This window comes from Paragemmobacter amnigenus (assembly GCF_009908265.2).
GTDB classification, from domain to species: Bacteria; Pseudomonadota; Alphaproteobacteria; order Rhodobacterales; family Rhodobacteraceae; genus Paragemmobacter; species Paragemmobacter amnigenus.
Genome location: NZ_JAAATX020000001.1, coordinates 390,622 through 446,053 on the forward strand (window position 1 = coordinate 390,622; position 55,432 = coordinate 446,053).

Annotated in this window: 55 protein-coding genes and 1 tRNA gene (2 of these 56 running past the window's edge); 25 read left to right on the plus strand and 31 right to left on the minus strand. The window is 66.9% G+C overall.

Translation table 11 applies throughout. The annotated features are described in order from the left end of the window. From GU927_RS01990 to GU927_RS02030, 9 genes are all read right to left on the minus strand, one after another. A protein-coding gene (locus tag GU927_RS01990; RefSeq protein WP_161760647.1) for a hypothetical protein crosses the window boundary here: on the minus strand, window positions 1–836 show its 5' portion. It extends 121 nt beyond the left edge of the window; the window shows 836 of its 957 coding nt (coding positions 1–836); the start codon lies at window positions 834–836; its stop codon lies off the left edge, out of view. After that, complete coding sequence (locus GU927_RS01995; protein ID WP_161760648.1) at window positions 823–2,178, minus strand: MBOAT family O-acyltransferase; 1,356 nt, start codon at window positions 2,176–2,178, stop codon at window positions 823–825. Before GU927_RS01995 ends, GU927_RS01990 begins: the two co-directional genes overlap by 14 nt. Before the next feature lie 3 nt (window positions 2,179–2,181). After that, window positions 2,182–2,712, minus strand: a complete 531-nt coding sequence (locus GU927_RS02000; protein WP_161760649.1) for a hypothetical protein — start codon at window positions 2,710–2,712, stop codon at window positions 2,182–2,184. A gap of 12 nt (window positions 2,713–2,724) precedes the next feature. After that, window positions 2,725–3,237 carry a hypothetical protein gene (locus tag GU927_RS02005; RefSeq protein ID WP_161760650.1) on the minus strand — a complete coding sequence of 171 codons (513 nt, stop codon included), beginning with the start codon at window positions 3,235–3,237 and terminating at the stop codon, window positions 2,725–2,727. Next, a complete protein-coding gene (locus GU927_RS02010) occupies window positions 3,222–3,545 on the minus strand; it encodes a YgiT-type zinc finger protein (protein WP_161760651.1) in 324 nt (107 codons plus the stop codon). Before GU927_RS02010 ends, GU927_RS02005 begins: the two co-directional genes overlap by 16 nt. A gap of 3 nt (window positions 3,546–3,548) precedes the next feature. After that, window positions 3,549–4,517 (minus strand): alpha-ketoacid dehydrogenase subunit beta, encoded by a 969-nt coding sequence (locus GU927_RS02015; protein ID WP_161760652.1) that lies wholly within the window; start codon window positions 4,515–4,517, stop codon window positions 3,549–3,551. Window positions 4,518–4,533: 16 nt separating this feature from the next. Further along, window positions 4,534–5,730: a thiamine pyrophosphate-dependent dehydrogenase E1 component subunit alpha gene (locus GU927_RS02020; RefSeq protein ID WP_161760653.1), complete on the minus strand. Its 1,197-nt coding sequence runs from the start codon at window positions 5,728–5,730 to the stop codon at window positions 4,534–4,536. A 68-nt stretch (window positions 5,731–5,798) separates the two neighbouring features. Beyond that, window positions 5,799–6,203 carry a hypothetical protein gene (locus GU927_RS02025; protein WP_161760654.1) on the minus strand — a complete coding sequence of 135 codons (405 nt, stop codon included), beginning with the start codon at window positions 6,201–6,203 and terminating at the stop codon, window positions 5,799–5,801. A gap of 8 nt (window positions 6,204–6,211) precedes the next feature. After that, complete coding sequence (locus tag GU927_RS02030) at window positions 6,212–6,550, minus strand: hypothetical protein (RefSeq protein WP_161760655.1); 339 nt, start codon at window positions 6,548–6,550, stop codon at window positions 6,212–6,214. Between the two features lie 400 nt (window positions 6,551–6,950). On the opposite strand from GU927_RS02030, the gene GU927_RS02035 reads away from it, so the two are divergent. The 3 genes from GU927_RS02035 to GU927_RS02045 all read left to right on the plus strand — a co-directional run bounded on the left by GU927_RS02035 (window position 6,951) and on the right by GU927_RS02045 (window position 8,818). Beyond that, window positions 6,951–7,352 (plus strand): Hsp20/alpha crystallin family protein, encoded by a 402-nt coding sequence (locus GU927_RS02035; protein WP_161760656.1) that lies wholly within the window; start codon window positions 6,951–6,953, stop codon window positions 7,350–7,352. 7 nt (window positions 7,353–7,359) lie between these two features. Further along, window positions 7,360–8,016 (plus strand): phosphoribosyltransferase, encoded by a 657-nt coding sequence (locus tag GU927_RS02040; protein ID WP_161760657.1) that lies wholly within the window; start codon window positions 7,360–7,362, stop codon window positions 8,014–8,016. A 97-nt stretch (window positions 8,017–8,113) separates the two neighbouring features. Continuing rightward, window positions 8,114–8,818 (plus strand): response regulator transcription factor, encoded by a 705-nt coding sequence (locus GU927_RS02045; RefSeq protein WP_161760658.1) that lies wholly within the window; start codon window positions 8,114–8,116, stop codon window positions 8,816–8,818. Window positions 8,819–8,877: 59 nt separating this feature from the next. On the opposite strand, the gene GU927_RS02050 is transcribed toward GU927_RS02045, so the two are convergent. Continuing rightward, window positions 8,878–10,059, minus strand: a complete 1,182-nt coding sequence (locus GU927_RS02050; RefSeq protein WP_161760659.1) for a response regulator — start codon at window positions 10,057–10,059, stop codon at window positions 8,878–8,880. 182 nt (window positions 10,060–10,241) lie between these two features. Between GU927_RS02050 and GU927_RS02055 the strand changes: the two genes are divergently transcribed. From GU927_RS02055 to GU927_RS02075, 5 genes are all read left to right on the plus strand, one after another. Further along, window positions 10,242–11,072, plus strand: coding sequence for a Crp/Fnr family transcriptional regulator (locus GU927_RS02055; RefSeq protein ID WP_161760660.1), 831 nt, complete (start codon window positions 10,242–10,244; stop codon window positions 11,070–11,072). 103 nt (window positions 11,073–11,175) lie between these two features. Further along, entirely contained in the window at window positions 11,176–11,343 is a 168-nt protein-coding gene (locus GU927_RS02060; RefSeq protein WP_217765502.1) for a hypothetical protein, read from the plus strand. A 99-nt stretch (window positions 11,344–11,442) separates the two neighbouring features. Next, complete coding sequence (locus GU927_RS02065) at window positions 11,443–12,156, plus strand: ABC transporter ATP-binding protein (protein WP_161760661.1); 714 nt, start codon at window positions 11,443–11,445, stop codon at window positions 12,154–12,156. Further along, window positions 12,150–14,510: an ABC transporter permease gene (locus tag GU927_RS02070; protein WP_161760662.1), complete on the plus strand. Its 2,361-nt coding sequence runs from the start codon at window positions 12,150–12,152 to the stop codon at window positions 14,508–14,510. Before GU927_RS02065 ends, GU927_RS02070 begins: the two co-directional genes overlap by 7 nt. Window positions 14,511–14,512: 2 nt before the next feature. Further along, a complete protein-coding gene (locus tag GU927_RS02075) occupies window positions 14,513–15,703 on the plus strand; it encodes an efflux RND transporter periplasmic adaptor subunit (protein WP_161760663.1) in 1,191 nt (396 codons plus the stop codon). A gap of 369 nt (window positions 15,704–16,072) precedes the next feature. On the opposite strand, the gene GU927_RS02080 is transcribed toward GU927_RS02075, so the two are convergent. The 4 genes from GU927_RS02080 to GU927_RS02095 form a co-directional block, all read right to left on the minus strand. After that, window positions 16,073–16,148: transfer RNA gene (locus GU927_RS02080), tRNA-Thr, on the minus strand. 112 nt (window positions 16,149–16,260) lie between these two features. Next, window positions 16,261–17,298: a zinc-binding dehydrogenase gene (locus GU927_RS02085; RefSeq protein WP_161760664.1), complete on the minus strand. Its 1,038-nt coding sequence runs from the start codon at window positions 17,296–17,298 to the stop codon at window positions 16,261–16,263. A gap of 90 nt (window positions 17,299–17,388) precedes the next feature. Further along, entirely contained in the window at window positions 17,389–17,628 is a 240-nt protein-coding gene (gene purS / locus GU927_RS02090) for a phosphoribosylformylglycinamidine synthase subunit PurS (RefSeq protein ID WP_161760665.1), read from the minus strand. 72 nt (window positions 17,629–17,700) lie between these two features. Beyond that, window positions 17,701–18,468 (minus strand): phosphoribosylaminoimidazolesuccinocarboxamide synthase, encoded by a 768-nt coding sequence (locus GU927_RS02095; protein ID WP_161760666.1) that lies wholly within the window; start codon window positions 18,466–18,468, stop codon window positions 17,701–17,703. A 188-nt stretch (window positions 18,469–18,656) separates the two neighbouring features. Here GU927_RS02095 and GU927_RS02100 point away from each other — a divergent pair, with 188 nt between their 5' ends. From GU927_RS02100 to ptsP, 5 genes are all read left to right on the plus strand, one after another. Continuing rightward, the gene (locus GU927_RS02100) at window positions 18,657–18,971 is read left to right on the plus strand and encodes a DUF1476 domain-containing protein (protein WP_161760667.1); all 315 of its coding nucleotides are present in this window, start codon (window positions 18,657–18,659) and stop codon (window positions 18,969–18,971) included. Between the two features lie 199 nt (window positions 18,972–19,170). After that, window positions 19,171–20,184, plus strand: coding sequence for a betaine--homocysteine S-methyltransferase (gene bmt, locus GU927_RS02105; protein ID WP_161760668.1), 1,014 nt, complete (start codon window positions 19,171–19,173; stop codon window positions 20,182–20,184). A gap of 336 nt (window positions 20,185–20,520) precedes the next feature. Continuing rightward, window positions 20,521–21,780 (plus strand): aspartate kinase, encoded by a 1,260-nt coding sequence (locus GU927_RS02110; RefSeq protein ID WP_161760669.1) that lies wholly within the window; start codon window positions 20,521–20,523, stop codon window positions 21,778–21,780. 189 nt (window positions 21,781–21,969) lie between these two features. Continuing rightward, window positions 21,970–22,869, plus strand: coding sequence for a DMT family transporter (locus GU927_RS02115; protein WP_161760670.1), 900 nt, complete (start codon window positions 21,970–21,972; stop codon window positions 22,867–22,869). Window positions 22,870–22,943: 74 nt separating this feature from the next. Beyond that, window positions 22,944–25,187: a phosphoenolpyruvate--protein phosphotransferase gene (gene ptsP, locus GU927_RS02120; protein WP_161760671.1), complete on the plus strand. Its 2,244-nt coding sequence runs from the start codon at window positions 22,944–22,946 to the stop codon at window positions 25,185–25,187. A gap of 255 nt (window positions 25,188–25,442) precedes the next feature. Here the strand turns inward: ptsP and GU927_RS02125 are convergent, their stop codons facing one another. Continuing rightward, entirely contained in the window at window positions 25,443–26,201 is a 759-nt protein-coding gene (locus GU927_RS02125; protein WP_161760672.1) for an EcsC family protein, read from the minus strand. 38 nt (window positions 26,202–26,239) lie between these two features. Further along, a complete protein-coding gene (locus tag GU927_RS02130) occupies window positions 26,240–26,725 on the minus strand; it encodes a GNAT family N-acetyltransferase (protein ID WP_161760673.1) in 486 nt (161 codons plus the stop codon). A gap of 84 nt (window positions 26,726–26,809) precedes the next feature. Between GU927_RS02130 and GU927_RS02135 the strand changes: the two genes are divergently transcribed. Further along, a complete protein-coding gene (locus GU927_RS02135; RefSeq protein ID WP_161760674.1) occupies window positions 26,810–27,394 on the plus strand; it encodes a flavin reductase family protein in 585 nt (194 codons plus the stop codon). Between the two features lie 27 nt (window positions 27,395–27,421). On the opposite strand, the gene GU927_RS02140 is transcribed toward GU927_RS02135, so the two are convergent. Then, a complete protein-coding gene (locus GU927_RS02140; RefSeq protein ID WP_161760675.1) occupies window positions 27,422–28,000 on the minus strand; it encodes a dimethylsulfonioproprionate lyase family protein in 579 nt (192 codons plus the stop codon). 118 nt (window positions 28,001–28,118) lie between these two features. Here GU927_RS02140 and GU927_RS02145 point away from each other — a divergent pair, with 118 nt between their 5' ends. The 9 genes from GU927_RS02145 (at window position 28,119) to GU927_RS02185 (ending at window position 34,688) form a co-directional block, all read left to right on the plus strand. Beyond that, window positions 28,119–28,991 (plus strand): S-methyl-5'-thioadenosine phosphorylase, encoded by an 873-nt coding sequence (locus GU927_RS02145; RefSeq protein ID WP_161760676.1) that lies wholly within the window; start codon window positions 28,119–28,121, stop codon window positions 28,989–28,991. A gap of 72 nt (window positions 28,992–29,063) precedes the next feature. After that, window positions 29,064–29,888, plus strand: a complete 825-nt coding sequence (locus GU927_RS02150) for a M15 family metallopeptidase (protein WP_161760677.1) — start codon at window positions 29,064–29,066, stop codon at window positions 29,886–29,888. A 108-nt stretch (window positions 29,889–29,996) separates the two neighbouring features. Next, a complete protein-coding gene (locus GU927_RS02155) occupies window positions 29,997–30,536 on the plus strand; it encodes an adenine phosphoribosyltransferase (protein WP_217765509.1) in 540 nt (179 codons plus the stop codon). A gap of 186 nt (window positions 30,537–30,722) precedes the next feature. Continuing rightward, on the plus strand, window positions 30,723–31,991 hold the full coding sequence (gene chrA / locus GU927_RS02160; RefSeq protein WP_161760679.1) for a chromate efflux transporter: 1,269 nt from the start codon (window positions 30,723–30,725) through the stop codon (window positions 31,989–31,991). An 85-nt stretch (window positions 31,992–32,076) separates the two neighbouring features. After that, window positions 32,077–32,541: an SspB family protein gene (locus tag GU927_RS02165; protein ID WP_161760680.1), complete on the plus strand. Its 465-nt coding sequence runs from the start codon at window positions 32,077–32,079 to the stop codon at window positions 32,539–32,541. 96 nt (window positions 32,542–32,637) lie between these two features. Beyond that, a complete protein-coding gene (fumC, locus tag GU927_RS02170; protein WP_161760681.1) occupies window positions 32,638–34,032 on the plus strand; it encodes a class II fumarate hydratase in 1,395 nt (464 codons plus the stop codon). A gap of 2 nt (window positions 34,033–34,034) precedes the next feature. Next, window positions 34,035–34,211, plus strand: a complete 177-nt coding sequence (locus GU927_RS02175; protein ID WP_161760682.1) for a DUF4169 family protein — start codon at window positions 34,035–34,037, stop codon at window positions 34,209–34,211. Next, window positions 34,208–34,423, plus strand: a complete 216-nt coding sequence (locus GU927_RS02180) for a ribbon-helix-helix domain-containing protein (RefSeq protein ID WP_161760683.1) — start codon at window positions 34,208–34,210, stop codon at window positions 34,421–34,423. Before GU927_RS02175 ends, GU927_RS02180 begins: the two co-directional genes overlap by 4 nt. A 34-nt stretch (window positions 34,424–34,457) precedes the next feature. Beyond that, window positions 34,458–34,688: an N-(5'-phosphoribosyl)anthranilate isomerase gene (locus tag GU927_RS02185; RefSeq protein ID WP_161760684.1), complete on the plus strand. Its 231-nt coding sequence runs from the start codon at window positions 34,458–34,460 to the stop codon at window positions 34,686–34,688. Window positions 34,689–34,793: 105 nt separating this feature from the next. Here the strand turns inward: GU927_RS02185 and GU927_RS02190 are convergent, their stop codons facing one another. Genes GU927_RS02190 through GU927_RS02200 form a run of 3 tightly spaced genes read right to left on the minus strand, consistent with a single transcriptional unit; the run spans window position 34,794 to window position 38,177 of the window. After that, complete coding sequence (locus GU927_RS02190; protein ID WP_161760685.1) at window positions 34,794–36,143, minus strand: cytochrome P450; 1,350 nt, start codon at window positions 36,141–36,143, stop codon at window positions 34,794–34,796. After that, on the minus strand, window positions 36,140–37,369 hold the full coding sequence (locus GU927_RS02195) for a hypothetical protein (protein ID WP_161760686.1): 1,230 nt from the start codon (window positions 37,367–37,369) through the stop codon (window positions 36,140–36,142). Before GU927_RS02195 ends, GU927_RS02190 begins: the two co-directional genes overlap by 4 nt. Before the next feature lie 49 nt (window positions 37,370–37,418). Then, on the minus strand, window positions 37,419–38,177 hold the full coding sequence (locus GU927_RS02200; RefSeq protein ID WP_161760687.1) for a cytochrome c biogenesis CcdA family protein: 759 nt from the start codon (window positions 38,175–38,177) through the stop codon (window positions 37,419–37,421). 93 nt (window positions 38,178–38,270) lie between these two features. Here GU927_RS02200 and GU927_RS02205 point away from each other — a divergent pair, with 93 nt between their 5' ends. Beyond that, the gene (locus GU927_RS02205) at window positions 38,271–38,504 is read left to right on the plus strand and encodes a sulfurtransferase TusA family protein (protein ID WP_161760769.1); all 234 of its coding nucleotides are present in this window, start codon (window positions 38,271–38,273) and stop codon (window positions 38,502–38,504) included. Window positions 38,505–38,611: 107 nt separating this feature from the next. Here the strand turns inward: GU927_RS02205 and GU927_RS02210 are convergent, their stop codons facing one another. The 5 genes from GU927_RS02210 to GU927_RS02230 all read right to left on the minus strand — a co-directional run bounded on the left by GU927_RS02210 (window position 38,612) and on the right by GU927_RS02230 (window position 48,145). Further along, the gene (locus tag GU927_RS02210) at window positions 38,612–41,317 is read right to left on the minus strand and encodes an Rne/Rng family ribonuclease (protein ID WP_161760688.1); all 2,706 of its coding nucleotides are present in this window, start codon (window positions 41,315–41,317) and stop codon (window positions 38,612–38,614) included. A gap of 546 nt (window positions 41,318–41,863) precedes the next feature. Further along, entirely contained in the window at window positions 41,864–43,192 is a 1,329-nt protein-coding gene (locus GU927_RS02215; RefSeq protein ID WP_161760770.1) for a sigma-54-dependent transcriptional regulator, read from the minus strand. Between the two features lie 10 nt (window positions 43,193–43,202). Further along, a complete protein-coding gene (locus GU927_RS02220) occupies window positions 43,203–44,966 on the minus strand; it encodes a sensor histidine kinase (protein ID WP_161760689.1) in 1,764 nt (587 codons plus the stop codon). A 58-nt stretch (window positions 44,967–45,024) separates the two neighbouring features. Further along, complete coding sequence (gene purQ, locus GU927_RS02225; protein WP_161760690.1) at window positions 45,025–45,693, minus strand: phosphoribosylformylglycinamidine synthase subunit PurQ; 669 nt, start codon at window positions 45,691–45,693, stop codon at window positions 45,025–45,027. A gap of 76 nt (window positions 45,694–45,769) precedes the next feature. Continuing rightward, a complete protein-coding gene (locus tag GU927_RS02230; protein WP_161760691.1) occupies window positions 45,770–48,145 on the minus strand; it encodes a DUF1989 domain-containing protein in 2,376 nt (791 codons plus the stop codon). Window positions 48,146–48,274: 129 nt separating this feature from the next. Between GU927_RS02230 and GU927_RS02235 the strand changes: the two genes are divergently transcribed. Continuing rightward, entirely contained in the window at window positions 48,275–49,117 is an 843-nt protein-coding gene (locus tag GU927_RS02235; RefSeq protein ID WP_161760692.1) for a DMT family transporter, read from the plus strand. Window positions 49,118–49,119: 2 nt separating this feature from the next. On the opposite strand, the gene GU927_RS02240 is transcribed toward GU927_RS02235, so the two are convergent. The 6 genes from GU927_RS02240 to GU927_RS02265 all read right to left on the minus strand — a co-directional run. Then, window positions 49,120–50,127, minus strand: a complete 1,008-nt coding sequence (locus tag GU927_RS02240) for a GlxA family transcriptional regulator (RefSeq protein WP_161760693.1) — start codon at window positions 50,125–50,127, stop codon at window positions 49,120–49,122. A gap of 41 nt (window positions 50,128–50,168) precedes the next feature. After that, window positions 50,169–51,212, minus strand: a complete 1,044-nt coding sequence (locus tag GU927_RS02245) for a heme-dependent oxidative N-demethylase family protein (protein WP_161760694.1) — start codon at window positions 51,210–51,212, stop codon at window positions 50,169–50,171. Window positions 51,213–51,223: 11 nt separating this feature from the next. Continuing rightward, window positions 51,224–52,189 carry a PDR/VanB family oxidoreductase gene (locus GU927_RS02250; protein ID WP_161760695.1) on the minus strand — a complete coding sequence of 322 codons (966 nt, stop codon included), beginning with the start codon at window positions 52,187–52,189 and terminating at the stop codon, window positions 51,224–51,226. Beyond that, the gene (locus GU927_RS02255; protein ID WP_161760696.1) at window positions 52,186–52,806 is read right to left on the minus strand and encodes a dimethylamine monooxygenase subunit DmmA family protein; all 621 of its coding nucleotides are present in this window, start codon (window positions 52,804–52,806) and stop codon (window positions 52,186–52,188) included. Before GU927_RS02255 ends, GU927_RS02250 begins: the two co-directional genes overlap by 4 nt. 84 nt (window positions 52,807–52,890) lie before the next feature. Further along, the gene (locus GU927_RS02260) at window positions 52,891–54,027 is read right to left on the minus strand and encodes an aminomethyltransferase family protein (protein ID WP_161760697.1); all 1,137 of its coding nucleotides are present in this window, start codon (window positions 54,025–54,027) and stop codon (window positions 52,891–52,893) included. 263 nt (window positions 54,028–54,290) lie between these two features. Next, window positions 54,291–55,432: the 3' portion of an APC family permease gene (locus tag GU927_RS02265; RefSeq protein WP_161760698.1), read on the minus strand. 646 nt of this gene lie beyond the right edge of the window; the window shows 1,142 of its 1,788 coding nt (coding positions 647–1,788); its start codon lies off the right edge, out of view; its stop codon occupies window positions 54,291–54,293.

A 55,432-nucleotide genomic window follows, 5' to 3' on the forward strand; every position in this document is an offset into this window, starting at 1 on the left:
GAATGGTCGACCAGCGGCACGTCGAGACGCTGTGCGAGTTCGGCCAGACCGGAGGCCAGACCCGGCACCTCGGGCACGGCCGCGCGGAAGGCGTCAGGCAGGGGCGGACGCAGCAGCACGACCCGCGCCCCCTGCGCCCGTGCCAGAAGGATCGTCGCCTCCAGTTCGTCGAGCGCGCGCCCGACGGTCCCGTCGTCATCCCCGCCCGGAAAGAGGAACGCGATGCGCGACCGGAGCGCGGCAGGGGATGGTCGCGGCGAGCTGTCGAAGCGGTCTTCCGCCGACCACGTCGGAGGCGCAAGCCGGCGACGGTCGTTGATGCGGGCGAAACCCGTCACCTGCGCCAGCCATGTCTTCCACGACAGCCCGCGCGGGACGGCACGCGCAAGCACACGCGCAGTGCGGATATCGGCCGGTATCTTCGGCAAGAGGTCATCGTCGCCAAGGCGATCCCGATTCCAGCGGCGATGGGCGAAAGCGAAATCGTCGAGCAGGATGACGACTCCCCGGCTGCGATGATCCATGAACCAGCGTTCCGCAACGATGCGCAGGACGAAGGGCCCCGCACCCGTCAGGGCAAGCACGCGGATTCTTTGTCCGCTGCGCTGCGTGATGCGCGCGGGCATGTCGGCGATGCCAAGAGGGATGCCATGTGACGCCCCGAGGATCAGCCAGTCAGCCCCTTCGGACGGGGAAGCCATGGACAGGAAAGGGTTCCGCGCCGGGCCGGAGCGAAGCGCGCGATCCGACCAGACGAAGAGGCCCGCATAGAGGAGGGCGCCGATCAAAAGGAAAAGGACGATCCGCAAAGGGTGCCAACGTTCAGAATCCGGCATAGATGAACTCCTGTCCCTGCCAGCGCCCCGCGAGCAGGAGAAGGCCCAGCCCCGCGTAGAGCCCGGCCCAGCGCAGCGGCAGGGGCATCGCCGCCAGACGTCCTGCGATACCGGGCCGCCCCGCGGCGGCCTCTGCAAGGAAGAGCGCCCCGACGAGGGTGGCGCAGAGCCTGTGGTCGGCGGTGTAGGGATGCGCGGGGATCAGGGCCGGAAAGGCACCCATGTTCTGCGCCAGCCGGCGCAACAGGGTCAGCGCCGCGCCGATACCGTCCGCCCGGAAGAAAACCCATGTCAGCAGCAGAAGGTGGAAGGTGACGATTGCGCGCAACAGTTTCGGCAGGGCGCGGGACGGGACGGGCAGAAATGTCTCGGCCACGACAAAGGCGCCGTTCATCGCGCCCCAGACGACGAACCCCCAGCCGAGGCCGTAGCCCAGACCCGAATGCCAGAGGCCCGACAGCAGGAAGACGGTCATCAGGTTCATGGCCTGCCTTGCCCGCCCGGCCCTGCTGCCGCCCAGCGGGATATAGACGAAATCGCGAAACCATGTGCCAAGCGTCACATGCCAGCGCCGCGACCAGAACTCCGACACGGTGACAGACAGGTAGGGCCGGTCGAAGTTGCGCGACAGGCGCAGGCCGACAAGGGCGGACAGGCCGATGGCGATGTCGCTGTAGCCGGAGAAGTCGCAATAGATCTGGAAGGCAAAGGCATAGACGGACAGGAGCAGATCGACAGGCGCTGCAAGCGCCGGTTGCGCGAACCCCGCCGCGACGACGGGTGACAGGGTGTCGGCGATCACGACCTTCTTCACGAGGCCGGTGACGAGATAGGCCAGCCCCAGCGACGCAAGCTTTGGCCGTACGGCTATGTCAGGGAATTGCGGGATCAGGGCCCCTGCCCTTTCGATCGGGCCGGCGAGCAGTTTCGGAAACCACAGCAGATGCAGGATCAGCCCGACCCGCTGGCCCCACCCTGCCGTCCGTGTCCCCCCGGCGATCAGGGCGATGGCGGTAAAGACGAGGAAGGACAGTCCCGGCGGGGCCTGCGGGTCCGGCAGCCCCGCCAGTTCGAAGAACCGTGCCCAGAGCAGGACGAGCACGAGCACGGCAAACCCGCACCCTTTGCGAATACGGGCGGGCCCTTTCTGCGGGGGTGCCGAGGCAACGAGGGTCACGCCACAGATGGCAGCCAGCCAGACCAGACGCATGGCATCGGGGGCGGCGTAGAAGACCAGACTGGCTAGGATCAGCCAGACGCGCCTTGCCGGAGGTGGCAGAAGGGCGACACCCGCGACGACGGCGGCAAGGAAGAGCCAGAATGTGAGGTCTGTATAGGACATGACCTAGTAGGACGCCCCTCCTGCCCGCAATTCGGGGGGGATGGCGTCGATGGGCAGCCCCGCATTCACGGCAAGGTAATCGGCCAGCTGGTCGCGCTCGGGCGTGGTCAGGGGGATTTCGACATGGCTGGGCTTGGCCAGCGTGCCCAGCCATGCCTCCCGCGTGCGGGCCTGCGTGACCACGACCGTGACGATGTGGCAGGACTGGCACCGCTCCAGCGTCATGTCGCGCCCGTCCGGCTGCAGGGCGGCGGGATCGACCGGCGCGGCATAGGCCAGATAATCCGCAAGGGTGCGCGCCTGCCAGTCATCCAGCCCCGCAATCCCGGGCAGATCGCCCCGTTCGATGCGGGACAGCCATTCTTCCGCGGTCGCGGCAGCGGCAAGCCGACCGGCAAGCGATGCGTCTGCCGACAGCGCAGCCGCAAGGATCGTCCGTCCCCCGTCGGGAATGAAGGCGAAGGTATCCTCCTGCGCGATGGCCCATGTTGCGGCGACCAGAACCGGCACGGCGAGCGTCAGCTTTCCTGTCATGCTTCCCTCCAATCAGAAACGGAACTCGGGTGGCACGTCTTCGGGGCGCAGCGGCATGTTGATCGCGGAATAGTCGGCAAAGATCGCCCGCTGCCGGTCGTCCAGGGGAATCGCGGCATGGAAGGGCGAAGCGAAGATCGACAGCCACCCCTGACGGTCACGCCGGTGCATCAGGTATCCCGAGAACAGCGAATGGCAGGACTGGCACTGCGCCAGCGCCATGTCGCGTCCGTCAGGGGGGAGTCCGGCAACAGGGTCGTCCCCCGTGACCAGGGGGGCGACCCGCGCCAGATAGGCGGCAAGGGTTTCCACCTCGCGCGGGGTCAAGGCGGCGCCGGTCAGGGCTGCGGTCCATTCGGCTTCGCTCCGCGTCGTGCCAAGCGCGGCCTGCTGTGCGGGGCGGTCCGGAAAGGCGCGGGAAAATATCCCGCGTCCGCCATCGGGCAGAAAGGCGAAGGGATCGCCATTGCCCGCTGCTGCGGCCGCAAGCGCGCAAAGGGCGGCGGCGATCAGGAACCGGCGCATCGCTCCATCTCCGCGAAGTCGAAGACCGGCACGGGGAGCGGATCGGCCGCCGCGCAACCGGCAAAGCCGGCCCCGCGCATCCGGTCGATCATCACCACCGTCGCGTCATCCACATATTCCTCGCCGCAGCCGGGGCAGACCATCGCGGGAATGTTGCGGATGACGACCAGCCCCGCGTCCTGCCAGAAGGCGGTGCTGATATGCGCATGGCGCAGCGCGACATCGTCACAGCGGTCGCAGACGATCCGCATCCCTGCCGCAGCCGGGTGGACCGGGGCCGCATCCAGATTGTTGCATCCGTTCCGCATGGCCTACACCATCGCCTTCGCCGCAGCGACGATCCGTGCCGCATCGGGCCGCATCCATCTGAACATCTCGGGCGAGGCAGGCGGCGGCGCGTCCGGAAAGGCGATCCGCCGGAACCGCGCGCCATCCACGTTTTCGGCACAGCGGGCCACGACTTCGGCGGCAGGGCCGAGCGTGTAATAGGTCTGGTCCACCGCCAGCAGGCGTCGCGTCTTGGCGACCGAGGTCACCAGCGTTTCGGTATCCATCTGTTTCAGCACCCGCAGGTCGATGACCTCGACCGACATCCCCTCGGCGGTCAGCAGTCCCGCCGCCTCCAGCACATCAGGCATTCCGCCGCCCGATCCCACGAGGGTCAGGTCGGTGCCTTCCTGCCGGATGGCGGCCTTGTCCAGCGGAACCTCGAAGGGTTCGTCCGGCACCTCTTCGGACAGCATCCGCAGACCGGCGGGATAGAGATAGACCACCGGATCGGGGCTTCGCAGCGCAGAATGCATCATCCCCTTCGCGTCATAGGGGGTCGAGGGGATCACGGTCCGCCCCCCCGGAATGTGCATGTAGGTGGAGTCGATCTCGTAATCCGAATGCTGGCCCGCGAAGCCGGGTGTCTGACCCGTCATCTCCATCACGAACACGACCGGCATGGACGCCTTGCCCCCCGTCATGTGGCGCAGCTTGCCCGCGTGGTTCTGGATCACCTGGAAGGGCATTCCCGCCCCCTGATAGGGGATGTAGGTCGCCGCCCGCGATCCCGCGAGGCCCGCCCCCAGCACGGCCGAGGCCATCCAGTTCTCGTCTATGCCCGTGTTGACCACACGCCTGCGCCCGAATTCGGTTTCAAGGTTGATCACCGGCATTCCGGCATTCGACGCCACGGGCGGGGTCAGTTCGAAGATCCAGACCATGGCCGGATCGGCCCGCATCTCGGCCTGCACGGCCTCCAGAACGGAATACATCCATGTCTTGACGGTCATCCTGTCCTCCCGGTGTTCATGCGATCTGGCGGGGAAGGACCTCGCCTTCCGCAAAGACATGCTTCAGCCCGTCCTCGGGCATGCAGAGCGGCTGTTCGGCGGCCCATGCAAAGGCTTCGGCCACTTCGGCCTTGACCTCGGCCTCGATCGCGTCGGCGGCGGGGGCATCCAGCACGCCCCAGTCGATCAGCGTCCGGCGCGCGATATCGACGGGGTCGCGCTGCATCCAGGCGCGGACCTCGCGCTCGGGCCGGAAGGAGGTGATGGCGAGGGGGTCATAGCCAAATGCGCCCAGCTTGCCGACCTCGGCCCCCGGGGCGCCCCAGTGGTTGTAGTAGCGATAGGTCTTCGCCTCGATGAAGGAGGGGCCGCCGCCCGCGCGGGCGCGATCCACGGCTTCCTTCGCGGCATTGTAGACGGCAAAGACGTCCTGCCCGTCCACCACACGCGCAGGGATGCCATAGGCGCGCGCTGCATCCGCGATGTCGGTATGGGGGCTGGAATAGCTGTAATGGGCGTATTGGTGGTAAAGGTTGTTCTCCAGCACATAGATGAAGGGCAGGTCCAGCAGACGCGCATTGTTCAGGGCCGAGTGGAAATGCGGCGTGGCATAGGTTCCGTCACCGCCGAAGACCACGGCCACCTGATCCGACCCGCGCGCGCGGAAGGCGAAGGCCGATCCGGTGGCGATCACATGGCCCGGCCCGATCATGCCATCCGCACCCATGAAGCCGACGGCAGGATCCGCGATGTGCATCTCGGCCGCGTAACCGCCGTTCAGGCCCGTCGCGCGGAAATCCATCTCGGCCTGCATCAGCTTCATGTCCACGCCCTTGGCCAGCGCATGGCCCGAAGGCCGGTGCGTCGAATAGACGAGGTCGATCCTGTCGAAGGGGCCGTCGTTTCGCAGGGCGGCGCAGACGCCGGTCGCCACCGCCTCTTGCCCGGCATAGAAATGGTTGTAGGCCCGGTATTGCGGATCGCCCAGCATTCGGTCTGCCATCGTCCGTTCGTGCCAGCGGATGCGCAGGATCGTCCGCAGCATCGCCTTCAGCCTGTCGTCCGGCAGGTCCGTCGCGAAATACCCGATCTGACCTTCGGCACGGGCTGCGCTGACCGACAGTCCCGTAATGGCACCGGCCAGTCCCGACACCTGAAGGAAGCCGCGCCGCGTCAGACCGTCGCCGCCTTCGCCGTGTTCTTCCGCAGACATTCCTGATCCTCCTACCGGTTCGACACGTCCCATATTCCACCGGCCCGGAGCCGCGGCATTGTCGGCCGTCAACGGGCCTTTGACGGGTCATCGGGCCCCTTGCCGCTGCGGCGCGTCGCAAGCAGCAAGGCGACCGCGGCCAGAATCGCGAAGACGACCGCGGAGAGCCCGAGCAGCAGACGCGGGCCGCCCGGCATCATGGCGACGGTCATCACAGCGCGAAGGAAACCCGCAGGGGCCCTTGCGGGCGGGCGGGCGCCGACCGGCCAGCGCAGAATGAGGGCGACCAGAACGGACAGCAGCACCAGCCCGCCCATCCCGCCGCCGACCGACAGCAGGGCCGGACCCGGACCGATCACCGCCGCCAGCATCCAGACGACCCCCGCGACCATGCAGGCCCAGGCCGTGAGGAGGACGATGATCAGGACAAGCGCCAGAACGAGCGATCCTGCAAATCCCCGCAGCCCGGCCATGGCGGCGCTTACCGGCGCCGCAGGATCAGGCCGAGGATCAACCCGAAGCCGACCACACCCATAAGCGCGGCGACGGCCTGCAGGGGATGGTCGCGGACAGAATGTTCGGCGCGGGTTTCAAGCTTTGCCACCCTTTCGCGCAGGTCATGCGCAAGGCGCCGCCCTTCGCGGACCAGCGTTTCCGATCCCGCCTCCAGTTCTTCACCGATGGTCTCGGCCCGTGCGAGCCCGTATCCGCCCAGCTTGCGGGCAAAGACCAGGGCGGCGCGGCGCAGCTCGGTTATGTCGGGATCGCCATGCAGCGGTCTTGCATGGGCTTCGTCGGGTTTGACCGTGTCTTCCGGCATGTCCACTGCCTCCATCTTCGGTTGGGGTGATCTGCCCAGAGTGCCACGCGGCGGCCCCGGTTCATTGACGACCGACAAGCGCGGGAGGCGCGGCAAACCGTTGTCGGCCATCAATGCGGCGCCCCGCGACAGACCCGAGGATGGGAGACGGCAAAGCGGTCAGGGTCGCGTTCGAGGACCAAGGGTGCTGTCCCCTTGTTCCGATGGCCCTTTGCCCAAAGCCGTCTGCCGGGCGCGATTATCCCCCTTCCCCGGCTGACGGCATCACCCAAGGGAGCCAGAGATGCCGGAACCGAACGAAACCCCGCTTTCCACCCGCCGTGACCGTTTTTCGCTGTTCGGAAACGGCCACCGTGCCCGGATTCCGCGGACGGGAAACCTAAGGGACGAGATCGACCGCATGTTCGATCTGTTCACACGTTTTCCGCCCGAGGGACTGTCCCTTTCCGAACCTCGCGGCTGGATCGATCCGTTTCCGGCGCTCGACATGGCCGAAACCGGCGACGGGTACGATCTGTCGATCGAACTGCCGGGCATGGGGGCGGAAGATGTCGATGTCCGCCTGAAGGACGGCGCAGTGGTCATCAGCGGCGAGAAGTCGGACGAGCACGAAGAAGACAGCCCGGAGCGCCATATCAGCGAACGGCGCTGGGGCAGTTTCCGGCGCAGGATCGCCCTCCCGCCGGATGCCGATCCCGCACGGATCGAGGCAAGGTTCACGCGCGGCGTGCTCAGGCTGCACCTGCCCAAGTCGCCCGCCGCGCTTGCCCTGGAAAAGACCATCCCCGTGAAGGAGTCCTAACGGAACCATGGCGCATTTTCGCGACCGCGCCGATGCGGCAAAGGTTCTGGTTTCCCTCCTGCCCGCGATCGTGGATCGGGACTGGGTGATAGCGGGGCTGGCGCGTGGCGGCATACCGATTGCCGCCCGCATCGCCGAGGCCCTTGGCGCGCCCATGGAAATCCTGATCGTGCGCAAGGTCGGGGTTCCGGGCAATGCGGAACTCGCCCTCGCCGCGGTCACGGGACCGGGTCCGGAGCGGATGGTCGTCAACGAAACGGTGCGGCGCTTTCACAGGCTATCGCCCGACGATGTCAACCGGCTGAGCGGGCCTGCCGTGGCCGAGGTCAGCCGACGCCGCAAGAGATGGCTGGGCGGTGCGGCGGAACTCGACCTGCACAGGCGCCGGGTCCTGATCGTGGATGACGGCATGGCGACCGGAACGACCATACTGGCGGCGATCCGCGTGGTCCGTCAACTGGGCGCGGCCCAGATCGGCGTGGCGGTGCCCGTCGCCCTTGGCTCGGCCCTGCATGGCCTTCCGGCGGACATTGCGCCGGTCCTGTGCCCCCATCCGGCCGATGCGGCAAGCAGCGTGGGCGAAGCCTATGAGTCATTCCCTCAGGTGGCGGATGACGAAGTTCCCGCCTTGATAGCAAAGCTCAAGGCTCGGGCGAAGTCGTGACCATCCGGAAATCCGAGTTTGAAAGACAGGTTAAATGCGCAGTGGCCCGATGCTAGGCTTTCAGGCGGGCCTTCCCCGTAACAGTCGGAGGAAGAAGGTGACTCTTCCGCGAATCCTCGTCGTCGATGACGACAGCAGAGTGCGCGACGTCCTGCGTGAAGGGCTTTCGAACGAAGGCTGGATCGTCCACGAGGCGTCGAACCGTGCCGAACTCCTTGAGACCATCCGAACGCACGATGTCGATCTGATAACTCTGGATCTGTCCTTGCAGCACGAGGACGGACTGGCGATCGCGCGCGAATTGCGATCCTTCCGCAATGTTCCGATCCTGATGATAACAGGCCGCGGCGCACCCTTCGACCGCGTGACAGGACTTGAACACGGGGCGGATGACTATGTCGCCAAGCCTTTCCTGATCCGCGAGGTGGTGTTGCGGATCAGGCGGCTGCTGGGCACCTATCGCCAGCCCCTGCTCCAGTCAGAGCCGATCCGGTTCGACCATTCGACGCTCGACCCGAACAGGGGTGTGGTCGACGGGCCGGACGGGGTATCGGTCGGGCTGACATGGCATGAGCAGAAGCTGCTCCAGCTCTTCGCGATGAACCCCAACCGCGTCCTGAGCCGGGATGACATCGCAATCGCGCTGACCGGACGCGAATGGTCGCCGATGGACCGGACCATCGATGTGCATGTCGCGCATCTGCGCCGCAAGCTTGCGAACATGTCGGACGTCCCGAAGATGATCCGTTCTGTCCGCGGCGTGGGCTATGTCTTCACGGCCGAGGTCCATCCCGTGGCCTGAAGGGCACGTCCGCACTTGGGGGCACGGGTCGCTGGCCGCACCGATGCGGTGCGCCGCCGTCAGGACTGCGCGGACAGGCACCGTCGGACGGCAAAGGCAAGATCCCGCAGGCTGTAGGGTTTGGCGAGGATTTCCGGGGTCTGCGATGCCTCGTGCTCGTCACGATAGACGCCGGAGGCATGACCGGAGGTGAGGAGCACCGGAATACCCGGATGCCGGTTGCGCAGCATGGCAGACATTTCCAGTCCCGACGGACCACCCGGCAGGATGATGTCGGAGAATACCAGATCGACGGGTTCCCCGCGACCGATATGGGCCATGGCAGCCGCGGTGTTCGACGCCTCGGACACGACATATCCCAGCGCCTCGAGCCGCTGCATGGCGGCCTCGCGCACGAGGGGATCGTCCTCGACGACAAGGATGCTTTCGCCATCCCCCAAGGGAACCTCGCCATCCTGCGGCAGGGTCTCCACCGCCACGCCATCGCATATCGGAAGCAGGATGATCGCCCTTGTCCCTTGCGGTCCCGTTTCGATCCGGAAGCTGCCACCCGCGCGCTTTGCTGTCGCCATGACGCTGGCAAGGCCTAGACCGGAGCCCATCCCGCTGGGTTTGGTCGTGAAAAAGGGCTCGCCTGCCCGCGCCGCAACATCGGCGGACATGCCCGGGCCTTCGTCCGCGACCGTGATCTCGACCTTGTCCTGCGGAGGTTCCTGCGTGTCCGTCCCGCCTTCCGTGCGACCGGTACGCCGGGTCGAGATGAGAATACGCCCCCCATCAAGCTGGACGTCGCGGGCGTTGACGACAAGGTTCAGGATGGCGGCGTCGATCTCGGCAGGGTCAGCGAGGATATGGGCGGCATCGCTGCCGGGCTCGAACGCCAGCAGGATGTCGTCGCGCAGGACGCGCCGGTAGATTTCCCATGTCTGCCCCAGATGGGCGTCAAGATGGAACCGCACGGCCTGCCCGCCATGTCCGCCCGCAAGGGTCAGCAGACGCCTGTTGAAGCCGGCACCCATCTGGGTGGCCTCCATCGCGGTGTTGAGCATGGCCCGCACGGATTCGTTCGCGACCTTGGGCAGCGCCAGTTCCAGATTGCCGAGGATCACGCTGAGGATGTTGTTGAAATCATGCGCGACCATTCCGGCCAGCCGCCCCACCGTCTCAAGCCGCTGGGCCCGCGCAAGCGCCTCTTCCGGGAGATCAGCCCCCGGACTGTCCGTTCCAAATTCACTCGGCATACCACCCGCCTCCGGAAACCGGGCAAGAGCAATCGGGCGCGCGGCGGCATCTTAACAAATCTCAACAATTCTGTCCGTGCCTTTCTGCGGCGCGCAATGGCAAGGTCAGCCCAGGGTGGAAAGGACCGGGCAGGTATTCCACCACCGATCGCGTCCCGTCACCAGGAAAGCAGGAGCTTGGAATGTCCCCGTCCCTTCCGGTCGGTCCGACCGCGCAAACCTCCTGTGCCGATTGTCCCGCCGCGCTGTCTGGCCCGTGCCAATGGTTCGCGCCCTGCCTGCGGGACAAGATCGTGGCGGCCAGCATCCATCGCCGGTTCCGTCAGGGCGAAACGATCCTGCCGGGTGGACAGGTGCCGGCGCGGGTCGGCATCATCCTGTCGGGTCTGGTGAAGATCTGCACCATAGACGAGCATGGAAACGACCATGTCCTGCAGATCCTGCATCCGGGCGAAATGGTGGGCGATCCGTTCGGCGCGTCCGTGCCCTTCTCGTTCGACGCGGCCACGGATGCGACACTGTGCCTGACGCAAAGGGCCCCGATGAAGGAGGCGTTCGATCGCCATCCGGATTCCTACGCCGCCCATCTGCGCATCGCCATGCGCCAACAGCTGGAATTGCATTTCGCCCAACTGTCCATGCGCGGCCGGAACTCCCTGCAGCGCATTGCCTACTGGATCTCGACCCAGACGCCGGAAGCAGGCCCAGACCGTGTCCTGTCGGTTCGCATCCTCCTCTCGCGCCGGGATCTTGCCTCCTTGCTGGAAATGACCGTCGAAACCCTGTCGCGCAATCTTCACCAGTTGGAGGATCGCGGCGTCATCCGGATCGTGACGCCCGAGCGGCTGGAGATTCTGGATGCAACGCGGTTGCGTCTCATGGCCCGCTTTCAGGATGCAAGGCTGAAGGATGCGCTTCAGCGTCAGGGCTGGGAATGGGGCGCGCGCGCGGTGAACCTGCCCCGCTTTTCGGCGCGCGGCACAAGGGCAGACCAACCGACGCTGCGGCAATAGTGCGCAAGCGCATTCCCCTGACCGTGCCATGACCGTCGACAATGCGCAAAGCGGCAGGCGCCGCAGAATGGTCTGGAATTGCTCCTGATCTGCGGAACCCGTCATGCGTGTCGCCACACTCCTTCTCTGCCTCGCGTCACTTGCCCTCTCCGCCTGCGCCGGACCGGGCCGCTATCCCCTGTCCGGCGAAACCTGCGCGCCGGACGATCCGGTACATGACATGCAGGGATGCGATTTCATGGTCATGCAGCTTCTGCCGGTTTGCGGATGATCGGCAGGGACCGGGGCATCCGCCGAACGCGTTGCGCTCGATCAAGGTGAAAGCGACAGGACCGGATATCCTTCCGCCACGTCATGAACGGATCGGGACATGCCGGAGCGCGGCACCATCATCGAGGCGCGGGGTCTGACCAAGACCTACCGGAACGGCCCGACCGAGGTCCGCGCCCTGCGCGACGTCGATTTCGCGGCGCGGCGCGGAGAGTTCGTCGTCGTCCTCGGGCCGTCGGGATCGGGAAAGTCCACATTCCTCAACATCCTTGGGGGGATCGACAGCGCCAGCTCCGGCTCGGTCCTGTTCGACGGTCAGGACATCACCCGTTTCGGCGAAAAGGCCCTGACCCGATACCGGCGCGACCATGTGGGCTTCGTCTTCCAGTTCTACAACCTTGTGCCAAGCCTGACGGCGCTGGAGAACGTGGCGCTCGTCACGGAGATCGCGGCAAGGCCGATGCGCCCGGAAGAGGCGCTGGACATCGTCGGGTTGTCGGGCCGGCACGGGCATTTCCCCGCGCAGCTTTCGGGTGGCGAGCAGCAGCGTGTCGCCATAGCCCGGGCCATCGCCAAGCGGCCCGATCTTCTGTTCTGCGACGAACCGACCGGGGCGCTGGACAGTGCGACGGGGGTTCTCGTGCTCGACGCGCTGGTCGAGGCGAACAGGACGACCGGGGCCACGACCCTGATCATCACGCATAACGCCACCATCCAGCAGATCGCCGACCGCACGCTGCGCTTTGCCGACGGGCACATCGTGGACGAGATCGCCAACGCCACCCGCAAGCGCCCGGGTGACCTGTCATGGTGATCCCGCCCCTCCGCCGCAAGGCGATGCGCGACTTGCGGCGGCTTTGGGCGCAGGCTCTGGCCATCGCGCTGGTGCTGGCGGCGGGTGTGGCGACCCTGATCCTCGGCAACGGGGCCCATCGGGCGCTGTCGGAAACGCGGGACCGGTATTACACCGATTACCGCTTTGCCGACCTTTTCAGCGATGTCGTCCGCGCGCCCCTGTCGCTGGTCGAGGATATGCGCCGCATCGAAGGGGTGATCCGGGTCGAGGCCCGCATCGTGAAACTCGGCAGACCCGAGATACCGGGATTGGCAGAACCGGCGTCAGTCCTGCTCGTCTCGCTGCCGGGGGAAGAGGGGCTGAACGCGCTGCATCTGCGCGCAGGTCGCCTGCCTGACGCCACTGCCGCCGACGAGGCCGTCATATCGCAGGACTTCGCCCTGGCGCATGGCCTGCAACAGGGGGCGCGGCTTGTCGTCGTGATGAACGGCAAGCGGCGGGCGCTGTCGGTCACGGGCATCGCCCTGTCGCCGGAGTTCATCTATGCGCTCGGCCCCGGCGAGATTATGCCCGATCCGCGCCGCTTTGGCGTGGTCTGGCTGCCGCGTCCGGCGCTGGAGCAGGCCTTCGACCTGAAGGGCGCCTTTTCGAACGTCGTGCTGGGCCTTGCACCCGGCGTGTCCGGGGCGGGTGTCGCGACCGCCCTTGACCGGCTGACCGCGCCCTATGGCGGCGGCGGGGCGACCGGACGCGGCGACCAGATATCCCACGCCTTTCTGGATGCGGAGTTGCGGCAGCTTGGCGCCATGGTGAAGATCCTTCCCCCCATCTTCCTGCTGGTGGCGGCGATGCTGGTGCACATGACTCTGTCCCGCCTGATCACGCTGGAACGCGAACAGATCGGCCTTCTGAAGGCCCTGGGCTATAGCCCGGTCCAGATCGCGCGGCACTATCTGGAGTTCGTCCTTCTGATCGCCGCCGCCGGTATCCTTGCCGGTTTCGCCGCCGGCGCATGGCTGGGCGCAGGGCTGGCGGAACTCTATGCGCGGTTCTTTTCCTTTCCGTTTCTGGTCTTCGGCACCGATCCGCGCGTCTATGGGCTGGCCGCCCTGGTCACCGCGCTGGCAGCCGTGGCCGGGGCGCTGCAATCGCTGCGCGCGGTTCTGGCCCTGCCGCCCGCCATCGCCATGGCACCGCCCGTCCCGGCGGATTACAGGCAGTCAGGCCACGGCATCCTGCAGGCGATCCCGCTGCGGCAGACAGGGCGCATGGTGGTGCGCCACCTCTGGCACTGGCCGGTCCGGACGGCCTCAAGCGTGCTGGGCATGGCCATGGCGGTTGCGATCCTCGTCGCCTCGCTCTGGTCCTTCGGCTCGATCGATCACATGATCCATGTCACCTTCGGGTTGGCCGAACGGCAGGACGTGAAGATGATCTTCACCGCGCCAGAACCTTTGCGCGCCCTGTCCGAAGTCCGCCACATGCCCGGCGTCATGGCGGCGGAACCCTTCCGGGTGATCCCGGCAAAGCTGGTCCATGGCACAAGGTCGAAACGTGTCGCCGTCGAAGGGCGCAGCGCCGACGCGCGCCTGTCCCGCGTGCTTGCCCCGGACCTGCGGCCCATGCCCATGCCCGCCGACGGCCTGATCCTGAGCGAGGCCCTGGCCGATGCAATGGCCCTGCGCAGGGGGGACGTCGTGCAGGTGCGCTTCCTCGAGGGGAAGAGGACGGTCGTCGACCTGCCGGTCAGCGGCATTTCGGTGGGGTTCATGGGGCTGGGCGCGAGCATGGACCTTGCGGCCCTTGGTCGTGCGGCGGGGGAAGGTCCGCGCATCTCGGGGGCGAACCTTCTGCTTGACCCCGACGCGACCCCGGCCTTCTTCGCCGCGGCAGCCTCGGCCCCGAAAACGGGATTCCTGAACGTCACCGATCTGACGGTGTCCCGGTTCCGCGCCACACTGGCCGAGAACATCACCCTGATGATCACCGTCTACGTGACGCTTGCCACCATCATCGCCATGGGCGTGGTCTACAACTTTTCGCGCATCGCGCTGTCCGAACAGGGGCGCGAACTGGCAAGCCTGCGCGTTCTGGGCTTCACCCGCCACGAGGTCGCGGGGGTGATCCTTCTGGAACTTGCCATCGTGGTGCTTCTCGCCCAGCCGCTGGGCTGGCTGATCGGACATGGCATCGGGCTGGCGATGGTCGCGGCCTTTTCTTCCGATCTCTACCGCGTTCCCTTCGTCATGGGGCGCGAGGTCTATGCCACCGCAAGCCTGATCGTGCTGGCCGCCGCCATCCTGTCCGCGCTTGCCATACGGGGCCGTGTCGACCGGCTCGACCTGATCGCCGTCCTGAAGACGAGGGAATGACCATGCGCCGTCTCGTGCCCGTTGCCATCGCTGCTGCCACCCTCGGACTGCTGGTCTGGGCCTTCCTGCCCGACGTGCCCGTCGTCGAAACCGCGCCCGTCACGCGCGGCCCCCTGACCGTGTGGATCGAGGCCGAGGGCGAGGCGCGCATCCGCGAGGTGGTGGTCGTATCGGCCCCGATCACGGGACTGCTGCAACGCATTGCCCTGCATCCGGGGGACAGGGTGCAGGAAGGCGACAGCGTGGCGCGGATCGGTCCGGTGGCCCCTGCCCTTCTGGATGCCCGCGCGCGCGCCGTGGCGCAGGCGGGTGCGGCTGCCGCGGCGGCGGCCGTCACCCTTGCCCGAAGTCAGGTGGAGCAAGCCGAAGCCGCGCTGGACTATGCCCGGACAGAAGCGGAGCGGTCCCGTGCCCTGTTCGCGCGCGCGGCACTTTCGGCGCGGATGCTGGACGATGCGATCCTTGCCGAACGCACCGCCGCCGCCGCAGTGGCAAGCGCCCGCGCCAACCTGTCCGTGCGCGAACGCGAAAGGGACAGCGCCCTGGCGGTTCTGGACGGGGGCATGACCGGTGCTGCGCCGCCCTGTTGTGTCGACGTCACGGTGCCGACCGGCGGCCGCATCCTGCGTGTGGTTTCCGAGGATGCGCAGGTCGTGCAGGCCGGAACCCCGATCCTCGAGATCGGCGACCTGTCCGATCTGCAGATCGTGGCGGATGTGCTGTCGCGTGAGGCGGTCAACATCGCGGAAGGCGCCGACGCCACCGTCACCGGCTGGGGCGGTCCCGATTTCACGGCCAGGGTAGAACGGGTCGAACCGGGCGCCAGGACAAAGGTCTCGGCGCTCGGGATCGAGGAACAGCGCGTCGGGGTGCGCCTGTCCCTGCAGGATGCCCCCCCGCCCGGATTGGGCCATGGCTTCCGCGTCACCGTCCGCATCACCGTCTGGCACGGAAAGGACGTCCGGATCCTTCCGGTCGCGGCGCTGTTCCGCGACGGAGCGGACTGGGCCACATTCGAGGTCATCGACGGCCATGCGGTCCTGCGGAAGGTCAAGCTGGGTGAGCGCACGGACAGTCAGGCCGAGGTCGTTTCAGGAATTGACGATGGTGCCATCGTCATTCTGCATCCTGACAATGCCATCGAGGCGGGCGCTCGGGTCGAAATGAGCCCACGGCTTCCTGCGACGGGCTGAGGGCCCACGGATTTCATGACGGCCGCTCAACGCCGCGAAGAGACCTGCCGCGCATTGTCTGACGTCAATGCCGGCACGTCCGAGACGGCCATGTTGGTCCCATCGACAGGAGGAGGACAGCCGGAAGAAACCGGAAGGACCGTCGCAAGATGAGGACAGAAGGATTCGCCCCCTGGACGCGATGAGCCCTGTCGGTCGGGGTCGTCGCCAGACCCCAGAGGCACGGCACGATGCCAGTTCCGAGGGCAAGGGCGGAGACCCTTGTCATGATCTGCCGCGGCAGGCAGAGAGATACTGCAGAACTTTCCGTCGAAGACCCTTTCTTTAAAGGGGCTTCGCAAACCATTTAAACCGGTTTTGCGTGGGAAGTGGTGCCGCTGAAGGGACTCGAACCCCCGACCCCATCATTACGAATGACGTGCTCTACCAGCTGAGCTACAGCGGCCTGGTGGCTCGCTATTAGCACCCCTCCTTGGCAGTGTGTAGCCCCTTCGGCGGAAAAAAAATCGGGTGGCGGAAAATTCCTTCCGGGCTGCGCGTCGGCGCTGGGGGGACGGTCAGCGCGTCAGGTCGTCGATCACCGCGACGCCGGGTGGCATCGGGCCGTCGAAGGCGCGCAGTTCGGCCGAGGCGCCCGAGAGCGGCACGGTGCGGGCGACCAGCGGGGACATGTCCACCACCCCGCGCGTGATCATGTCCAGCAGCGAGGGATATTTCCACGCGGGCATACCGCGCGTGCCATAGACGGCAAGCTGCTTCATGTAGACCGCGTTCATGTTGATCTCCATGCGCGCGGTATGGCCGGTGGGCAGGCCCACCTGCACATGCCGCCCCAAGGGGCGCAGGCATTCGAGCGAGGCATTTGCGGTGGCCTCGATCCCCAGCGCCTCGATGGAGACATGCGCGCCACCCCCCGTCGCCTCGACGATGCGGGCGGCCACGTCCCCCTCGCGCGCGTCGAAGGCGGCCTCGGCCCCCAGCTCCAGCGCATGGCGCAGCTTTTCCGGCACCACATCCACCACCACGACCCGTGCGCCCAGTGCACGGCCAATGATCAGCGCGGACAGCCCGATGCCGCCCGTGCCATGCACCGCCAGCCATTCGCCCGCCTGTATCGCCGCCCGTCCCGTCAGCGCGTGCCACGCCGTCGTCACGCGGCAGCCCAGGCCCGCCGCGAGCACGGGCGAAAACCCTTCGGGCAGGCGCGCGAGATTGTGGGCGCGCGGGACCGAGATGTATTCGGCATAGGCCCCCGGCTCTCCGAAGCCGGGCACGCGCTGGGATTTGCAGATGGTGGAGTTGCCAGACTGGCAATCGGGGCATTGCCCGCAGGCAAGGATGAAGGGTGCGATGACGCGGTCACCCGGCGCCCAGCGCGCCTGTGGGCCGGCCGCGACCACCTCGCCGCAATATTCATGGCCCGGAATCGCGCCGGGTTTGACGCGGGGATGTTCCCCCACCCAGCCGTGCCAGTCGCTGCGGCAGACGCCGCAGGCCAGCACGCGCAGGATGACGCCGTCCGGTTCACAGACCGGATCGGGGACGGTCTCGATCACGAGATCCTGACGATAGGCTTTGAGGATGGCGGCGCGCATGGCTTTCTCCGGACTGGTGGCCCGAGGGAAGCATCGCGCCGCGCGGCTGGCTAGAGCGAAGCCGACAGAGCCCTGTCGGGATCGTCGCGATCAGAGGATTTCGACGCGGTAGCTTTCGATCACGGTATTGGCCAGCAGCTTCTCGCACATGGCCTTGACCTCGGTCTCGGCGCGGGCGCGGTCGGTCTCGGCCAGATCGAGTTCGATGACCTTGCCCTGACGCACCCCGTTCACGCCGGCAAAGCCCAGCCCCCCCAGCGCATGGCGCACGGCCTCGCCCTGCGGGTCCAGAACGCCGTTCTTGAGCATGACGGTGACGCGCGCTTTCATTCCATCCCCCCGGGACCGTTTTCCGAATGGCCGTGCCATAACGCCCCGCCCCGACAGGGGCAAGGCGTCTGTTCAGTTGATCAGCGTGGGCTTGGGCGCGTGGGTCACGTTGGACGGCAGCACGCCCAGACGGCGGGCGAGTTCCGTATAGGGGTCGGCCAGCGGCCCCGGCTCGCGCACCACGCCCTCGCGCTCCATCGCCTCGGAGGCCGAGCGGATGTCCCACAGGCGGCAGCTGTCCGGGCTGATCTCGTCGGCCACGATCAGGCGCATGTAGTCGCCCTCCCAGATGCGGCCCACCTCGATGCGGAAATCGGCAAGGCGGATGCCCACGCCCATCATCACGCCCGACAGGAAGTCGTTGACCCGCAGCGCCAGCGCGACCATGTCGTCCAGATCCTGCTGGCTGGCCCAGTTGAAGGCGATGATATGCTCTTCGGACACCAGCGGCGTGCCCAGACGGTCGTCCTTGTAGTAATATTCGACGATCGGGCGCGGCAGCGGCGTGCCTTCGGGGATGCCCAGACGCTTGGACAGGTCACCTGCGGCAAAGTTCCGCACCACCACTTCCAGCGGCACGATCTCGGCCATGCGGACAAGCTGTTCGCGCATGTTCAGGCGGCGGATGAAATGGGTGGGAACGCCGATGGCGTTCAGGCCGGTCATGAAGAATTCCGACAGGCGGTTGTTCAGCACGCCCTTGCCTTCGACCGCCGCGGGGGCGGGAACGGCGGGGGTCGGCGCGCTGTCATCCTTGAAATACTGGATCAGAGTGCCCGGCTCCGGCCCTTCGTACAGGATCTTCGCCTTGCCCTCGTAGACCTTCTTGCGACGTGCCATGAATGCTCCGGTCAATGCACAAGGCGGGGCCAACCAAAGGGTTCCCCGCCTGTTCCCGCGGGCTATAGTCCAACGCGGACCTTCCCGCAAGGCGCGAGGCGGGCGCAGGGGATGCAGGGCTCCTCTTGCAGCGGGCGCTGGCTGGGGGCATATGGTGGGGAAAGCCAAACCGGATCAAGGGGCCCGACATGACCACCTTCGACGATCGCGAAAACGCCTTCGAGGCCAAATTCGCCCATGACGCCGACATGCAGTTCCGCGCCGAGGCGCGCCGGAACAAGCTGGTGGGGCTCTGGGCCGCGGGCCTTCTGGGCAAGACGGATGATGCCGCAGCGGACTATGCGATGTCGGTCGTGTCGGCCGATTTCGAGGAAGCCGGCATCGAGGATGTGGTCCGCAAGGTCGCGGCCGATCTGGCGGGCAAGGCCAGCGCCGACGATGTGCGCGCCAAGATGGCCGAACTGCTGCCGGTGGCCAAGCAGCAGCTGATGGACGAGCTGTGATGTAGGCGGGCGGCATTGCGCACCCTTAGGCATTAGGCACCCTGCGGGGTGCCTTTTGTTTTGCGCCGTGCCTGACGCGCGCTTTGCAGCAACGGTCCGTATTCCCGCTTCCCTTCATAATCATCATGCGCATATTCGATTTGCCCCCGCCCTGCCCGCATGGCAGATCAGGCGGAACGAACTTCCAGAAAGGTGCCCCATGGCCGATGCGCTGACCGAGCTTCTCTCCACCCGCGACTGGCTGATGGCCGATGGCGCGACGGGGACGAACCTGTTCAACATGGGCCTGTCCTCGGGCGAGCCGCCGGAACTGTGGAACATCGACCAACCGGACAATATCCGCAAACTCTATCGCGGCGCGGTCGAGGCGGGATCGGACATCTTCCTGACCAACACCTTCGGCGGCAATGCCGCGCGGCTGAAGTTGCACAACGCGCAGGGCCGCGTGCGCGAGCTGAACCGTGTCGGCGTCGAACTGGGGCGCGAAGTGGCCGATGCCTCGGGGCGCAAGGTCGTGGTGGCGGGGTCGGTCGGCCCGACGGGCGAGATCTTCGAGCCGATGGGAACGCTCACCCACAAGGACGCGGTCGAGATCTTCCACGAACAGATGGAAGGGATGAAGGAAGGCGGCGTCGACGTGCTGTGGATCGAGACGATCTCGGCCCCCGAGGAATACAAGGCCGCCGCCGAGGCCGCAAAGCTGGCGGGCCTGCCGTGGTGCGGGACCATGAGCTTTGACACCGCAGGGCGCACGATGATGGGCGTGACATCCGCCGCGCTGGCCGAACTGGTGGAAAAGCTGCCCAACCCGCCCATCGCCTTTGGCGCGAATTGCGGCGTGGGCGCGTCGGACCTGATGCGGACGGTGCTGGGCTTCGCCTCGACCGGAACAGAGCGGCCAATCATCGCCAAGGGCAATGCGGGCATCCCGAAATACCATGACGGGCACATCCATTATGACGGCACGCCGGAACTGATGGCGGAATATGCGGTGCTAGCGCGGGATGCGGGCGTGCGGATCATCGGCGGCTGCTGCGGGACGATGCCGGAACACCTGCGCGCCATGCGCGCGGCGCTGGAAAGCCGCCCCAGGGGGCCGCGCCCGACGCTGGAGGACATTTCCGAAAAGCTGGGCGGTTTCTCGTCCAGCTCGGACGGCACGGGCGACGATGCGGGCGCACCGCGCCGCGAACGTCGGGGGCGGCGGGGGTAAGGGCGCGCACCGCGCACCGGGCTTGACCCGGGGCCTCCGGCGACAGGCCGCGCCTCCGCACCTGTAGCATCGGCATGGTCAGCACCGAATTCCACCCGACGCGGGGGTGGCGGCCGTCCCGCCGGGGTGGCTGCACATATATGTGCGGCCGCCCCGGGGGGGCGGGACGGCCGCCACCCGGGCCATTGGGCCCGGGTGAGACCCGACCGTTGCGCCCATGCGCGTTGTTTCCGCACTTCGCCACACGGTACACCGGCACAGCCAGAACCGCCCTTGCACCCCGCTCCGCCCCGCCCTAAGAAGCGCGCGGAAATTCGGGCCGTGCGGGGGGGATGCATGCCGCTTCTCGTGATGAAATTCGGTGGCACCTCGGTGGCCGACCTCGCGCGTATCGAAAACGCCGCGAAGAAGGTGCAGAAAGAGGTCGAGCGCGGCTATGACGTCATCGTCATCGTCAGCGCCATGTCGGGCGAGACCAACAAGCTCGTGGGCTTCGTCGAAGGCACGTCCAAGCTTTACGACGCCCGCGAATATGACGCGGTGGTCGCCTCGGGCGAGAATGTGACCGCGGGCCTGATGGCCCTGCGCCTGCAGGAGATGGGCGTTCCCGCGCGGTCCTGGCAGGGCTGGCAGGTGCCGATCCAGACCACGGCGCAGCACGGCTCGGCCCGCTTTGTCGACATCCCGCGCGCCAATATCGACGCGAAGTTCAAGGAAGGCTTCAAGGTCGCGGTCGTGGCGGGCTTCCAGGGTGTCAGCCCCGAAGGCCGCATCACCACGCTGGGCCGCGGCGGTTCGGACACCACCGCCGTTGCCTTTGCCGCCGCCTTCGGCGCGGAACGCTGCGACATCTACACCGACGTTGACGGCGTCTACACCACCGACCCGCGCGTGTCGTCCAAGGCGCGCAAGCTGGAGAAGATCGCCTTCGAGGAGATGCTGGAGCTTGCCTCGCTCGGCGCCAAGGTCCTGCAGACCCGCTCGGTCGAGCTTGCCATGCGCTACAAGGTGCGCCTGCGCGTGCTGTCATCGTTTGAGGATACCGACGAAACGTCCGGCACTCTTGTCTGCGACGAGGAGGAAATCATGGAATCGAAAGTCGTCTCTGGCGTCGCCTTCTCGCGCGAGGAAGCGAAGATCACCCTCTTCACCATCGAGGACCGCCCGGGCGTCGCCTCGGCCATCTTCGGCCCCCTGGCCGATGCGGGCGTGAACGTGGATATGATCGTGCAGAACATCAGCGAGAAGGACTATGACGACGCCCATCCCGGCGCCGTCACCGACATGACCTTCTCCTGCCCGATCAACCAGGTCGACCGCGCCCGCAAGGCGATGGAGGATGCCAAGGCCGCAGGCAAGATCGGCTATGACGAGCTGATCGTGGATACGGATGTGGCCAAGGTGTCGGTCGTGGGCATCGGGATGCGGTCGCATGCGGGCGTCGCGGCCAAGATGTTCAACGCGCTCTCGGCGGAAAACATCAACATCAAGGTGATCTCCACCTCGGAGATCAAGATTTCCGTCCTGATCGACCGGAAATACATGGAACTGGCCGTGCAGGCGCTGCACGATGCCTTTGATCTGGACAAGGCGTAAGCGTTCAGCGCGCCGATGTGACCCGTCCCGCCCCGGTCCATGGATCGGGGCGTCTTCATTCCGGCAGGCAAATTTCTTCGAAGAAATTTGCAAGGGTTTTCGAAAACTCTTGCCCCCGTCGCCTTCCGCGCGCCCTGCGTCGCCCCTGCCGCTGTGGCCCTGCCCGCGCCGCGCCATCCTGAGCCCGCAATGACCGACACCGCCCCCCCGCGCCCGCGCTTCGACCCCGTCTTCCCGCTGCTCTCGGCGCTGCTGGTGCTGACATGGTCCACGGGGTTCTTGGGTGTGCGGGGCCTGTCCGACACGACGCCGATCCTGACCATCCTGTTCTGGCGCAGTCTGATCTCGGGGCTGGTCCTGCTGCCCTTCGCGCTGCGCTTCGGGCCCCGCCTTGACCTGCGGGCGGTGGTCGAACAGGCGGGGTTCGGGACGTTTTCCATGTTCCTCTATCTGGGGGGCTTTTCCCTTGCCATCGGGCAGGGCCTGCCCACGGGCCTTGTCGCGCTGATCACCGACATGCTGCCTTTGGGCGTGGCGCTGCTGGCGGGGCCGCTGCTGGGCCAGCACCTGAGCGCGCGGCAATGGCTGGGCACGGGCGTCGGCGTGGCGGGCGTGGCGCTGGTCTCGGCCGAGGGGCTGCGGCTGGGCGATGCGCCGCTCTGGGCGCTGGCGCTGCCGGTGGCGGGGACCATGGCATTTGCGCTCTCGGCGGTGATGCAGCGGCGGCTACGCCCCGCCTCGGTCGCGGTGCACCAGTCGCTCTGCCTGCAATGCCTGACGGCGGCGGCGCTCTTTGCGTTGGCCGCCCTGCCCTTTGGCGGCGTCGCCCCGACGCCCACCCCCGCTTTTGCCGCAGGCATCGGCTGGCTGGTGCTCTTTGCCACCTTCGGCGGATATGGCACCTATTACCTGTGCCTGACCCGCTATCCGGCGGCGCGGGTGACGGCGGTGCTTTACCTGTCGCCCCCCGTCACCATGGCCGCCGCCCATCTGGCCTTCGGCGAGCCGCTCTCGCCCCTGATGCTGGCGGGTACCGCCGTCACGCTGGCGGGCGTGGCCCTTGCCGCCGCCCGCGGCGCGCAGGGCTGAGACGCCGCCATCAGCAGGGGTTCCCCCGCTGCGGTCGATATGCTCTAAAGACCGCAACAGGGACAGACAGGCCGATGCCAGAACGGACGGAAAGCGAAAGCCGCAAGCTGCTGCGGCGCCTGCGCGACACGCTTGCCACGACAGGCGGCGGTCAGGACCGTCTGGACCGCATCACCCACCTGATCGCGGATTCCATGGGGACCGAGGTCTGTTCGATCTACCTGTTCCGCGACCCCGAAACGCTGGAGCTTTGCGCGACCGAAGGCTTGCGTCCCGAATCCGTGCACCAGACCCGCATGAAGCTGGGCGAGGGGCTGGTGGGCCGCGTGGCGCGCACGGGCCTGCCCGTCAACACCGCCAACGCCCCGCAGGAAAAGGGCTTTCGCTACATGCCCGAAACGGGCGAGGAGATCTATTCCTCCTTCCTTGGCGTGCCGATCCAGCGGGTGGGGGAAAAGCTGGGCGTCCTTGTCGTGCAGTCGCGGACCGCGCGCGAGTTTTCCGAGGACGAGATCTACGCCCTCGAAGTGGTCGCCATGGTGCTGGCCGAGATGACGGAACTGGGCGTCTTCAACGGCGATGCCGACGGGATGCGGGCGCTGCACAAGCAACCGGTGATGATCCGGGGCGGCACCGGTCAGGAAGGCGCGGCCGAGGGGCGCGTCTGGCTGCACGAGCCGCGCGTGGTGGTCACGAACCCCGTGGCCGACGATCCGCTGACCGAGATCGACCGCATCCGCGAGGCGGTGGGAAAACTGCGCGTGTCGGTCGACGACCTCCTGAGCGCGGAAAGTCTGGACAAGGACCAGAAGGCGGTTCTGGAAGCCTATCGCATGTTCGCCAATTCGCGCGGCTGGCTGCGCCGGATGGAAGAGGACATCCAGCGCGGCCTGTCGGCCGAGGCGGCGGTGGAAAAGGAACAGTCGGCGGCGCGGGCGCGGCTGGAACAGGTGCCCGACGCCTATCTGCGCGAACGCCTGCACGATCTGGACGACCTGTCGAACCGCCTGCTGCGCATCCTGACGGGTCAGGGCAGCGATACGGGCGCGGCCATGCCGGAAAATCCGGTTCTGGTGGCGCGCAATATCGGGCCTGCGGAATTGCTGGAATACGGGCGCAAGCTGAAGGGCGTGGTGCTGGAGGAAGGCTCCGTCGGGTCGCACGCGGCCATCGTGGCGCGCGCGCTGGCCATTCCGCTGGTCATCCACGCCGACCGCATCACGACCGAGGCGCTGAACGGCGACCAGATCCTGGTCGACGGGGATCAGGGCATCGTCCATCTGCGGCCCGAAGAAACGGTCGCCCGCGCCTTCCGCGACAAGATCGCGATGCAGGCGGCGGCGCAGCAGCGCTATGCATCGCTCCGCGGCCTTCCGGCGCAGTCGAAATGCGGCACGGTGACGACGCTGATGATGAATGCGGGGCTGATGGCGGACCTGCCCAGCCTTGACGGATCGGGTGCCGAAGGGGTGGGCCTGTTCCGGACCGAGCTGCAATTCCTCGTCCGCAACAAGATGCCGCAACGGGCAGAGCTGGCCGCGCTTTACGCCCGCGTGATGGATGCCGCGCATGGCAAGCGTGTGGCCTTCCGCACGCTGGACATCGGGTCGGACAAGGTGCTGCCCTATATGAAGCCGCAGGACGAGCCCAACCCCGCGATGGGCTGGCGCGCGATCCGCGTGGGACTGGACAAGCCGGGCGTGCTCAGGATGCAGTTGCAGGCGCTGATCCGCGCGGCCAAGGGGCGACCGCTGACCGTGATGTTCCCCTTCATCACCGAGCTGTCGGAATTCCAGACCGCCCGCGCCATGGTGATGGGCGAATTGCACCGCGAGAAATCGCTGGGCCATCCCGTCCCCGCACGGGTGGAAATCGGCGCGATGCTGGAAACCCCGTCGCTCGCCTATGCCCCCCGCACGTTTTTCGAGCTGACGGATTTCGTGTCGATCGGCGGGAACGACCTGAAACAGTTCTTCTTCGCCGCCGACCGTGAAAACGAACGCGTCCGCCGCCGGTACGACACGCTGAACGTGTCCTTTCTGCGCTTCCTATCGCAGATCATCGCCCGCTGTGCCGAGACGGGCACGCCGCTGTCCTTCTGCGGCGAGGATGCGGGCCGTCCGGTGGAGGCGCTGGCCTTCGCCGCGCTGGGGCTGCGTGGGCTGTCGATGCGCCCGGCCTCCATCGGTCCGGTCAAGGCGCTGCTCCGGCGCGTGGACCTGACCGAGGCGCGGGCGGTGATTGACGCCGCGATGGAGGGCGGTGCCGAAACCGTGCGCCCCGCGCTGATGGACTGGCTGGCGGCGCAGCCGGAGTGAGGGGGGACGGCCTCCGCACGATTGCCTGGTCAGCGATGGCAGCTTTCAGAACAAGGGGTGGCGAAAGGCGCCAGTGGCGCGTTTCGACACGCCGCCGGTAGGGCCGCGCGCGTCCCGCCGGGGCGGGCGCCTCTGGCGCACGTCCCGGTGGGGCGGGACGTGCGCGGACCGTGGCTTTGGGCCACGGTCCGGACCTGACCGTTGTGCCTTTGTGCCAAAATCCAATCGGCGTGGACCGCACACGCCGCCCCACCCTCACCCCTTCGTCACCCGCGCCGGCGTCACCGCCTCGGCAAAGGCCCCCAGGATCTCCTCTGCCCCGTGCTGCTGCGCCAGTGCCAGAAGGGCAAAGCGGATCTCCGCCATCTCGCGGTAATAGCTCAGGAAGGCCGCGTTCAGCGTCGCGCCCGCCACGGCGCCAAGGACGGGAACGGCCTGCGTCGCCAGTTTCTGGCCCATCGTGGAGGCCAGTTTCGGCGCAACGGACTGGATCACCTGCGCGATGGCAGGCCCCGTCACCGTCAGCCGCGCCGACAGGAAGGACGTGTTCACCCCGTCATCCTGCGACAGCGGGCTTCCGGCGGTGAAGACGCGCAGGCATTCGGCGCGGATCGCGGGATCGTCGGGGTCGAAGCCCGCCTCGCGCGCGGCGCGGCGGATCGCGTGCAGGATCACCGTGACCGTGACGGGCAGTTCCGCCACCGATGTGGCAATCCCCCCAGCCCCGCCGACCGCCCCTGACAGCACCGCCGCCGCCATCGGCCCGTTGCGCCCCGTATCGGGCAGCCGGTCGCCCGCCGCCGCGACCCCGTGCGCGGCGAGAAGCGCCTTTTCCACCGCCGTGCCGATCTGCGCCCTGACCCCTTCTGGCAGCGCGTCGAGCCGCCCTTCCACCGCGCCGCCCAGCCGGTTGACCAGCGCCATGACGGGGCCATTGGCGCGCCGGTACCGGCGGGCGAGCGTACGGATTTCCGCGCTGCGGTCGGGGGCGGCGATGGCGGGCAGGTTGTCCATGCCCCGAATGTGGGGGGGATTGCCCCCCGGCGCAAGGATCAGGTGGCCTTGGTCACGGCCCCGCGCACCCCGTCCCACGCGCCGGTCTTCAGCGCCAGCCCCAGCACGCGGTCGGGGTTGGTGGGGGGCGGCATCTCCACCCCGTCCAACCGGTGGAAGCCGAAGCGCGAATAATAGGGCGCATCCCCCACCAGCATGACACGTTCCCAGCCCAGACGCCGCGCTTCGGCCAGAGATTCGTTGATCAAAAGCCCGCCCAGCCCCTCGCCCTGCCGCGTCGGGTGCACGGCCACGGGCCCCAGCAGCAACGCATCCTGCCCCCCCACCTCGACCGGCCAATAGCGGATGGCGGCGGCCAGCGTCCCGTCGCCATCCCGCAGGATCAGGCAGAGCGCGGCCACCGTCGGCACCCCGTCGCGCAACCGGTAGGAGGACAGCGCCGTGCGGCCGGGCGCGAAGCAGAGGTCATAGAGCGCCTCAACCTCCCACCAGTCCTCTTCGGTTTCCTCTTCCAGACGGTACAAGCGGGCGGCCTCCGAATCCTCTGGAAACGCCCGTAACATGCACCTACGACAGGATCAAACCGCCTGACCGGAAAGCCGCCACAGATGTTCTACCGCCCCGCCGAAGGCCACGGCCTGCCGCACAATCCCTTCAACGCCATCGTGACGCCGCGCCCCATCGGCTGGATTTCCACCCGCGGGCCGCTGGGCGACAATCTGGCGCCCTATTCCTTCTTCAACGCCGCCGCCTATACCCCGCCACAGGTAACCTTCGCCTCCACCGGTGCAAAGGATTCGGTGGGCAATGCGCGTGCAAGCGGGGTCTTTGCCGTGAATGTGGTGGAAGAGGCGATGTTCGCCGCGATGTCCGAGACTTCGGCGGAACTGCCGCAGGGGGTGGACGAATTCGCCCATGCAGGGGTGGCCAAGGCGGAATGTGCCAGCATCGATTGCCCCCGCGTGGCCGATGCGCCCGCGACGCTGGAATGTCGGGTCATCGACATCATCACCCTGCGCGGGCAGGACAATTTTCTCGTGATCGGAGAGGTCACGGGCATCCACCTGCGCGACGACTGTGTACGGGACGGGCGGTTCGACGTGACCGCCTTCACCCCCGTGGCGCGGCTGGGCTATCGCGACTACACCTTCGTGCGCGAGGTGGTGGCGCTGAAGCGGCCTGACGAGCGGTGATGCGCCGGATGGGCACGATTGCCCGTCCTACGATATGATCTTCGACTTTGCCGCCAGATCGCCGCCGCGCCAGACATAGGCCGCGACCAGCGGCGCGTCCCCCGTCCGCATGGCATGGGGCATCCATGACGGGTGGCGGATCGGCTGCCCCGGCGGGACCGGCGCAAAGGGCGCGTCGCCCCGCATCCACTCCGCCGCTCCCGACAGGGGCAGATAGACCTCCTCGGCCTCATGCGCGTGGGGCGGATAGTCGATCCCCGGCGCAAGGACCAGAAACCCCGCCGCCACGCGGTCGCTGGCAATCGGTCCGCGCAGACCGACCAGTTCTGTCCAGCCATAGCCGCGCAGGAACTCCGCCCCGAAATCCCCCGCGCCATAGGTCTGCCCCCAGCGCAGCGCCGCCGCCCCGTCGCGCAAGCCCGCCACAAGCGCGGCATGGGACGCGGGGGCCTGTGCTGCCGCACGCTCCAGCACGGCGCAGACGGGCAGCGTCGCAGGCTCTGCCACCCGCGTCACGCGCAGCGCGGGCCAGTCCGCCAGCGCCTCGCCCGCCCCCGCTGCGGCAAAGGCCGCCCGCAGCCCGAAGGCCAGTTCCACCGCATCCATCCGCGCCCTCCCAGTTGCCCTGCGCCAGTTGACCACAGGCGCGGCACGGGATCATCCCCCTTTCCTGCCCGTCCCGCCTTGCCTAAGCTGCACTGCGGCGTAACGAGGGGGGCGGCAGATGCAGACCATGATCGGGGTGATCGGCGGCTCGGGCGTCTACCAGATCGACGGGCTGGAAGGCGCGGCATGGAGGCGCGTCGACACGCCCTGGGGCGCGCCCTCGGACGAGGTGCTGACCGGCCGTCTGGGCGGTGTCGCCATGGCCTTCCTTCCCCGCCACGGGCGCGGCCATGTCCATGCCCCCTCGGACGTGCCCTATCGCGCCAATATCGACGCGCTGAAACGGCTGGGCTGCAGCGATGTCATCGCCGTCTCGGCCGTGGGGTCCCTGCGCGAGGATTTCCGGCCCGGCGATTTCGTGCTGGTGGACCAATATATCGACCGCACCTTCGCCCGCCCCAAATCCTTTTTCGGGTCGGGCTGCGTGGCGCATGTGGGCTTTTCGCACCCGACCTGCCCGCGCCTGTCCGACGCCTGCGTGCAGGCCGCGCGGGCCGCAGGCGTGACGGTACATGACAGCGCCACCTATCTGGCGATGGAGGGGCCGCAATTCTCCACCCTCGCCGAATCCCGCCTTTATCGGTCGTGGGGGGCGGATGTGATCGGGATGACGGGGATGCCCGAGGCCAAACTCGCCCGCGAGGCAGAGCTTTGCTATGCCTCGGTCGCGATGGTGACGGATTACGACTGCTGGCATCCGGGGCATGATGCGGTGGATGTGGCCGCCGTGATCCGCACGCTGACCGCCAATGCGGGCAATGCGCGGGCGCTGGTGGCGGGGCTGCCCGCACGGCTGGGCGCGGGGCGCGCGCCCTGCCCGCATGGCTGCGACCGCGCGCTAGAGACGGCGGTGATGACCGCCCCCGACAAGCGCGATCCGGCCCTGCTCGCGCGGCTGGATGCCGTGGCCGGGCGCGTGCTGGGAAGGTAGGGCGCGCGCCCGCCCAACCCTTCCTTAACCCGCGGCAGGGGCAATGGGGCTTTCCCCTGCCGGAGTTTGCCCATGCGCGCCGACCATATCCGCCTTCTCCACAGCCGCCTTTCGGCATCGGGCCATGATCTTGGTCCCGACGTGGGGCGCCTGACCCCTGCCCTGTCGCGCGCGGTCGCTGCGGCCCTGCCGTCCCATGCGCCGCCGGCAGACTGGCAGGGCTGGCCCGCCACACGGCAGGCGGTGGCGCTCCTGCAGGCGCTCGCCCGCGCCGAGGGGGTGGAGGCAGGCCCGCTCGACGGATGGTGGGGCCCGCAGACCGCCCATGCCGCCGCGGCCATGCTGGCGCGCGACAGCACCGGCCACCTGCCCGACTGGCGCGACATCACGCCCGCCACCGCAAACCCCAACGGCTGGCCCGCCGAAAGCGGCGTCACCGCCTTCTACGGCCCGCACGGCACCCCCGACGGCCCGCGCCCGCCGCTGGTGCAGGTGCCCTCTCCCTGGACCTTCCGCATCGCGTGGAACCTGTCGCAGACGCGCAGCTTCCTCTGGGCGCATGAACGCACCGCCCCTTCGGTCGCCCGCATCCTGTCGCGCATCCACCACCATTACGGCGAGGCGCGCATCCGCGAGCTGCGGCTGGATATCTTTTCGGGCGATTACATGCCGCGCCTGATGCGGGGCAGCCGGACGCGGTGGTCGATGCACAGCTGGGGCATCGCCTATGACTTCGACGACAGCCGGAACCGCCTGCACTGGGGCGCCGACCGCGCCCGCCTCGCCCAGCCCGAATATCGCCCCTTCTGGGAGATATGGGAGGCCGAAGGCTGGGTCTCGCTCGGCCGGACGAAGAATTACGACTGGATGCATGTGCAGGCGGCAAGACCGGACTGACCCCTTCCCCGCGCTGCGGCGGGCAGATGCGCGCCGTCGCGGCGCGACCGGCCCCTCTCGACGCCTGCCGCATGGCCCGTTACACCCTATGCCGAAGCAACCGCAGGGATCGCCATGGCCAAGACCGTCAAGGATTACATCCGCACCATCGTCGACTTCCCGCACGAGGGCATCCTGTTCCGCGACGTGACCACCCTCTTTGCCGATCCGCGCGGGTTCCGCATGTGCGTGGACCAGCTTCTCGCCCCCTATGCGGGAATGCGCATCGACAAGGTCGCGGGGCTCGAGGCCCGGGGCTTCATCCTTGGCGGGGCGGTGGCGCACCAGCTGTCGACCGGCTTCATCCCGATCCGCAAGAAGGGCAAGCTGCCCGGTGCCACGATTTCCGAAAGTTACAAGCTCGAATATGGCGAGGCGACGGTCGAGGTGCATGACGACGCCATCCAGCCGGGGGAAAAGGTGCTGCTGGTCGATGACCTCCTGGCCACGGGCGGCACGGCCGAGGCGGGGATCAAGCTGATCGAACGGCTGGGCGCGCAGGTCGTGGGCTGCGCCTTCGTGGTGGACCTGCCCGATCTGGGGGGACGCCGCAAGCTTCAGTCGATGGGGATGGACGTCCACGCCCTCTGCGCCTTCGAGGGGCTGTAAACCCTGTCTTAACACCTTCCCGCTACGACTCGGGGGCAGTCGGGGGCACCCATTCCCGATGCTTGCTGCTTGCAGGGAAGGTTTCCCACCCCGCCCCGCCGGTTCACCCCGGCGGGGTTTTTCCTTTTGCGCCGAAGCAGGGCACCGTCATTGCCCTGACACGGGCCGCAGGCTAGGTCTGCACGCATGACATCCTTCCGCGACCTGTTCCGCACCTTCGGCAAGATCGGCCTGCTGTCCTTTGGCGGGCCGGCGGCGCAGATCGCGCTGATGCACCGCGTGCTGGTGGACGAACGCAAATGGCTGACCGAGAAGGACTATCTCTCGGCCCTGTCCTTCTGCATGCTCCTTCCGGGCCCCGAGGCGATGCAGCTTGCCACATGGTCGGGCTGGCGGCTGCGCGGCACGGCGGGGGGGCTGATTGCGGGGTTGCTCTTCGTGCTGCCCGGGGCTGCGGTGGTGCTGGCGCTGGCCGCGATCTACGCGGCCTTCGGCAGCGTGCCGCTAATACAGGCGCTGTTCATGGGCGTGCAGGCCGCCGTGGCCGTGATCGTGATCGAGGCGCTTTTGCGCGTGGGCAAGCGCGCGCTCAAGGGGCGGGCGGCGCTGGTGATCGCGGCGCTGGCCTTTGCCGCGCTCTTCTTACTCGACGCGCCCTTCCCGCTGGTGATCCTTGCGGCGGGCCTCTGGGGCTTTGCCACCGCGCGCGAGGCGGCGGGCGATCTGCCCGCGCCCCCGCGCGCCGCCCATACCGCGCGCACGGTTGCCATCTGGTCCGTGGTCTGGCTTGCCCCGCTGGGCCTGCTCTGGCTGGCCGAAGGCGGGCTTCTGGCCGAGATCGGCACCTTCTTTGCCAAGCTTGCCATCCTGACCTTCGGCGGCGCCTATGCGGTGCTGGCATGGATGGCGCAGGCGGTGATCGAGGAAAAGGGATGGCTCACCCTGCGGCAAATGATGGACGGGCTGGGACTGGCCGAGACGACGCCGGGGCCGCTGATCCTCGTGACGGAATTCGTGGGCTATGTGGCTGCGCACCGTCAGGGGGGCTGGCTCATGGGTCTGGCGGGGGCGGCGGTGACGCTCTGGGTCACTTTCGTGCCGTCCTTCCTGATGATCTTCGCGGGCGCGCCGTGGATCGCGCGCATCACGGCCGATCCGCGCCTTGCAGGGGCGCTTTCTGCCATCATGGCCGCCGTGGTGGGGGTGATCGCCAACCTATCGGTCTGGTTCGCGGCGCATGTCTTCTTTGCCGAGGTCGGGCGCGACAGCTATGGCCCGCTGCACCTTCTGACCCCGGACCTGTCCAGCCTCCGCCCCGACCTTGCCGCGCTGGCGCTGCTGGCGGGCTGGCTCCTGCTGCGGCGGCACTGGCCGCTGCCGCTGGTGCTGGCGCTCTGCGCGGCGGGGGGGCTTGGGCTGCATTTCCTCCTCCCCGCCATTCCGGCGGCATCCTGACGCAAAGGAACAGATAGCGCCGTGCCCCCCTTTCCTTCGGGCCCGAATCCCCCGTAAATGGGACCACCACCGGAAAGGACAGCGCATGGCCCGCTCCATCGACTACGGCAATCTGATGCATCGGGCGATGCGGGGGCTGATCCAGACCGTCCTGCGCGACGTGGCGCAGAACGGCCTGCCCGGCGCGCACCATTTCTTCATCACCTTCGACACCACCCATCCGGGCGTTGCCATCGCGGACTGGCTGAAATCGCGCTACCCGACCGAAATGACGGTGGTCATCCAGCACTGGTTCGAGAATCTCGAGGTCACCGACGACCAGTTCTCGGTCACGCTGAACTTCGGCAACCAGCCCGAGCCGCTGGTCATTCCCTTCGATGCCGTCCGCACCTTCGTCGATCCGTCGGTCGAGTTCGGGCTGCGCTTCGAAACCCATGACGACAGCGACGATGACGAGGACGAGGACGAGGGCGACGATGACGGCGACGACGACCCGCCGCCCCAGCACGACGCGCAGATCGTCAGTCTCGACAAGTTCCGCAAGCACTGACCGCGCGGCCGCCCGCGACGGTATGCGACGGTATGCCAATTGATTTTGCCGCCGCCGCCCGCTAAGGCGGGCCAAGCGAAATCAGGAGGCTTGCGAATGTCCGCCACCCGCACCGAAACCGACAGCTTTGGCCCGCTGGAAGTTCCCGCCGACAAGTATTGGGGCGCGCAGACGCAACGCTCCATCATCAACTTCCCCATCGGCTGGGAACGCCAGCCCGTCGCCATCATCCGCGCGCTGGGGGTCATCAAGAAGGCCTGCGCTCTGGTCAATATCGATCAGGGCGACATCGCGCCGGAACTGGGCCGCGCCATCGCGGCGGCGGCGCAGGAAGTGATCGACGGCCGCTTCGACGACAACTTCCCGCTGGTCGTCTGGCAGACCGGATCGGGCACGCAGTCCAACATGAACGCCAACGAGGTCATCTCGAACCGCGCGATCGAGATGCTGGGCGGCGTGATGGGATCGAAAAAGCCCGTCCACCCGAACGACCATGTCAACATGGGGCAGTCGTCGAACGACACCTTCCCCACCGCGATGCATGTCGCCATCGGCATGATGGCGCGCGACGTGCTGCTGCCGGGGCTGGAGAAGCTCTCCAAGGCGCTTTGGGCGAAGTCGCATGAATTCAAGGACATCATCAAGATCGGCCGCACCCATACGCAGGATGCGACACCCCTGACGCTGGGTCAGGAATTCTCGGGCTACGCCACGCAGGTCGACAAGGGTATCGCGCGGGTCAAGGCCTGTCTGCCCGACATCTATGAACTGGCGCAGGGCGGCACCGCCGTCGGCACAGGCCTGAACACCCGTGTGGGCTGGGACACCCGCGTCGCGGCCCGCATTGCAGAAATCACGGACCTCCCCTTCGTCACCGCCCCGAACAAGTTCGAGGCTCTGGCCGCCCATGACGCGATGGTCATGTTCTCCGGCGCGCTGAAAACGGTGGCCGCAGCACTGTTCAAGATCGCCAACGACCTGCGCCTTCTGGGCTCCGGCCCCCGCTCGGGTCTGGGCGAGCTGATCCTGCCCGAAAACGAACCCGGCTCCTCGATCATGCCCGGCAAGGTGAACCCGACGCAGGCCGAGGCGCTGACCATGGTCTGCGCCCATGTCATGGGCAATGACGCCGCCGTGGGCTTTGCCGGATCGCAGGGCCATTTCGAACTGAACGTCTACAACCCCATGATGTCCTACAACGTGCTGCAATCCATGCAGCTACTGGGCGATGCGGCGGGCAGCTTCACCGACAACATGGTGGTGGGCACGCAGGTCAATACGGCCCGCATCGACAAGCTGATGAAGGAATCGCTGATGCTGGTCACGGCGCTGGCGCCCACCATCGGCTATGACAACGCCACCAAGGTCGCCAAGACCGCCCACAAGAACGGCACGACCCTGAAGGAAGAGGCGATCGCCCTTGGCTTCGTCGATGCCGAAACCTTCGACCGTGTCGTGCGGCCCGAGGACATGATCGGCCCGAAGGGGTAAGGATGGCCGAGATCGTCAACCTGCGCGCAAAACGGAAAGAAGCGGCCCGCAAGGCCGCCCGCGCCAAGGGCGACGAGAACGCCGCTAAGTTCGGCCGGAGCAAGGCGGAACGCGAGCTGGAACAGGCGCGGGCGGAAAAGGCCGCCCGCGACCTTGACGCGCACCGGCGCGACGAATGACCGCCCGCCCCGTCAAGCACTCGCTCACCCTGCGCGGGCACCGCACCAGCGTCAGCCTCGAAGAGGAGTTCTGGCAGGCCTTCCGCGCCATCGCCATGGAGCGCGGCCTGACGCTGAACCAGTTGGCGGTCGAGGTGGACGAGGCGCGCGACGGCGATGTGGGACTTGCCTCGGCGATCCGCGTCTACGTGCTGCGGCGGTATCGCGGTTAACCGGGCGTTTACCCCTCTGCGGCAGGCTTCCGGGATGAGCCGCAATCTTCTGCCCTACACGACCGAGGGATGGATCGCCCATCTCTTCAACTCGCAGGCCGCGCGGGACGGCGGGGTCATCCGGCGTCAGGTCCGCGATGTGGAACGCTATGTGGGCCGCGAGGTGTTTCTGGCCGAAATGCGTCGGCGGGGCTTTGCGGTGCTGGAGAATGCGGGCCAGTTCATCATCATCTGCAATCAGGAACCGATCCGCCGCGTCCTGTAGCGATTTCTGACGCAGAAATCGCAGCGGAATTTGACGCAAATTCCGCCAACAGCCGTCGCGCCCGGGACCCGATTTCTGCGTGCAGAAATCGTCGCGAAATCTGCGTCAGATTTCGCCCCCCCGCCGCACCACCCGCAGCCAGACGCCATCCTTCGCACGCACCGTCAGATGCGCCACCGGCACCGGTACCCGCCCCTCCACCACCTCGAACCGGAACGCCCGGCACAGCATCGCCAGCAGAAGCACCCCCTCTGCCATGGCAAACCCCGCCCCCGTGCAGACCCGTGGCCCCGCCGAAAACGGCAACCACCCGTCCCGCGCCTGAACCTTCGTCTCTTCCCGCGCCCAGCGGTCGGGATCGAACCCGTCGGGGTCGGACCAGATCCGCTCGTGCCGCCCCAGATGCCAGGACGACAGCACCACCTGCGCCCCCGGCGCGACCTGCCGCCCCCTGAACTCCTCGGGGCAGGTCGTCTCGCGCACCATCATCGGAACGGGCGGGAACAGGCGCAGCGCCTCGCGAAACACATCCCGCGTCAGGCGCAGCCGCGACAGGGCCGAGAATTCGGCCATCATCCCCGCCGCCTCTGCCGCCACCCGCTCCTGCACATCCGGATGCGCCGCCAAAAGCCACAGCGCCCAGCCCAAGGCGCTCGCACTCGTCTCGTGACCTGCAAGGAAGAAGATGGCGACCTGATCCACCATCTCCTCGGTCCCGAACCGCGCCCCCGTCACGGGGTCCGCCATCACCATGATCTTTGTCGCCAGATCATCCGGCGCGATGCCTGCCGCGATCTCCTCGGCCCGCCGCGCCGTTATCGCGGTGATCAGGCGCCGGATTTCGGCGGCTGCCGCACGTGTTCCACGCCGGAACCCGCGCGGCATCCAGCGCGGCAGGGGCAGGAAGGCCGCAAGGTTCAGGATCGGCTGGGTCCGCTGATAGGCGCGGAAGGCGTGGAAGACCGCCGTCGCGTCCCGATCCTCGATCGGGATGGAAAACAGCGTGCGGAAGATCACATCCGCCGCCGCGTGGGAACAGACCTCCTCGACCTCCACCACGCCCTCGGGCATCCGCGCCACCGCCGCCTCGCCCGCCGCCCACATGGCGGGAAAGGTGTCGCGCAGCCGCCCCCCCTCGAAGGCCGGATCGATGATCCGCCGCTGCCGCTTCCACTGTTCGCCATTGGTCACGAAGACCGACTGGCCCAGCAGCGGTTCCAGCCCCTCGCGCACGCGGCCCGATTTCGGAAAATCATCCGGCCGCTCCTGCAGCACGCGCCGGACCAACGCAGGGTCGTTGCACATGTAGCTGCGGAAGAAGGGCGTGCGGAATTCGGCCATCCACGCGCGGTAAAGCCGCGCGGGCTGCGCCGACAGGATGTCCTGCCGGAACAGCCGCAGATAGCGCCACCACGACACGCGGTCGGGGCGCGGTTCGGGCTTCGGCACCTTCATGCCACGCTCCTGTGGCCCGACAGCGCCCGCTCGATCCGGCTTTTCGACGCCGCCCGCCCCGCATAGCGCGCGCGCAGGGTCAGCGGCCCCGCCGTCACGCGGAAATAGTCGTAATCGCCGGGCCGGTCGAAGGCGCACATGTACTGGAAATGCAGCCGGAACCAGCGGAAGCGCATCTTGCGCCACCGCTCGGGGCTGAAGGTCTGGGTAAAGGCGCAGGACAGGACCAGCGGCCAGCGCTTGCCCGAGGGCGCGACACCGGAAACGGCCACCGCATCGCAGAGCGCAAAGGCACAGCCATCCCCCGGCGCGCTCACGTCGACCCAGGCAAGTTCCTCCCGCGTCGAAAGATAGGCCAGATCGCCCCGCAGCTTCCGCGCCTCGGGCAGAAAGGACACCATCGGCACCACCTGCCCCAGCGTCAGGAACCCCAGCGCAGGCCCGCGCGCGGGCAGCCCCTCGCGGATCAGGTCGGCAAGGATGGTGACGCCAAGGATCGCGCCCGAGGAATGGCCCACCACCAGCACCTCGTCCCAGTCCTCGGCCAATGCCACGGCGATGCGGGCGCGGAATGCCTCCATCCGCGTGACCAGAGCGGGCGGATAGGCCCCCCGATGCCCCGCCGAAAAGGCATAGTCATGCATCAGGTAATGGGCGAGGAACCAGCGGTCCCACCGCCGGAAGGCCCGCAGCACCAGCCCGACCACCGCGCCACCGGCCAGCAGCCCCAGACCGGCCCCGCCCCATCCCGGCACCAGCCCCGCCACGGCCGCGCCAAGGCCCCATCCCGCCAGCCCCGCCACCACGGCCTGCATGGACAGCATCACCACGGGATAGAGCGCGGCCAGCGTCGGCCCTTTCCGCAGCCGCCCCAGACGGAACAGCGCGCCCGAGGCCACATAGATCCATGCCGTCCTGACCATCTGCCCATAGGTCGCGGCCAGCGTCCGCCGCATCGACCCGCCGATGATATCGGCCCAGGCCAGCACTTCGACCACGGCCTCCACCGTCTCGCCGTCGATCTGGGACGCGACCGACCAGCCATGCGCCATGCCCGCAGGCTTGCGGCCCACCTCCAGCGCATAGCCGGATATGGCCGCCTGTCGCGGCCCCTCGGTCCGGTAGAACTGGCGATAGCGGCGCGTCTGCAGGGGGTCGAAGCCCGGAATGTAGAAGACGCGGCGCCGACGCACCCGCCCCGTTTCCGCCGCCGTCAGACCCGCCATCCGCAAGAACCCCGCACCCGCACGCCCCCAGTATGACGCGCGGTAAGGATCAACCCAAGAGGGGAATTCCGAACCGGTCGAAGGTTTCCAGAAGCCACCAGCTGAAATCGGTGAAGGCCCCCGTCAGCAGCGCCAACCCCACCACGACCAGCAGGGCACCCATCGCCCGCTCGATCCACTTCATGTGCCGCTTCAGCCGCGCCATCACGCCGACAGCCCGTTCGATGAACATCGCCGCCAGCAGGAAAGGCAGACCCAGCCCCGCCGCATAGACGGCCAGCAGCACCGTGCCCCGCTGCACCGATCCCTCCTGCGCGGCCAGCGACAGGATCGCGCCCAGTTGCGGGCCGATGCAGGGCGTCCAGCCGAAGGCGAAGGCCAGCCCCAGCACATAGGCCCCGAAGGCCGACCCGCCGCGGTCGCCCGCATCCAGCCGCGCCTCGCGGTCAAGGATCGGGATGCGGAACAGGCCAAGGAAATGCAGCCCGAAGACCAGCACGACCGCGCCTGCGAGTTTCGTGAAGATCGTCTGGTTGGTCAGGAAGAAGGCGCCAAAGGCGCTGGCCGTGAAGCCCAGCAGCAGGAACACCGTCGACAGGCCAAGGACGAAGAACAGCGCGGGCAGCATCACCCGCCGCCGCGCGGCCCCGCCGCCCGTCATCTCGCCCATGGAAATCCCGCCCATATAGGCCAGATACGGCGGCACCACCGGCAACACGCAGGGCGACAGGAAGGACAGAACCCCCGCCGCCAGCGCCACCAGCATCGCGGGCAAAAGCCCCGCATCCATGATCTCGACCCCGAACATGGCCCCGTGATAGCCGCTTCGCGCGCCGCCGTCACCAAGGCCTTTCGTCACATTGCCGTGGCCATCGCCCGCGCCTTGGGCTATCACCCGGCCATGCCGCAGGATTGGGACATCGATCTGGATTGCGAGGGGCTTCTGTGCCCCCTGCCCGTGCTGCGGGCGCAAAAGCGGCTGGCCGCCATGCAGCCCGGCCAGATCCTGCGCGTGACGGCCACCGACCGCATGGCCGCAATCGACCTGCCGCATTTCTGCGCCGAAGCGGGCCATGACTTCCTCGACGCAACCGAAGCCGGCCCCGTCACCGCCTATCGCATCCGCCGCGCCTGACCTTGCCCGCCGGGGCGCTGCCCCGGACCCCGGAGTATTTGGGCCGAAATGAAACGGAAAAGGCCGGAGCAATGCGCCCCGGCCCTTGCCTGCGATGCCTTGCCGGATCAGCGGCCCAGCGACCACCAGCCCTTCTTGCGCGGCTTGTTCGGGTCCTCGACCTTGGGTTCGGGTGCAGGGGCGGGGGCAATGGCCGCCACCTCTGCCTCGCCCGGATCGGCGACAAGTGCCGCCGCGGGGGCGGGCTCGGCCAGTCCCGGATCGGCGGGGAAGCTTTCGGCCACGACCGGCGCGAGTGCCGCCTCGGTGGCGACCCCGGCCTCTTTCTTGGCCTTGGTGCTGCGCGACCGGCTGGCGGGTTTCTTCGCCTTGGGCGCGGGCTCCTCTGCCGCTGCGGGGGCCTCCTCGGCCATTGCGGGGGCCGCTTCCGCCACGGGGGCGACCTCGGCCTCGGTCTTCTTCTTGGTGCTGCGCGAGCGGGTCACCTTCTTTTTCGGCGCAGGCTCCTCTTCGGGCGCTGCGGCAGCAGGGGTCTCCGCGGTCTCTGCAACCGGAGCCTCGATCACAGCCACGGGCGCGGTTTCGGTGACGGCCTCGTCGTCGTCGCCATCCTCGCCGCTCTCGCCGCCTTCGTCATCGCCTTCGCCGGCAGCCGAACCCTCGGCCCCCGCGGCGCCCTGTCCGTTGGCACCGCTGCCCTTCTTCTTGCGCCGACGGCGACGCTTCTTCTTGCCATTGCCACTGGTGCCATCGCCGCGCCCCTCGGCCGTGGCCGATGCGGGACGGGCTTCGGTCGCCTCGGCCTCTTCGGCCTCGTCCAGATCCTCGTCGAAGGGGATGTCCTCATCCTCTTCCTCGTCCACCGGCGCGCCCATCAGGCCCGCATGGCCCGAGATGACCGACGACACCTCAGGCACCACCCGCGTGGCGGTCTTGAACTTCTCGATCGAGAAATCGGGGCTGACCAGTGCAGGGTCGCCCTCGATCCGCACGCTCATGCCATAGCGGGCCTCGATCAGGGCGATATGCTCGCGCTTCTGGTTGATCAGGAAGTTGACGATGCCCACGGGTGCCTTGAGCAGCACTTCCTTGGACCGCTTGCGCGTGCCTTCCTCTTCCAGCGCGCGCAGGATCTGCAGGCCAAGGCTATCATCCGACCGGATCAGACCGGTGCCGTGGCAATGGGCGCAGGGCTGGGTGGTGGATTCGAGCATCCCCGGACGCAGGCGCTGGCGGCTCATCTCCATCAGGCCGAAGCCCGAAATGCGGCCGACCTGGATGCGCGCGCGGTCGGTCTTCAGCTTTTCCTTCAGACGCTTCTCGACGGCGGCGTTGTTCTTGCGCTCTTCCATGTCGATGAAGTCGATCACGATCAGACCGGCAAGGTCGCGCAGGCGGAGCTGGCGCGAAATCTCTTCCGCCGCCTCGAGGTTGGTCTTAAGTGCGGTTTCCTCGATCGAGCCTTCCTTGGTCGCGCGGCCCGAGTTCACGTCGATGGCCACCAGCGCCTCGGTCACGCCGATCACGATATAGCCGCCGGATTTCAGCTGCACGACGGGGTTGAACATCCCGCCCAGATAGCTTTCGACCTGATAGCGGGCGAAGAGCGGCATCGCCTCGTCATAGCGCTTCACCACCTTGGCGTGGCTGGGCATGATCATCCGCATGAAGTCCTTGGCGGTGCGATAGCCTGCCTCGCCCTCGACCAGAACCTCGTCGATCTCGCGGCTGTAGAGGTCGCGGATCGACCGTTTGATCAGGTTGCCTTCCTCGTAGATGGCAGCCGGAGCGATGGATTTCAGCGTCAACTCGCGGATCTGTTCCCACAGCCGCATGAGGTATTCGTAATCGCGCTTGATCTCGGCCTTGGTCCGCTTGGCCCCTGCCGTGCGGATGATCAGGCCCGCGCCTTCCGGCACCTCGATCTCGCCCGCGATCTCTTTCAGCTTCTTGCGGTCGGCGGCCTGCGTGATCTTGCGGGAAATCCCGCCGCCCCGTGCCGTGTTGGGCATCAGCACGCAATAGCGACCCGCCAGCGAAAGGTAGGTCGTCAGCGCCGCGCCCTTGTTGCCGCGCTCTTCCTTGACGACCTGGACCAGCATGATCTGCCGGACCTTGATCACTTCCTGGATCTTGTACTTGCGCGGGCGCGGTTTGCGCGGCTGGCTGATTTCCTCGGACACATCCTCATCCGCGACCGACTCGATCTCGTCGTCGGTGTCGCTGGCATGGTCCATGGCGCGATAGGGGCGCTCGCCATTCTCGCCGCCGTTGTCCGAGGCCGAGCCGCTGTCACGCTCGTGCTCGTGGCCCTCATGGTCTTGCCCATGGTCATGATCCGCACGGGTCGGCGCCGCACCCTCGTCCACCAGCGCATCCGCACCAACGGCCTCTTCCTCGCCCAGATCGACGACATCCATGCCGCCGATCTCTTCGGTCTTGACCGCGTCGCGCTTTGCCCCTTCGGGCTTGGGCCGCGACCGGCTGCGCGAGCGGCGGTTGTCTTCCTCGTCCTGCGCGCGGTTATAGGCGCGCTCTTCCTCGAGCAGGGCCTTACGGTCCGCGACGGGGATCTGGTAATAATCCGGATGGATTTCCGCAAAGGCGAGGAAACCATGCCGGTTCCCGCCGTAATCCACGAAGGCCGCCTGAAGCGAGGGTTCGACCCGCGTCACCTTGGCAAGGTAGATGTTCCCCGCCAGTTGCCGCTTGTTGACTGTCTCAAAGTCGAATTCCTCGACCTTGTTGCCGTCCACCACAACCACGCGGGTCTCTTCCGCATGGGTGGCGTCGATAAGCATTTTCTTTGCCATGATATCCTGATGCGCCCCGGCGCGGCCGATCCGGACCGGAGCATGCTCCGGGATCGGGGTCGAACGGGACAGGGCGGCTTGTCTGGGCAAGACGGCGCGGAACAGACGGCAGGGCCATGCCCGGTGGGCATCCCTCTGCTTTCGTCATCAAAATCGCGCGCGTCATCGCGGTTCTCTTCCGGATGCCCTGCGGCATCCACCTGATAAAGCCCGCTGCGTCCTTGGACCTGACGGGCAAACTGACGACCTCTCGGCCGATCCGACTGCGCCTTATCGCGACACCTTTCACGGCGCCTGCGACGGGGGGCAGAGAATTCCACGGCGGGCAAACCCGCGTCCTGCGACCCTAGCGGGAAAGTCGCGCAAAACACAATGGGGGAATTTGCAGGTGTGAACACAGCCGGGACTTCGGCAGCCACCGCTCAAGCGGTATCGCGCGCAGAAACCGCGCCGGAATATGACGCATATTCCGGCTCGTCCCCGGCGGGGGCCCGATTTCTGCGTCAGAAATCGGTGCGGAATTTGCGTCAAATTCCGCTTCGGCGCTCAGGTATATTCCGACCGGCTCAGCCCGTATTTGGCCATCTTCTCGTTCAGCGTGCGCCGCGGCAGGCACAGCTCGTCCATCACCGCAACGATGCTGCCCTTGTGGCGGCGCATCGTGTTGTCGATCAGCATCCGCTCGAAGGCTTCGACATATTCCTTCAACGGCTTGCCCTCGGTCGTCATGGCAGGCCCCGTCGCCTCGTTATCCGCCATCAGAAGCGAGGCAATCGACCCCGACCCCCGCCGGTTCTGCAACACCGCGCGCTCCGCGATGTTGACCAACTGGCGCACATTCCCCGGCCACGGCGCCTGCAACAGTTGCGCCGCCTCCTGCGCCGTCACCTGCGGCGCGTCGCAGCCGTATTCCTCGGCGAACTGTTCGGACATGCGGGTGAACAGCGTCAGGATATCCTCGCCCCGCACGCGCAGCGGCGGGCACAGGATCGTCATCGCCCCCAGCCGGTAATAAAGGTCCGACCGCAGCACATCTTCCAGCGTCTTGTCGGGCGCGTGTTCGTTGCAGATGGCGATGATGCGGGTTTCCGGCGGGGTGCCCTGATCGTTGATCAGCGTCAGAAGCCTCGCCTGCAAGGGCTGGCTCAGCGCCTCCACATCCTCAAGACACAGCGTGCCGCCCCGCGCCTCTTCCACCAGCGGGATCTGCCCGTCCTCGCTAGGCCCGAACAGCTTGGCCGCCAGCTGGTCCTCGGTCCATGCCGCGCAAGAGATGGTGACGAATTTCTTCGACGCCCGCGGCCCCACGGCGTGCAGCGCATGGGCCACCAGCGTCTTGCCCGTCCCCGTTTCGCCGTCGATCAGGACGTGGCTATCGGCCTGCCCCAGATCGAGGATATCCTCGCGCAGGCGTTCCATCACCGGCGACGACCCGATCAGCTTCTTCATCAGGATCGACCCGTCGGACAGTTCCTTGCGTAGCGCGCGGTTGTCCAGCGTCAGGCGGCGGGCCTGCGTGGCGCGCTTGGCCAGTTCGGTCATCTTGTCGGGGTTGAAGGGCTTTTCCAGAAAGTCATAGGCCCCGACCCGCATCGCCTCCACCGCCATGGGCACGTCGCCATGGCCGGTGATCATGATGACGGGCAGGCCCGAATCCATGCTCATCAACCGCTTGAGAAAGGCCATCCCGTCCATGCCGGGCATCTTGATGTCACTGACCACCACGCCCGGAAATTCCGGCCCGATCCCCTTCAGCGCGTCCTCGGCACTGGCATAGGTTTCGGTGTCGAACCCTGACAGGGCCAGCCACTGGCTGATGGACTGCCGCATGTCCGCCTCGTCATCGACGATCGCCACCTTCATCGCACGCGCCATATCCACCACCTCATTCCGCTGCTTCGACTTCCTTGCCCATCAGGGGCAACTGCATCTCGAAGACCGCACCGCCACCTTCGGCATTGCGCGCCGTCAGGCGCCCGCCAAGGTCCGTCACGATCCCCGAGGATATGGCAAGGCCGAGCCCCACCCCCTCTCCGGGCTTCTTCGTCGTGTAGAAGGGCTCGAACAGGTTATCCAAATCCTTGATTCCGGTGCCGTTGTCGCGCACCGCCAGCATCGCCACATCGCCCGAGGACAGGATCAGGTCGATCTGCGGATCGGCCCTGTCCCGCGTCGCGTCCAGCGCGTTGCGCAACAGGTTGATGATGACCTGCTCCAGCCGGATACGGTCGGCCATCACCATGACCGGCGTACGCGGCAGGGTGCGCGTGATCTTCACGACGCGCAGCTTCAGTTGCGGTTCCATCATCGACAGGGCGCCGGACAGGGCCGATCGCAGATCGACCGGCTCGAAGGCCTCGCCACCCTTGCGGGCATAGGATTTCAGCTGCCGCGTGATCGCGCCCATGCGTTCGATCAGGTCGTCGATCCGCTGGAACGAGGACAGCGCCTCCTCCGGCCGCTTCCTCTGCAGCAGCAGGCGCGCCCCCGCCAGATAGGTCTTCATCGCCGCCAGCGGCTGGTTCAGCTCGTGGCTCACCGCCGCCGACATCTCGCCCAGCGCGGCCAGCTTGGACGATTGCGCCAGCGTCAGTTCCGCCACCTCGAGGTCCTTCTGCACCTTCTCGCGTTCCGCGATCTCGCGTTGCAGGCGCGCGTTCAGCAGCCGCAGTTCCGCCGATTCCCGCTGGAAACTCATGCTCTGCGACCACGCCTTGCGCGACAGGACATAGAAGGTCAGCGCCATCAGGATCGCAAACCCCATGATCTCCAGCGCCAGAATCCCGTTCACCCGTTCCCGGACCGAGTCATAGGCGGTGAAGGTGATCATCCGCCAGCCGCGGAAGGGCACCCGCGCCTCGGTCTTCATCACCGCCTCGCCGCGCACATAGGCGTCCGGCGCGCTCTGCGTCCAGTCCGCCGTCGCCTGCAAGGCACGGCTCAGCGCGGATGGCGCATCCCGTACCGCCAGCGCCTCGGCCATCGGCAGACCGCGCCAGCGCGGCTCGGTCGCAAGGATCACCGTGCCTTCGCTGTTCGTGACCAGAACCGCGTCCTGCAACCCCGCCCAGGCGCGTTCGTATTTCATCAGGTCGACCGCCACCACGATCACCCCCGACGGCTTGCCATCCACCAGAACCGCGCGGGAATAGGTAAAGTCGAACCCGCCTCCTTCGCGCGCCTGCGCGGTAAAGACGGTGTCCTTGTTCCGCTGCGCCTCGACGAAATAGGGGGTGCCGCGGTGGTTGGTGCCCAGAAGGTTGCGGTTCGTCGCCGCCACCGTCCGCGCATCCCCGTCGATAAGCAGGATCGACGCCACCCCGATTTCCGACTGCACGCGGATCAGCTTCTGCGAGGTGCGCGAGAAGTCGCGGGTCTTCAACGCCTCGACCAACGCGGGATCGCCCGCCAGCAGCAAGGGCACGACCGAGGTGCGCTGCAACTCGGACACCATGTTGCCGGAATAGAGCGCAAGGCGAAGCTCGGCGCGGTTGCGCGTCGTCTCGGTGAACCTTTCCGACAGCCAGCGGTTGGTGACCAGCACCACCCCGACGGCCAACAGCACCAGAAGCGCGACAACCAGTTTCACCCGCCAGGAAATGCCCGGCGGCGCATCAGTGTCGTTTGTCGGAAGTCCGGCGTCCTGCATGGCGCCAATCTAGGCCCGCCCCGCCCCGCCCTTCAAGCCGAAGGCCGGTCGCGGGCCGTCACGCAAGCGTCAACCCGCCCATCAGCGCGCGGAACATGGCCGCGCCATCGGTGCCGCCCTGCACGGGGTCCACCACCCGCTCGGGGTGGGGCATCATGCCCAGCACGCGGCGGTTCTCCGACAGGATGCCCGCGATATCGGCCATCGACCCGTTCGGATTCGCGGCATAGGTAAAGGCGATGCGATCCTCGCCCTGCAACCGCGCCAGACCGTCCGCGTCGATCGTGTAATTGCCGTCATGATGCGCGACCGGCACCGTGATCGCCTGCCCCTTGGCATAACCGGCGGTAAAGGCGCTGTCGGCGGTAGCGACATTCAGCGTCAGCATCTTGCAGACGAATTTCAGCCCCGCATTGCGCATCAGCGCACCGGGCAGCAGCCCCATCTCGGTCAGCACCTGGAACCCGTTGCAGATGCCCAGCACATAGCCGCCGCGCGCCGCATGGGCCTTGACCGCCGCGCCGATGGGCGACTGGGCCGCGATGGCACCGCAGCGCAGATAGTCGCCAAAGGAAAAGCCGCCCGGAACCCCCACCACATCCACGCCCGCAGGCAGGGAGGTGTCCTTGTGCCAGACGCGGACCACATCCCAACCCGCCCGCTCGAAGGCGACGGCAAGGTCGCGGTCGCAGTTGGAACCGGGGAAGGTGACGACGGCGGCCTTCATCTTGGCATCCTTTCAGGACAGGCGGCGGGATGGCCGCGCATTACCGCAAACCGCCCCGCCTTGCCACCCCTTATCCTCACGACTGGGGCCGCGTCTTCTTCGGGTCGTAATGCGAAAGCCCCACGATCACCGCAGGCAGCCGCTTCTGCTGCCCGTCCAGCTTGCCGACCTCGACCTGCGTGCCGACCTCGGCATGGGCCACATCCACCCGCGCCAGCGCGATGTTCTTGCCCAAGAGCGGCGAGCGCATGGAGGACGTCACCTCGCCCACCTGCGCGCGGCCCACATGGATGCAGTCGCCATGGCCCACGTCGACATTGCTGTCGATATCCAGCCCCACGAACTTCCACCGCGGGTTTTCCTTGCGCCGGATCAGCGCGTCGCGCCCGATGAAATCGTCGGTCTTCGACTTCAGCGGCACGGTAAAGCCGATCCCCGCCTCGAACGGGTCGGTCTGGTCGCTGAAATCATATCCGGCAAAGATCAGCCCCGCCTCGATCCGCACCATGTCCAGCGCCGCCAGACCCATCGGCCGCAGCCCCAGATCGCGCCCATGCTCCCACACGGCATCGTAAACCGCATTGCCGTCCTTCGGATGGCAGAACACCTCGAAGCCCAATTCGCCGGTATAGCCCGTCCGCGACACCACGACCGGCGCGCCATTCGGCCCGCCCACGCGGCCCACGGTAAAGCGGAACCAGCCCAGTTCCTCGATCGTGGGCTGGTGCGGCGCGGTCCAGATCATGCGGCGCATGATCTCGCGGCTGTTCGGTCCCTGCACGGCAAGGTTATGGAGCTGGTCGGTCGAGGAGCGCACCATCACCTTCAGCCCCAGCTTTTCCGCCTGCTCGCGCAGCCAGATGCCGCCATAATCATCCCCGCCGATCCAGCGGAAATTGTCGCGCCCCAGACGGAACAGCGTGCCGTCGTCGATCATCCCGCCATGCACATAGCACATGGCCGAATAGACCACCTGCCCCACGCTCAGCTTCTTCACATCCCGCGTCAGCGTGTATTGCATCAACGCCTCGGCATCCGGCCCCGTCACCTCGAACTTCCGCAGGGGCGACAGGTCCAGCACCACCGCCTTCTCGCGGCAGGCCCAGTATTCCTCGATAGCGCCATTGGACGAATAGACGTTGGGCAGCCAATACCCCTTGTATTCCACCACATTGCGCGTCAGCGCGCCGGTCCGTTCGCTGAACGCGGTGTCCTTGGTCATCTTCGGCTCCGAATTGGGGGTGGCGCGCCATGCGATGGCACGGCTGAACTTCTCCTCACCCGAATAGGTGCGGACGTGGATATCGCTCAGATACCAGCCATTCGCGGGGCTGGTGTCATCCGGACAGGCCGAGGACACGCAGACAAGATCCGTCAGCGCGCGGAACAGCACATAATCCCCGGGCCGCGACCACGGCTCGTCGGAATAGAGCACGCCGTGCGCGTCGATTCCCGTATTGAAGAACAGGTTGACCGCCATCCAGCCCGGACGGCCCGAGACGTTGAACTCTGCCAGCGCGCCGTTGAAATTGTCCGAACAGTTGGCATGGCCCGGATAGCCGATATCGTCGTAATATTTGGCCGCACAGGCCATGGCAAAGGCGTCATGCCGCCCGACCGTGTCCTGCACCACCTCCAGAAGCGGCAGCATGTCCTGATCGTAATATTTCGAATGCAGCCCCGGCATCGAATAGGCATGGCCCATCAGCGTGCGCGATGTCGTCACGTCCAGCGCATGCTCGATCCCCTTGTCGAGCTTTCTTGCCGCAAAGGCCTGAAAGTCCGTGCATTGCCGCCCGTCCACGTCGATGACCTGGATGTAATCGCCCGCCTTCACGAAATAGGCCCGCGCCGTCGCCGATTTCACCCGCAGGTCCAGCACCGGATCGGCCAGCGGATCGGGCAGATCGAACTGCTTCACCGTCAGAAGCGAGGACCGCGCCACCTGCACGCCGATGGGCGTGGCCGTCTCCTGCGCGTCGGGCGTCATGTCGCCGCCGGGTGCGGCGATCACCAGCACACCGTCGCGCGTGACGGTGAAGGTCTCCTCCACCCCCGCCGCCGTCTCGGCCCCGAACAGCGCGACCGCCCCCGCCTTGGCCAGATCGATCCCTCGCCGCTCCAGCCCCAGACGCAGCCCCCCCATGCCGGACCCCAGCCGCGGCCCCGCCGCCAGCAGCGCCTTCAGCCCGCCCGCATCGGAATTGGCCGAAACGCCCAGTATGCCTGCGTCGATCCGCCCCTGCCCGTCCGCCGCCACCAGCTCGGCCCGCTGGCCGCCCTCGGTATTGACCACCGTCACACGGTCGCCCGCCGCAACGCGGATCAGGATTGCCCCGTTGCCCTGCACCTCATAGCGCTCGCGGCCCGTCGCGGGCAGCGCCGAGGCGGCCGTCAGGATCCGGCTGGGGCGCGGCGGTCCGGGGATCACCTTGGGATACAGGTCCAGCATGGGCGCCTCCTGAGGGAAGAGTTGCATCAGTGTAAAAACTGTTTCACAAAAAGAATATCCGCGCTGTAACCTTGCGGCAAGCCCGATGATGGGGACCGGTATGAAATTCCTGAAAGGCAGCGCCCTGCGATGATCGCCCTGTCCCTTGGCCTGATGGCCGCGCTCTGCTGGGGTCTGCACGATTTCACCATCCGCCGCGTGGGGGGCAAGGCCGATGTGGCGGCGACCTTCGCCACCGTCACCGCCTTCGGCCTGATCCCGCTGATTCCGGTGGCGCTGTTCTCGGGCGGCTGGGTCGCGCTGGGGCCGCAGCAGATCGCGCTGGCCGTGGCGGCAGGGGTGGGGTCGGTGGCGGCCAATATCGGCCTCTACCGCGCCTTCACCATCGGCCCCGTCAGCCTTGTCGCCCCGATCTGCGGCGCCTTTCCGGTGCTGTCGGTGCTGTTCGCCATCGCGCGGGGCGAACAGGCCGGCGCGCAGGAATGGCTGGCGGTGCTGGCCGTGGTCGCGGGCGTCGCCGTCGTGGCACGGGGCGAAGGCGGGGACTCCTCGGGCAGCCGTCTGGCCGCGGCGGGCTGGGCGGCGCTGGCCGCCGTTTCCTTCGCGCTGACCTTCGGGCTGGCGCAGTGGTCTGCGGAAACCGGCGCGCACCTGCCCGCCGCCGCCGTGACACGACTGACCGCCCTTGCCGTCGCGCTGCTCTGGCTGGTCCGGCGCCGCCCGGCAAGCGACGGTCTGGGCGTGATCTGGCCCGCGCTCTTGCTGATGGGTGTCCTCGACGTGGCCGCGCTGACCGCCGTCACGCTGGCAGGCGGCCTGCCACGGGCGGAATATGCCGCCGTAGCCTCCTCCGTATTCGGGATCGTCACCATCCTGCTGGCCTGGCGCTTCCTGAACGAACCCATGCGCGCAAGCCAGTGGGGCGGCGTCGCGCTGGTCTTTGCGGGCATCGCCGCGCTCGGCCTTGCCTGAGGCTATTCCGACGGCGGCAGCGCCCCCGTCAGCCCGCGCAATCCCACAAGCCGCCGCCGCTCGTCCGCCGGGTTCACCCCGAAGGCCTCGGCATAATGCCGCGTCATGGGGGTAGAACTGGCATATCCCACCGACAGCGCGATTTCCGTGATCGACTGGGTGGAATAGAGCACCTTCTGCCGCGCCTTCTTCAGCCGCATCAGGCGGTAATATTTCAGCGGGCTCTGCCCCGTCGCCTGCTTGAAGCTGCGCTCCAGATGCCGTTCGGAAATCCCCAGCGATTCCGCCACGTCCGAAATCTGCACCGGATCCTCGATATGGTCCGAGAACACCTGTATCGCCTGACGGATCGTGTCGGGCAGCATGTCATCCGTGCCGCCGCGCTTCTGCACCGGCACCTTCTGCACCACGTCATCGGTCCGCACGAAGGGATGCTGGAACCAGCAGGCCACCTCGGTCATCGTGTCGCGGCCCAGCTTTTCCTCGATCATCCGCAGCATCATGTCGAACACGGCCCCCGCCCCGCTGGCCGTATGCCGCCGCCGGTCGCGGATGATCACCGACTGGCTTGCGCTGATCTCGGGGAATTCCGCCTTGAAGGCCGCGTCATAGCACCAGTGGACCGAGCAGACATGCCCGCCCATCACCCCCGCACGGACCAAGGGGAATACCCCGCCCGAAAACCCGCCCAGCACCACGCCCGACCGGTCCATCCAGCGCACCTGCGCGTTGGATCGCTTGGGGTGGACGAAATTCGACTGCGGCATGGACAGGAAGAAAAGGTAATCCAGCTCTCCCGCCTCGGTCAGCGTGGCATCGGGGTCGAACTTCACCTCGGCCGAAGACCGCACCGGCCCCGTCTCCTCGGCCAGCAGTTTCCAGCTGAACTCGCGCCGCCCTACGATCTCGTTGGCGGCGCGCAGGGGTTCGATGGCGCTGGTCAGGCAGGCCATCGGGAATCCCGGAAACAGCAGGAATCCCAGTGTCGTCGGTTGTCCGCTTTCGGTCATCGCGACGGCCCTCCCTTGCCTTGCGCCCCGTTGCCCGTGCCTCAGTCCTCGGGCCACCAACCCGGAGAGGTGGGGGCACCGTCGTCATATTGCGACAGCCACTTCACCATCGTCTCGCGGTTCCGCAAGAAGCCCTTGTAGGCCGCAAGGTCCGGATGCAGGTCGCGCACCACGCGGTGCAGCCGCCGCGCCCATTTCGGCTGGGTCACAATCTCTTCGAACTTGATCAGATAGCAGCGGATCGGAAAGGCGATGGCATTGGACCGCGGCAGCCGCCACAGCGTCTGCAACTCCACCCGCAGATGCTGGCGCTTGCCGATGTTGTCCAGCGTGATCTGCGACTTGGTCGGACCCCATTTCGGGTAATTCTCGGGGCTGGTATCCAGCAGCGGGTCAACCGTCATGGTCCAGTTGAACCGCCGCACCGGCGCGCCGTGCTGCAGCTTCAGCAGGAACTTCAGCGCGCGGTCGAACACGCCCTTCTCATGCGCCAGCGGCACGGGCGCATGCCATTCGTGAAAGCTCATCCCGATGTCGAAGTCGAGGCTCCAGTCCGCCTGCGTCGTCACCATCCCCGCCTCGATCCACAGGTTCTCGTCCCGCTGGTCCTGCAGCGTGAAATCGCCCTGCGTCTGGCGGGTGATATATTCCATCGGCCCATAGGGCAGCGTCGAGGGATCGAGGAAGGTGAAGGTCTGCTCGATCTCCATCGGCCGGTTGATCCAGGTCCAGCGGTTGCCGGTCTTGTGCAGCTCGAACCAGTGCGGATAGTCCCGCGCCTTGCTCTCCATGATCAGTTCCAGCAGGTCCCAACCCGCCAGTTCCATATGCGGCAGCGACTGGCAGCGCAGCGGATCGTCCTTGAGCACCAGCGCGCGGTCGCGCATCTCGGCCAGATAGTGCTCGTCCACGTCGAAGGCATGTTCGAACACCGATCCCGGACGCCCCGGCACATGGGGTTCCATATTGACCGAATACATGTAGTCGTCGCGGTCGAAGGGGAACGGGAACCGTGCAATCGCGCGGGGCGAGTTGCGGAATGTGAAATCGTTGCGGAACGTCTCGTTGTTGAACTCGAAGCCCATCGCTTCCCCTCCTATCGGTCAAGCACGAGGGTCTTTCCCTCGAACCGCGACACACATGGCATGATCTTGGTCTTGGCCGCCTTCTCGTCATCCGACAGCCAGTGGTCGTGGTGGTGGATATGGCCGTCGCAACGGACGACCGCCGTCTCGCATTGCCCGCAAGCCCCGCCGCGGCACAGATAGGGCGCATCCACCCCCGCCGCCTCCATCGCCTCGAGGATCGACTGCGCCGCCCCGACGGTCAGCGTCCGGCCGCTTGCGGCCAGTTCCACCTCGAAGGGCTGGCCGACGGGCGGGGCAAGGAATTCCTCGGAATGGACGGTATTGGCAGGCCAGCCCATGGCATAGGCCGTGGACTTGACCCATTCGATCATCCCCTTCGGCCCGCAGACGTATAGATGCGTGCCGAGCGGCTGGGTCGCAAGCAAGGTCTTCAGATCGATCGCCTCGCCCTTCTCGTCGACATAGACATGCACCCGTCCGGCATAGGCCGCCGTCAGCCGGTCGACATAGGCGCCCAGCGCACGCGACCGCACCGAATAATGCAGCTCGAACCGCGCGCCCACCGGCGCCAGCTGGGACATCATCGACATGAAGGGCGTGATCCCGATCCCGCCTGCAAGGAACAGGTGCTTCTTGGCCCGCGCATCCGGCGGGAACAGGTTGACCGGATGGCCGATCTGCATCCGCATCCCCGCCTTCACATGGCGGTGCATGTACAAGGACCCGCCCCGCCCCGCATCGTCGCGGCGCACGGAAATCTCGTAGCCCTTGCTGTCGGCAGGGTCCGACATCAGCGAATAGGGATTCATCCGCCGCGTGCCGTGATCGTTCATCTCGATCACCACATGCGACCCGCCCGAAAAATGCGGCATGTCCCCGCCATCGGCACGGACGAAACGGAACCGCTTGATCAGGTCGTTCACCTCGACGACCTCGGACACGATCACGTCAATCCTCGGGGCTCCGACGCTCATTTGAAACGCTCCACGGCGGGCGGGACCTGACCGGGGTCCTCGGCATCGATGTTCACGCCCTGAAACGCCGCGAGGCGGCGCGAATAGTGGTCACGGACGAACAGGTTGAGCCCGCAATGCGAGCAGACGAATGGATCGGTCGTCACGGACTCGGTGATCCCCTTGCAATGCACGCATTGCACGCGACGGGCCAGCGAGCCGCGATGTTCGGTCTGCACCGCGTCATGGGGCAGACCAGCCTCCATCGCCGCACGCTGGGCAAGACCGATCACCGTCTCGGTTCCGGCCAGATAGACCTGCAATCCCATATGGGCATCCGCCAGCACCTTCCGCAGCCGCGACTCGGCGGCGGCGAAGGACGGGCTGCGGTGGCATTGCGCCGCCCCCAGCCGCTCCAGCGCGGCGAACTGGTCGGTGCCATTCGCACCGGGGGTATAGATGATATGCGCCTTTTCCAGCAGCTCTGCCGCGGCAGAGCCCGCCCGCGCCACCATATCCACGATCGCACCCGCACCCTCGCCATCCGCGACGAACAGATGCGCGCCGCCCGCGCGCGGCTGCAACTCGCCATAGACGGGGCGGCTGCGGATCGACTTTTCAAAAACTGTCTTTGTCATGGTTCCGTCAGTCCCGATCCGGGGGCAAACCCGGTTGCGAAAAGGGCGCGCCACATCCCCGTGGCGCGCCCCCCTGTCCTCGCATCACTCCTTTACGGTGCGGCGCTTCTTATCCACATCGTAGAAGGGCATCGAATGCGTCACCGCCGGAATTTCCCCATGCGTCGCGCAGTTCACCACCAGCTTCGTGCCGTTGTTGGCGCAGTCGACCGGCAGGCGGGCAATGGCGATGTTGTGCTTGTTCAGCGGCGAATACATCGCCTGCGTCACCAGACCGACCTTCTTGCCGTTCTGGAAGACCGGCGCGCCGTTGCCCGGCACGTTGGTCCCTTCCATCTTCAGACCCCAGATCTTGAAGCGTTCCTTGCCCTTCAGGCGGTAATGCTCCTCCGCCCCGCGGAAGCCCACCTTGCCGGGCGACACGGTGAAGTCGAGGCCCAGTTCCCACAGCGTATCGCCCGGGCCCTCGTTCTCGAACGGATACATTTCCGAATTGTCATAGGGGAAGAACAGCAGATAGCTTTCGGTCCGCAGCATATCGAGCGTGGTGAAGCGGCAGGGGATGATCCCCATCGACTTGCCCTCGTCCAGGATGCGGTCCCAGATCATCGGCGCATCCTGCCCCCGCACGAACAGCTCGTACCCCCGCTCGCCGGTATAGCCGGTGCGCGAGATCATCGCGGGCTTGCCAAACAGGCTGGTCTGCATGTGGGCGAAATAGGGCAGCTGGCGGATGCCCGGCACGTGCTTTTCCAGATAGTCCACCGCCAGCGGCCCCTGCAGCGACAGGTCATGCGTGTTGTCGTCGAAGCGGATCGACACATCGCGCCCGGTGGCGGCCATGGTCAGCTGCTCATGCGCGCCGCCCGACCCGTGCACCACCATGAAGGCGTTGGGCGCAAGGCGGTAGATCACGCAGTCATCGATGAACTTGCCCTGATCGTTCAGCATGGTCGCATAGACCGACCGGCCGGGCATCAGCTTTTCCATGTTCCGCGTCGTCGCGCGTTCGATCACATGGCTGGCCGCAGGACCGGTGATGTGGACCTTCTTCAGACCCGACACGTCCATCAGCCCCGCCTTGGTGCGGATGGCCATGTATTCCGCATCCGGATCGCCGTCATAGGACCATGCGGTTCCCATCCCGCTCCAGTCTTCGAGGTTCGATCCCAGCGCGCGGTGACGGTCGCCGAGGGTCGAGAAGCGCCAAGAGTTCGTCATTGTTGTCCCTCCCGTTGGACTTTTGATTGCCCACACTTTCCAACCATCATCCCGCAAAATCAACCTTCATGTGCAAAAAGTTTTCCTCTCAGGGAAACTTTTGCGACCAGAACGGCCGTAACACGGCGCATCGCGACCCCTGTCGCCTGTGCTTTGGGCAGCCCCCGCGCAGAACGGGCGCGCAGGCGGCGGGGGCGATTCTTTCCCGCCATGAAAAAGGGCGGCCCCGAGGCCGCCCCCTTCCCCGTCACATCGTACCGCCCTCAGCCCGGCAGCACGAAGAACCAGTTGGCCCAGAGCACCACGGCCGCACCGGCGATCAGCGCGAGATAGGGCAACATGCCCGCCTTCCGCGGCCCCAGATCGCCATTGCTCAGCCCCAGATCCTCCAGCGCCTCGGCCGGGAACTGGCCCTTGTCCTGCAGATAGTGCCGGTACCAGAACACCGGCAGGATCAGCGCGGCGAAGACCACACCCGACCACAGCGCGTTCTCGTAGCCCCAGACCTTCGCCCCGGCACCAAGGAACAGCGCGTTCACGAAGGCCAGCACCGTGTTGATCCCGATCAGCACCGTCGGCGCCTTCCACGGGCGGTGGATATGGCCCGAGTCGATCCGGTGGATCCAGCCCGCGTTCAGGTTCAGGAAGTTGAAGGTCAGATAGCCCACGTTCGAGATCGCCAGAACGTAGAAATACCCCCCCGCATCCGACGCCAGCGCCAGCAGGAACAGGTTGAAGCCAAGGTCCGTCCACATTGCGTTGGTGGGCGCGCCGTGTTCGTTCACATGGCTCAGGTATTTCGGCAGCCACCCGTCGCGCGACCCCTGATACAGCGTGCGCGACGACCCCGCCATCGCGGTCATGATGGCAAGGAACAGCGCCATGATCATCAGGATGATGAAGATCTGCACGATCACGTTGGACGAGCTGACCATGGACGACAGCGCCGCGCCGACCCCCGTACCATCCACGATGCCCGGGTCCAGCATACCGGCCGCCCCGAACACCCCCTGGAACGAGAAGGGGATCATGAAGAAGAACACGATGCACAAGAGACCCGAGAAGAAGATCGCCTTGAACGTGTCGGTGGCGGGGTTCTTCATCTCGGCCGTATAGCAGACCGCGGTTTCAAAACCGTAGGTCGACCAGGCCGCGATATACATGGCCCCCAGGAACAGGGTCCAGCCGCCGATGTTCCACGACCCCACATCCCCGCCATAGGCGACCGTGGGCGGAACGATCTCGCTCACGTTCATCATGTCGATGGATCCGGTGACGATCGGCACGATCCCCACAAGGAACAGCGGGATCAGCACGATCACCGCCAGCACCTTCTGCGCGCTCGCGGTCGAGGCGATGCCGCGATGCTGGATCGCGAAGATGATGAACATCAGGATCGCGCCGA

What these genes read in the sequence shown, in the direction of transcription:
- GU927_RS01995 (WP_161760648.1), bottom strand. Translation starts at nt 2,178, where the DNA reads ATGTCCTATACAGACCTCACATTCTGGCTCTTCCTTGCCGCCGTCGTC.
- GU927_RS02000 (WP_161760649.1), bottom strand. Translation starts at nt 2,712, where the DNA reads ATGACAGGAAAGCTGACGCTCGCCGTGCCGGTTCTGGTCGCCGCAACA.
- GU927_RS02005 (WP_161760650.1), bottom strand. Translation starts at nt 3,237, where the DNA reads ATGCGCCGGTTCCTGATCGCCGCCGCCCTTTGCGCGCTTGCGGCCGCA.
- GU927_RS02010 (WP_161760651.1), bottom strand. Translation starts at nt 3,545, where the DNA reads ATGCGGAACGGATGCAACAATCTGGATGCGGCCCCGGTCCACCCGGCT.
- GU927_RS02015 (WP_161760652.1), bottom strand. Translation starts at nt 4,517, where the DNA reads ATGACCGTCAAGACATGGATGTATTCCGTTCTGGAGGCCGTGCAGGCC.
- GU927_RS02020 (WP_161760653.1), bottom strand. Translation starts at nt 5,730, where the DNA reads ATGTCTGCGGAAGAACACGGCGAAGGCGGCGACGGTCTGACGCGGCGC.
- GU927_RS02025 (WP_161760654.1), bottom strand. Translation starts at nt 6,203, where the DNA reads ATGGCCGGGCTGCGGGGATTTGCAGGATCGCTCGTTCTGGCGCTTGTC.
- GU927_RS02030 (WP_161760655.1), bottom strand. Translation starts at nt 6,550, where the DNA reads ATGCCGGAAGACACGGTCAAACCCGACGAAGCCCATGCAAGACCGCTG.
- GU927_RS02035 (WP_161760656.1), top strand. Translation starts at nt 6,951, where the DNA reads ATGTTCGATCTGTTCACACGTTTTCCGCCCGAGGGACTGTCCCTTTCC.
- GU927_RS02040 (WP_161760657.1), top strand. Translation starts at nt 7,360, where the DNA reads ATGGCGCATTTTCGCGACCGCGCCGATGCGGCAAAGGTTCTGGTTTCC.
- GU927_RS02050 (WP_161760659.1), bottom strand. Translation starts at nt 10,059, where the DNA reads ATGCCGAGTGAATTTGGAACGGACAGTCCGGGGGCTGATCTCCCGGAA.
- GU927_RS02055 (WP_161760660.1), top strand. Translation starts at nt 10,242, where the DNA reads ATGTCCCCGTCCCTTCCGGTCGGTCCGACCGCGCAAACCTCCTGTGCC.
- GU927_RS02060 (WP_217765502.1), top strand. Translation starts at nt 11,176, where the DNA reads ATGCGTGTCGCCACACTCCTTCTCTGCCTCGCGTCACTTGCCCTCTCC.
- GU927_RS02065 (WP_161760661.1), top strand. Translation starts at nt 11,443, where the DNA reads ATGCCGGAGCGCGGCACCATCATCGAGGCGCGGGGTCTGACCAAGACC.
- GU927_RS02070 (WP_161760662.1), top strand. Translation starts at nt 12,150, where the DNA reads ATGGTGATCCCGCCCCTCCGCCGCAAGGCGATGCGCGACTTGCGGCGG.
- GU927_RS02075 (WP_161760663.1), top strand. Translation starts at nt 14,513, where the DNA reads ATGCGCCGTCTCGTGCCCGTTGCCATCGCTGCTGCCACCCTCGGACTG.
- GU927_RS02085 (WP_161760664.1), bottom strand. Translation starts at nt 17,298, where the DNA reads ATGCGCGCCGCCATCCTCAAAGCCTATCGTCAGGATCTCGTGATCGAG.
- purS (WP_161760665.1), bottom strand. Translation starts at nt 17,628, where the DNA reads ATGAAAGCGCGCGTCACCGTCATGCTCAAGAACGGCGTTCTGGACCCG.
- GU927_RS02095 (WP_161760666.1), bottom strand. Translation starts at nt 18,468, where the DNA reads ATGGCACGTCGCAAGAAGGTCTACGAGGGCAAGGCGAAGATCCTGTAC.
- GU927_RS02100 (WP_161760667.1), top strand. Translation starts at nt 18,657, where the DNA reads ATGACCACCTTCGACGATCGCGAAAACGCCTTCGAGGCCAAATTCGCC.
- bmt (WP_161760668.1), top strand. Translation starts at nt 19,171, where the DNA reads ATGGCCGATGCGCTGACCGAGCTTCTCTCCACCCGCGACTGGCTGATG.
- GU927_RS02110 (WP_161760669.1), top strand. Translation starts at nt 20,521, where the DNA reads ATGCCGCTTCTCGTGATGAAATTCGGTGGCACCTCGGTGGCCGACCTC.
- GU927_RS02115 (WP_161760670.1), top strand. Translation starts at nt 21,970, where the DNA reads ATGACCGACACCGCCCCCCCGCGCCCGCGCTTCGACCCCGTCTTCCCG.
- ptsP (WP_161760671.1), top strand. Translation starts at nt 22,944, where the DNA reads ATGCCAGAACGGACGGAAAGCGAAAGCCGCAAGCTGCTGCGGCGCCTG.
- GU927_RS02125 (WP_161760672.1), bottom strand. Translation starts at nt 26,201, where the DNA reads ATGGACAACCTGCCCGCCATCGCCGCCCCCGACCGCAGCGCGGAAATC.
- GU927_RS02135 (WP_161760674.1), top strand. Translation starts at nt 26,810, where the DNA reads ATGTTCTACCGCCCCGCCGAAGGCCACGGCCTGCCGCACAATCCCTTC.
- GU927_RS02140 (WP_161760675.1), bottom strand. Translation starts at nt 28,000, where the DNA reads ATGGATGCGGTGGAACTGGCCTTCGGGCTGCGGGCGGCCTTTGCCGCA.
- GU927_RS02145 (WP_161760676.1), top strand. Translation starts at nt 28,119, where the DNA reads ATGCAGACCATGATCGGGGTGATCGGCGGCTCGGGCGTCTACCAGATC.
- GU927_RS02150 (WP_161760677.1), top strand. Translation starts at nt 29,064, where the DNA reads ATGCGCGCCGACCATATCCGCCTTCTCCACAGCCGCCTTTCGGCATCG.
- chrA (WP_161760679.1), top strand. Translation starts at nt 30,723, where the DNA reads ATGACATCCTTCCGCGACCTGTTCCGCACCTTCGGCAAGATCGGCCTG.
- GU927_RS02165 (WP_161760680.1), top strand. Translation starts at nt 32,077, where the DNA reads ATGGCCCGCTCCATCGACTACGGCAATCTGATGCATCGGGCGATGCGG.
- fumC (WP_161760681.1), top strand. Translation starts at nt 32,638, where the DNA reads ATGTCCGCCACCCGCACCGAAACCGACAGCTTTGGCCCGCTGGAAGTT.
- GU927_RS02175 (WP_161760682.1), top strand. Translation starts at nt 34,035, where the DNA reads ATGGCCGAGATCGTCAACCTGCGCGCAAAACGGAAAGAAGCGGCCCGC.
- GU927_RS02180 (WP_161760683.1), top strand. Translation starts at nt 34,208, where the DNA reads ATGACCGCCCGCCCCGTCAAGCACTCGCTCACCCTGCGCGGGCACCGC.
- GU927_RS02185 (WP_161760684.1), top strand. Translation starts at nt 34,458, where the DNA reads ATGAGCCGCAATCTTCTGCCCTACACGACCGAGGGATGGATCGCCCAT.
- GU927_RS02190 (WP_161760685.1), bottom strand. Translation starts at nt 36,143, where the DNA reads ATGAAGGTGCCGAAGCCCGAACCGCGCCCCGACCGCGTGTCGTGGTGG.
- GU927_RS02195 (WP_161760686.1), bottom strand. Translation starts at nt 37,369, where the DNA reads ATGGCGGGTCTGACGGCGGCGGAAACGGGGCGGGTGCGTCGGCGCCGC.
- GU927_RS02200 (WP_161760687.1), bottom strand. Translation starts at nt 38,177, where the DNA reads ATGTTCGGGGTCGAGATCATGGATGCGGGGCTTTTGCCCGCGATGCTG.
- GU927_RS02205 (WP_161760769.1), top strand. Translation starts at nt 38,271, where the DNA reads ATGCCGCAGGATTGGGACATCGATCTGGATTGCGAGGGGCTTCTGTGC.
- GU927_RS02210 (WP_161760688.1), bottom strand. Translation starts at nt 41,317, where the DNA reads ATGGCAAAGAAAATGCTTATCGACGCCACCCATGCGGAAGAGACCCGC.
- GU927_RS02215 (WP_161760770.1), bottom strand. Translation starts at nt 43,192, where the DNA reads ATGGCGCGTGCGATGAAGGTGGCGATCGTCGATGACGAGGCGGACATG.
- GU927_RS02220 (WP_161760689.1), bottom strand. Translation starts at nt 44,966, where the DNA reads ATGCAGGACGCCGGACTTCCGACAAACGACACTGATGCGCCGCCGGGC.
- purQ (WP_161760690.1), bottom strand. Translation starts at nt 45,693, where the DNA reads ATGAAGGCCGCCGTCGTCACCTTCCCCGGTTCCAACTGCGACCGCGAC.
- GU927_RS02230 (WP_161760691.1), bottom strand. Translation starts at nt 48,145, where the DNA reads ATGCTGGACCTGTATCCCAAGGTGATCCCCGGACCGCCGCGCCCCAGC.
- GU927_RS02235 (WP_161760692.1), top strand. Translation starts at nt 48,275, where the DNA reads ATGATCGCCCTGTCCCTTGGCCTGATGGCCGCGCTCTGCTGGGGTCTG.
- GU927_RS02240 (WP_161760693.1), bottom strand. Translation starts at nt 50,127, where the DNA reads ATGACCGAAAGCGGACAACCGACGACACTGGGATTCCTGCTGTTTCCG.
- GU927_RS02245 (WP_161760694.1), bottom strand. Translation starts at nt 51,212, where the DNA reads ATGGGCTTCGAGTTCAACAACGAGACGTTCCGCAACGATTTCACATTC.
- GU927_RS02250 (WP_161760695.1), bottom strand. Translation starts at nt 52,189, where the DNA reads ATGAGCGTCGGAGCCCCGAGGATTGACGTGATCGTGTCCGAGGTCGTC.
- GU927_RS02255 (WP_161760696.1), bottom strand. Translation starts at nt 52,806, where the DNA reads ATGACAAAGACAGTTTTTGAAAAGTCGATCCGCAGCCGCCCCGTCTAT.
- GU927_RS02260 (WP_161760697.1), bottom strand. Translation starts at nt 54,027, where the DNA reads ATGACGAACTCTTGGCGCTTCTCGACCCTCGGCGACCGTCACCGCGCG.